At 66.9% G+C, this 47178-nt stretch carries 40 protein-coding genes; 16 read left to right on the top strand and 24 right to left on the bottom strand.

Going from position 1 to position 47178, the window contains the following annotated elements; all coding sequences use genetic code 11:
• Positions 1-366 precede the first annotated feature (366 nt).
• The 4 genes from BG61_RS30125 to BG61_RS30110 form a co-directional block, all read right to left on the bottom strand.
• Positions 367-1653, bottom strand: a complete 1287-nt coding sequence (locus BG61_RS30125) for an MFS transporter (RefSeq protein WP_035930314.1) — start codon at positions 1651-1653, stop codon at positions 367-369.
• Positions 1654-1674: 21 nt separating this feature from the next.
• Complete coding sequence (locus BG61_RS30120) at positions 1675-2679, bottom strand: sugar kinase (RefSeq protein WP_035930660.1); 1005 nt, start codon at positions 2677-2679, stop codon at positions 1675-1677.
• Positions 2680-2724: 45 nt separating this feature from the next.
• The gene (locus tag BG61_RS30115) at positions 2725-3525 is read right to left on the bottom strand and encodes a sugar phosphate isomerase/epimerase family protein (protein WP_035930317.1); all 801 of its coding nucleotides are present in this window, start codon (positions 3523-3525) and stop codon (positions 2725-2727) included.
• 151 nt (positions 3526-3676) lie between these two features.
• Positions 3677-4567, bottom strand: coding sequence for a LysR family transcriptional regulator (locus BG61_RS30110; RefSeq protein WP_035930319.1), 891 nt, complete (start codon positions 4565-4567; stop codon positions 3677-3679).
• Between the two features lie 108 nt (positions 4568-4675).
• On the opposite strand from BG61_RS30110, the gene BG61_RS30105 reads away from it, so the two are divergent.
• From BG61_RS30105 to BG61_RS30085, 5 genes are all read left to right on the top strand, one after another.
• The gene (locus BG61_RS30105; protein ID WP_035930321.1) at positions 4676-5752 is read left to right on the top strand and encodes a YeiH family protein; all 1077 of its coding nucleotides are present in this window, start codon (positions 4676-4678) and stop codon (positions 5750-5752) included.
• Between the two features lie 199 nt (positions 5753-5951).
• A complete protein-coding gene (locus tag BG61_RS30100; protein WP_035930324.1) occupies positions 5952-6689 on the top strand; it encodes a glutathione S-transferase in 738 nt (245 codons plus the stop codon).
• A gap of 263 nt (positions 6690-6952) precedes the next feature.
• Positions 6953-8689 carry a ClcB-like voltage-gated chloride channel protein gene (locus BG61_RS30095; protein WP_035930326.1) on the top strand — a complete coding sequence of 579 codons (1737 nt, stop codon included), beginning with the start codon at positions 6953-6955 and terminating at the stop codon, positions 8687-8689.
• Positions 8690-8929: 240 nt separating this feature from the next.
• Positions 8930-9196, top strand: a complete 267-nt coding sequence (locus BG61_RS30090) for a hypothetical protein (protein ID WP_035930330.1) — start codon at positions 8930-8932, stop codon at positions 9194-9196.
• Positions 9197-9238: 42 nt separating this feature from the next.
• Positions 9239-9481, top strand: coding sequence for a DUF2795 domain-containing protein (locus BG61_RS30085; protein ID WP_035930332.1), 243 nt, complete (start codon positions 9239-9241; stop codon positions 9479-9481).
• A gap of 64 nt (positions 9482-9545) precedes the next feature.
• Here BG61_RS30085 and BG61_RS30080 read toward each other — a convergent pair whose 3' ends face one another.
• Positions 9546-10163: a TetR/AcrR family transcriptional regulator gene (locus tag BG61_RS30080; RefSeq protein WP_035930336.1), complete on the bottom strand. Its 618-nt coding sequence runs from the start codon at positions 10161-10163 to the stop codon at positions 9546-9548.
• Between the two features lie 324 nt (positions 10164-10487).
• Between BG61_RS30080 and BG61_RS30075 the strand changes: the two genes are divergently transcribed.
• From BG61_RS30075 to BG61_RS30045, 7 genes are all read left to right on the top strand, one after another.
• On the top strand, positions 10488-11606 hold the full coding sequence (locus BG61_RS30075) for an efflux RND transporter periplasmic adaptor subunit (protein WP_035930663.1): 1119 nt from the start codon (positions 10488-10490) through the stop codon (positions 11604-11606).
• Positions 11603-14761, top strand: coding sequence for an efflux RND transporter permease subunit (locus BG61_RS30070; protein WP_051672878.1), 3159 nt, complete (start codon positions 11603-11605; stop codon positions 14759-14761). The genes BG61_RS30075 and BG61_RS30070 overlap by 4 nt, the downstream gene beginning before the upstream one ends.
• A complete protein-coding gene (locus tag BG61_RS30065) occupies positions 14758-16359 on the top strand; it encodes an efflux transporter outer membrane subunit (protein ID WP_081868225.1) in 1602 nt (533 codons plus the stop codon). The genes BG61_RS30070 and BG61_RS30065 overlap by 4 nt, the downstream gene beginning before the upstream one ends.
• A gap of 315 nt (positions 16360-16674) precedes the next feature.
• Positions 16675-17223, top strand: coding sequence for a PAAR domain-containing protein (locus BG61_RS30060; protein WP_035930339.1), 549 nt, complete (start codon positions 16675-16677; stop codon positions 17221-17223).
• Positions 17220-18020: a polymorphic toxin type 44 domain-containing protein gene (locus BG61_RS30055; RefSeq protein ID WP_051672877.1), complete on the top strand. Its 801-nt coding sequence runs from the start codon at positions 17220-17222 to the stop codon at positions 18018-18020. Before BG61_RS30060 ends, BG61_RS30055 begins: the two co-directional genes overlap by 4 nt.
• Complete coding sequence (locus tag BG61_RS30050; RefSeq protein ID WP_035930672.1) at positions 18017-18391, top strand: hypothetical protein; 375 nt, start codon at positions 18017-18019, stop codon at positions 18389-18391. The genes BG61_RS30055 and BG61_RS30050 overlap by 4 nt, the downstream gene beginning before the upstream one ends.
• Positions 18392-18720: 329 nt before the next feature.
• Positions 18721-19542, top strand: coding sequence for a hypothetical protein (locus BG61_RS30045; RefSeq protein ID WP_051672876.1), 822 nt, complete (start codon positions 18721-18723; stop codon positions 19540-19542).
• 289 nt (positions 19543-19831) lie between these two features.
• Here BG61_RS30045 and BG61_RS30040 read toward each other — a convergent pair whose 3' ends face one another.
• A complete protein-coding gene (locus tag BG61_RS30040) occupies positions 19832-22222 on the bottom strand; it encodes an AsmA family protein (RefSeq protein WP_035930344.1) in 2391 nt (796 codons plus the stop codon).
• Positions 22223-22370: 148 nt separating this feature from the next.
• Here BG61_RS30040 and BG61_RS30035 point away from each other — a divergent pair, with 148 nt between their 5' ends.
• Positions 22371-23114: an ABC transporter ATP-binding protein gene (locus tag BG61_RS30035; RefSeq protein WP_081868224.1), complete on the top strand. Its 744-nt coding sequence runs from the start codon at positions 22371-22373 to the stop codon at positions 23112-23114.
• Positions 23111-23917: an ABC transporter permease gene (locus BG61_RS30030; protein ID WP_035930354.1), complete on the top strand. Its 807-nt coding sequence runs from the start codon at positions 23111-23113 to the stop codon at positions 23915-23917. The genes BG61_RS30035 and BG61_RS30030 overlap by 4 nt, the downstream gene beginning before the upstream one ends.
• Positions 23918-23993: 76 nt before the next feature.
• Here the strand turns inward: BG61_RS30030 and BG61_RS30025 are convergent, their stop codons facing one another.
• From BG61_RS30025 to BG61_RS29975, 11 genes are all read right to left on the bottom strand, one after another.
• Positions 23994-24467, bottom strand: coding sequence for a VOC family protein (locus BG61_RS30025; protein WP_035930357.1), 474 nt, complete (start codon positions 24465-24467; stop codon positions 23994-23996).
• A 14-nt stretch (positions 24468-24481) separates the two neighbouring features.
• Positions 24482-24955, bottom strand: a complete 474-nt coding sequence (locus BG61_RS30020) for a VOC family protein (protein WP_035930360.1) — start codon at positions 24953-24955, stop codon at positions 24482-24484.
• Between the two features lie 180 nt (positions 24956-25135).
• Positions 25136-27076, bottom strand: a complete 1941-nt coding sequence (locus BG61_RS30015; protein WP_035930362.1) for a hybrid sensor histidine kinase/response regulator — start codon at positions 27074-27076, stop codon at positions 25136-25138.
• Positions 27077-27162: 86 nt separating this feature from the next.
• The gene (locus tag BG61_RS30010) at positions 27163-27627 is read right to left on the bottom strand and encodes a response regulator (RefSeq protein WP_035930365.1); all 465 of its coding nucleotides are present in this window, start codon (positions 27625-27627) and stop codon (positions 27163-27165) included.
• A complete protein-coding gene (locus tag BG61_RS30005; protein WP_051672875.1) occupies positions 27620-30028 on the bottom strand; it encodes an ATP-binding protein in 2409 nt (802 codons plus the stop codon). Before BG61_RS30005 ends, BG61_RS30010 begins: the two co-directional genes overlap by 8 nt.
• Positions 30025-30642, bottom strand: coding sequence for a biliverdin-producing heme oxygenase (locus BG61_RS30000; protein WP_035930368.1), 618 nt, complete (start codon positions 30640-30642; stop codon positions 30025-30027). The genes BG61_RS30005 and BG61_RS30000 overlap by 4 nt, the downstream gene beginning before the upstream one ends.
• A 317-nt stretch (positions 30643-30959) precedes the next feature.
• Positions 30960-31286: a hypothetical protein gene (locus BG61_RS29995; RefSeq protein WP_370818063.1), complete on the bottom strand. Its 327-nt coding sequence runs from the start codon at positions 31284-31286 to the stop codon at positions 30960-30962.
• 52 nt (positions 31287-31338) lie between these two features.
• Positions 31339-34155 carry a DNA ligase D gene (gene ligD / locus BG61_RS29990; RefSeq protein WP_035930370.1) on the bottom strand — a complete coding sequence of 939 codons (2817 nt, stop codon included), beginning with the start codon at positions 34153-34155 and terminating at the stop codon, positions 31339-31341.
• Between the two features lie 161 nt (positions 34156-34316).
• Entirely contained in the window at positions 34317-35237 is a 921-nt protein-coding gene (gene ku, locus BG61_RS29985) for a non-homologous end joining protein Ku (RefSeq protein ID WP_035930372.1), read from the bottom strand.
• Between the two features lie 308 nt (positions 35238-35545).
• Positions 35546-36118: a DUF6013 family protein gene (locus tag BG61_RS29980; RefSeq protein WP_035930374.1), complete on the bottom strand. Its 573-nt coding sequence runs from the start codon at positions 36116-36118 to the stop codon at positions 35546-35548.
• Between the two features lie 171 nt (positions 36119-36289).
• Positions 36290-37306 carry a zinc-binding alcohol dehydrogenase family protein gene (locus BG61_RS29975; RefSeq protein ID WP_035930684.1) on the bottom strand — a complete coding sequence of 339 codons (1017 nt, stop codon included), beginning with the start codon at positions 37304-37306 and terminating at the stop codon, positions 36290-36292.
• A gap of 122 nt (positions 37307-37428) precedes the next feature.
• Between BG61_RS29975 and BG61_RS29970 the strand changes: the two genes are divergently transcribed.
• Positions 37429-38385 carry a LysR family transcriptional regulator gene (locus tag BG61_RS29970; protein ID WP_035930376.1) on the top strand — a complete coding sequence of 319 codons (957 nt, stop codon included), beginning with the start codon at positions 37429-37431 and terminating at the stop codon, positions 38383-38385.
• A 29-nt stretch (positions 38386-38414) separates the two neighbouring features.
• Here the strand turns inward: BG61_RS29970 and BG61_RS29965 are convergent, their stop codons facing one another.
• Positions 38415-39641 (bottom strand): cytochrome P450, encoded by a 1227-nt coding sequence (locus tag BG61_RS29965; RefSeq protein WP_035930378.1) that lies wholly within the window; start codon positions 39639-39641, stop codon positions 38415-38417.
• A 127-nt stretch (positions 39642-39768) separates the two neighbouring features.
• On the opposite strand from BG61_RS29965, the gene serB reads away from it, so the two are divergent.
• Positions 39769-40608, top strand: coding sequence for a phosphoserine phosphatase SerB (gene serB, locus BG61_RS29960; protein WP_035930380.1), 840 nt, complete (start codon positions 39769-39771; stop codon positions 40606-40608).
• A 123-nt stretch (positions 40609-40731) separates the two neighbouring features.
• Here serB and BG61_RS29955 read toward each other — a convergent pair whose 3' ends face one another.
• The 6 genes from BG61_RS29955 to phaR form a co-directional block, all read right to left on the bottom strand.
• Positions 40732-41931 (bottom strand): cystathionine beta-lyase, encoded by a 1200-nt coding sequence (locus tag BG61_RS29955; protein WP_035930392.1) that lies wholly within the window; start codon positions 41929-41931, stop codon positions 40732-40734.
• A gap of 136 nt (positions 41932-42067) precedes the next feature.
• Positions 42068-42712, bottom strand: a complete 645-nt coding sequence (locus tag BG61_RS29950) for a hypothetical protein (RefSeq protein ID WP_370818064.1) — start codon at positions 42710-42712, stop codon at positions 42068-42070.
• 22 nt (positions 42713-42734) lie between these two features.
• Positions 42735-43919, bottom strand: a complete 1185-nt coding sequence (gene bktB / locus BG61_RS29945) for a beta-ketothiolase BktB (RefSeq protein WP_035930396.1) — start codon at positions 43917-43919, stop codon at positions 42735-42737.
• A 57-nt stretch (positions 43920-43976) separates the two neighbouring features.
• Complete coding sequence (locus BG61_RS29940) at positions 43977-44900, bottom strand: sugar kinase (RefSeq protein WP_035930399.1); 924 nt, start codon at positions 44898-44900, stop codon at positions 43977-43979.
• Positions 44901-44903: 3 nt separating this feature from the next.
• The gene (gene rimO, locus BG61_RS29935) at positions 44904-46280 is read right to left on the bottom strand and encodes a 30S ribosomal protein S12 methylthiotransferase RimO (protein WP_035930403.1); all 1377 of its coding nucleotides are present in this window, start codon (positions 46278-46280) and stop codon (positions 44904-44906) included.
• 338 nt (positions 46281-46618) lie between these two features.
• The coding region (gene phaR, locus BG61_RS29930) for a polyhydroxyalkanoate synthesis repressor PhaR (protein WP_035942515.1) at positions 46619-47178 on the bottom strand (560 nt) is incomplete at its 5' end.

Below are 47178 nucleotides of genomic sequence, written 5' to 3'. Positions count from 1 at the left end.
GTCCGCGTACCTATCCGCTCAACGTACTGAGGTGGACACTCCAACGGTCGGCCCACTCTGAAAAACTCAAACGTGGTCACGTCCTAACACCGCTGACCCCATAGCTGCTTTCTTTGGTTACTTTCTTTGCAGCAGCAAAGAAAGTGACTGCCGCCCCGCACAGGGGCGAAGCTAATAGACCAATAAGAAAACAAGTTTCATGGGAGCGCAGGCGCATCAGACGGTTCTACAACAAGACACCGACCCCAAGCGCCAGCGACCACCTTGAGCGAAGCTAATAAACCAATACCAAAGCAAGTTTCATAGAAGCGCAAGCGCATCAGACGGTTCTACGACCACCCAACCCCGCCCAAGCGCCAGCACGAATCACCCACGCGCTGCGAGCTTCCCGTCCGGCAGACCGCCCTGCGGCTTGACAGCCAGTGTCAACACCACAGCCGCAACGAGCGCGACGCTCATGAAAACGTAAGAGGCTGCTGGCGACCCGGTCGCCCCATTGAGATAGCCGACCACGTACGATCCGACGAACGATCCGAGCGCGCCCATGCTGTTGATCAGCGCCATCGCGCCGCCCGCGACATTCTTCGGCAGCAGTTCCGGCACGATCGCGAAAAACGGCCCGTACGGCGCATACATCGCGGCACCCGCGATCACGAGCAACGCATAAGACGCCCAGAAGTTGCTCGATCCAAGCAGATACGATCCCGCAAAGGCCACCGCGCCGACGAGCAGAAACGGCCACACGAAAAGCTTGCGGCGATTCATCTTGTCCGATGCCCACGACGCCGCAATCATCGCGATCGTCGCGGCCAGATACGGCACCGCCGAAAGCCAGCCCGTCTCGACCATGCCGAACGTCGACGCATTCTTCAGAATCGACGGCAGCCACAGCACGAAACCATACACGCCGATGCTCCAGCAGAAATACTGCGCGCACAGCTTGATCACCGCCGGCGAACGGAACGCCTCGCCGTAGTTCTTGACCGGCTTGATCGCGGCCTGCTCGGCGCGCAGCGTCGCATCGAGATCGCGCTTCTCCTGGTCGGTGAGCCACTTCGCCTGCGCGGGCTTGTCCTGCACGATGAACCACCAGATCACCGCCCACGCCACCGCCGGCAAGCCTTCCGCGATGAACATGTTGCGCCAGCCGAACGAATTCACCAGATATCCGGACACGACCGACATCCACAGCACCGTCACCGGATTGCCGAGAATCAGGAACGTATTCGCCCGCGAGCGCTCCGACTTAGTGAACCAGTTCGCGATGAACACCAGCATCGCGGGCATCACGGCCGCCTCCACGACGCCGAGGACGAAGCGGATCGCCATCAGCGACGGAATGTTGCTCACCATGCCCGTGAGCGCCGCGCACCCGCCCCACAGGATCAGGCTCACGAACACGAGCTTCTTCACGCTGCGACGTTCCGCGTAGATCGCGCCCGGAATCTGGAAGAAGAAGTAGCCGAGAAAAAAGAGCGCGCCGATCAACGACGACAGCCCCTTGCTGATGCCGAGATCGTGATTGATGCCGGCAGCGGCGGCGAAACCGTAATTCGCGCGGTCGAGATACGCGAGGCTGTAAGTGATGAAGACGATCGGCATGATCGCCCACCAGCGGCGCACCGCCAGCTTGGGTGAAGTCGTGGATTGCATCGTTTGTCTCCGGGTACTCGGTCAGACTGCGTTGAGCGCGGCTCGTGCCGTCTTGTCAGTTGAATTCTGGGGGGCTTCCAGGGCGGCGAGTTCGGCGCGCGTCGGCAGCCCTTCGCTGTCGCCGATCACCTGGATCGCAAGCGCGCCGATGCGGTTGCCGCGTTCCAGCGCGTGGCGCACGTCGCGCCCTTCCAGCAGCGCGCTCACCACGCCGACCGCGAAGCCGTCGCCGGCGCCGACCGTATCGACGACCTTCGCCACCGGCATCGCGGGCACGATGCCTTCGTCGCCGTCCGCGGTGCGGAAGTACGCGCCGTGCGCGCCGAGCTTCACGATCACGCCCTTCGCGCCCTGGTCGAGGTAGAAGCGCGCAATGTCCTCGGACTTCGCGTAGCCGGTGAGCGTGACGCCTTCGGAGACGCCCGGCAGCACCCAGTCGGCGAGCGCGGCGAGCGCGTTGAGCGACTCCGCCATCGCCTCGCGCGACGGCCAGAGCGTCGGGCGCAGGTTCGGGTCGAAGGAGATCGTCTTGCCGGCCGCGCGCATCTCGCGCGCCATGTGGAAGGCGAGTTCGCGCGAGGTCGCGGAAATCGCCGGGGCGACGCCCGTCAGGTGCAGATGGCGCGCGCCGGTCACGTAGTCCGCGACGTAATCGGCAAGCGACAGGTGGCTCGCCGCCGACCCCTTGCGGAAGTATTCGACCGCCGGGTCGCTGCCGTCGTCGTTCTTCGACTTCAGCTGAAAGCCCGTCGGATAGCGCTCGTCGATCGTCACGCAGGCCGCGTCGATGCCTTCCGCGGCGAGCACGTCGAGCACGTAGCGCCCGAACGAATCGCCGCCGACACGGCTCATCCACCCCACCCGGAAACCGAGCCGCGCGAGGCCGATCGCGACGTTCAGGTCGGCGCCGGCCACGCGCTTCGTGAACTGGCCGACGCGGGCGAGATCGCCGGTCTCGGCGGCCACGAACATCGTCATGGCTTCGCCGTAGGTCACGACATCGAGCGCCTGGGGTTTTGCTTGCATGATCCGTCCTTCCTTCTTCAAGAGTGTTCGTCGGGCAGGCGCCGTTCAGGCTGCCGCGAGCCACGCGACCCGGGCCGCCGCATCGCTTTCGGGCGCGGCGGCATCGAACGGGAATTCGATGCCGCGCGGAACGTCGCGAGGCAACAGCGCGAGGAGCGCGGCGAACTGCGCGTCGTCGGCGGCGGGCGCCGTGGCGAAGCGGCGGGCGCCCTCGCCCGTCACCGCCTTGCAGTGCACGTAGGTCACGTGCGGGGCGAGGCGCTTCGCGGCGTCGGCGGGGCTCTCGCCCGCCCACAGCCAGTTGCCGGTGTCGAAGGTCATCGTGAGCGCGCGGGCGTCGCGCGGCAGCGCGCCGAACAAGGCTGCGAACGCATCGATCGTGCCGCCTGCGCGCAACTGGCCGTTTTCCACCACGACGCGCGCGGCCGAGGTCGAGATCGCCGTCAGCGCGCGGTCGAGCGTGGCGGCGTCGGTGGCGGTGCCGTCGGGCGCTCCGCCCAGCTGCAGCTTGACGATGCGCGCGCCGAGCGCGGCCGCTTCGTCGATGGCCTGCGTGAGCGCGGCATCGTCGAGCGAGCCGTCAGCGGCGAAAAGCGACGCGGGCGTGGAATACACGGCCCAGAGGCCAAGCGCACCGATCCGCTCACCGAGCGTGCGCAAGGCCTCGTGCTGCGCCTGCGCCTCGTCGCGAAACAGCTCGCGGCGGACTTCGAAGCCGCACGCGCCCGCCCGCGACGCCCCGGCGGCCCAGACGGCGTGGCCGTCGCGACGGATCGCGTCGGCGCCAAATGCGCTGGCGACGATCACCACCTCGGACTTGCGCTGCGCGACATTAGCCTGATTCACGTCTGATCTCGGTCGGTTTGCGTTATGGAACCGGTTCCATAACCAGATTTCAAAAAAGACGCCGTGGCGTCTGCGTTAAAACGAATGGTGCGCCCGGCGAACGAAGGCGCGCCATAGTGGAATTCCCTAGCCTTCGCTCCCGTCCTCGCCTTCAGGCCTCCTCCGCACTTTGCTGGCATAGCTCCAGAAAGCGCGCGGCGACGCGCGAGGGCGCCGCCGAATGCGGCATCAGGATCGAAAAGCGGCGCGTGAGCGGTTCGGGCGCGATGCGCAGACGCCTGAGCGCGCTGTCCTCGTGGCGCATCGACATCGCGGAGACGAAACCGATGCCCATGCCCGCGCGAACGGCCTCCTTCACGCCCTCCACGCCGGCGATTTCGAGCGCGACGCGCATCGGCGAGCCCGCCCGGGCGAACGCCCGCTCGACGATCTGGCGCACGCCCGAGCCGCCCTCACGCAGCACGAGCGGATGGGCCGAGATGGCGTCGAGCGAGGCTTCGTCGCGCCCGGTGGCGAGCGGATGCGCGTTCGGCACGATCGCGACGACCTCGTCCTCGCGCCAGGGCGTGACGCCCGTGCCGGGCGGCAGGTCCACGCCGACCGGTCCTTCGATCATCGCGATGTCGAGCGAGGGGAGCGCGGCGACGATATCGGATGTATTGCCGTCGATGGTCGAGACGCTCACGTCCGGAAACTGCCGATGGAACGCGGCGATCAGGTACGGCAGCAGGTAGCTCGCGGGCGTGGTGCTCGCGCCGATGCGCAGGGTGCCGCGCTCGAGCCCGCGCAGCGCGTCGCGGTACGCATGCGCCTGCCGGTAGGTCTCGCGGATGCGCCCGGCGTACTGCACGAGCTGCTCGCCGGCGGCCGTCAGCCGCACGCCGCGGCCGTTGCGCAGGTAGAGCGGTTCACCGAATTCGTCCTGGAGCTGCCGAAGCTGGCCGGAGACGGCCGGCTGCGACAAATGCAGCGCGATGGCCGCCCGGCTGATGTTGCCGTGTTCGGCAACCGTTGCAAACGTTATAAGCTGTTCTGGGGTCATGGGGAATAAATATCACGGTAGCCGATAATTTACATCCTAAATGACAATTTTTCATATTCTTATGCCACGGATAGGATTGACAGCAGTCAACTCACCAGTGAATTCATCATGTCGACCGTCCCGTCAGTATCTTCCCTCGTCGCCGTCAGGCCGTCCACGCGCGGCCAACTGAACGGCATCCTGTTCGTTGCGCTCTTCGCGGCGGCCGTCACGAGCCTCGCGTCGATACCGGCCATCGCCGGGCTCGGCGTCAGCCCGCTGATCGTCGGCATCGTGGCGGGCGCCCTGTACGGCAACGCGCTCAAGCACGGCATGCCGGAGAGCTGGGCGGCCGGCGTCAACTTCTCGGCGCGCAAGCTGCTGCGCATCGCGGTCGCGTTCTTCGGCCTGCGCGTGAGCCTGCAGGAAATCGCGCAGGTCGGCCTGCCGGGCGTCACGGTGTCGGTGCTGGTGGTCGTGAGCACGCTCGCGATCGGCACCTGGGCCGGCATGAAGGTGATGAAGCTCGACCGCGACACCGCGCTTCTCACCGCCGCGGGCAGCGCGATCTGCGGCGCGGCCGCCGTGCTCGCGTTCGAATCGACGCTGCAGTCGAAGCCGCACCAGAGCGCGATGGCCGTGGGCAGCGTCGTGCTGTTCGGCACGCTTTCCATGTTCCTTTACCCGCTCGCGATCAACGCCGGCTGGCTTCATCTCGACACGCTCGGCGCGGGCCTCTTCTTCGGCGGCACGATTCACGAAGTGGCGCAGGTGGTCGGCGCGGCGAGCAACGTGAGCCCGGAAGCGACGCACATCGCGACCATCGTCAAAATGACGCGCGTCATGCTGCTCGTGCCGGTGCTGATCGTGCTCGGCCTGTGGCTGAACCGCTCGCGCGCGGCGGCTGCCGGCGGCGCAATCGGCAAGGAGCGCGGCAAGCTCGTGGTGCCCTGGTTCGCGCTCGGCTTTCTCGCGCTCGTGATCGTCAACTCGCTGAACATTCTGCCCGCGGCGGCCACGAGCACGGTGAACACGCTCGATACCTTCGCGCTCACGATGGCGATGACCGCGCTCGGCATGGAAACGCGCATCGCGCAGATCCGGCAGGCGGGACCGCGGGCACTGGCGACGGGCGCGATCCTCTACGTGTGGCTCGTCGGCGGCGGACTTGCGATCACGCTCGGCGTCGAGCGGCTGTTCGGCTGAAACCCGCTGACTCAGCGGCGCCGCATCCGGCGCTGCCGGTCCATGAAGAGCCCCGCCGCGTGCGGGGCTTTCGGCTTGTTTTCAGCGGTGCCCGTCTGCGGCGGTTGTCGGCCCGCGAGGGCATGTGCATTGCTGAACCGGGGCGCGTGCGCCGTGTCGTAGAGGCGCATCCCTGCAATGAAGTCATGAGGACACGCCAATGGCCTACGAACTGTATTACTGGGACGGCCTTCAAGGCCGCGGAGAATTCGTCCGGCTCGCGCTGGAAGACGCGGGAGCCGACTACGTGGACGTCGCGCGCGGCGCAAAAAAGGACGGCCTGGGCACGGACGCCATGATGAAGGTCATGAAAAGCCGCACCGAACCGCACATTCCGTTCGCGCCGCCGTTCCTGAAGGATGGCGAGCTGATCGTGCCGCACGTCGCGAACATCCTGCTCTATCTCGGCCCGAAGCTCGGGCTCGCGCCGAAGGACGAAGGCGCGCGCTTCGCCGCGCACGGGCTGCAGCTGACGATCGCGGACTTCGTCACGGAAGTGCACGACACGCATCATCCGCTTGCCACCGATCTCTACTACGAAGACCAGCGGGACGCGGCCCGGGTCCGCTCGAAGCATTTCATCGAGGCGCGCATCCCGAAGTTCTTCGGCTACTTCGAACGCGTGCTGAAGCAGAATCCGCACGGCGACACGCACATGATCGGCAAGAAGGCCACGTACGTCGATCTCTCGATGTTCCAGCTGGTCGAAGGCCTGCACTACGCGTTTCCCCGCGCGTGCGCGAAGTTCGGCGAGCAGTATCCGCGCGTCGCGGCCCTGCACGACGCGGTGCTCGGGCGGCCGAACATCGCGCGCTACGTCGAGTCGGAGCGGCGCATTCCGTTCAACGAATCGGGCATCTTCAGGCACTATCCCGAACTCGATCAGGACGCGAGCTAGCGCCGACCCTGTCAAGGAGCATGCATGTTCGTCACGCCCATGATCGCCACCATCTCGAAAACCGCCCGGCTCGGCCACCGCCGCTTCCGAAGCGACGCCGCAACGGCCGCGCGGGCGCGCGCCAGCCCGCTGCCCTCGCGCTGACGCCTTCGCGGGACGCAGCGCCATGGCACGGCTCGTAAGCGCTTCCCGCCGATGCTATCCTTGCGGCGCACTCTGGCCCGCATTTCGTTCAATCCGTCAACTCGCCCAACCCCGCTCACGTGCTTTCATTCCTGCTCAAGCTGCGCACGCGCGCACAAACGCTCTTTCGCCTGTCCGAAGCGCACACCATGCTCCTGTGGGCGGTGATCGTGGGCGTGGCGGGAGCATTCGCTACGGCGGCGTTCCGCGAAGGCATCGATGAGCTGCAGCGGCTCCTGGGCGGCGAGGCCGGCAGTTTCGTCGACATGGCGGCGCGCCTGCCGTGGCCGGTGCGCGTCGCGCTGCCGACGGCGGGCGGGCTCGTCGCGGGCGCGTGCCTCGTGATCGCGCGGCGCCGCACGTCGAAGCAGGCGAACGCCGACTACATGGAGGCCGTGACGATCGGCGACGGCGCCGTGCCGCTCTGGCAAAGCCTGTGGCGCAGCCTCTCGTCGCTCTTCACGATCGCGAGCGGCGGCTCGATCGGCCGCGAAGGCTCGATGGTGCAGCTTGCCGCGCTGTCGGCGTCGGTGATCGGCCGCTGGGTCCACTTCGATCCGCCGCGCCTGCGCCTGCTCGTCGCATGCGGCGCGGCGGCCGGGATCACGTCGGCGTACAACGCGCCGATCGCGGGCGCGTTCTTCGTCACCGAGATCGTGCTCGGCTCGATCGCGATGGAGAGCTTCGGGCCGATCGTGGTGTCGTCGGTGGTGGCGAACATCACGATGCGCGAGTTCGCCGGCTACCGCCCGCCTTACGAGATGCCGGTGTTCCCGACGGTGACGGGCGTCGAAGTGCTGCTCTTCGTCGTGCTCGGCCTGTTGTGCGGCGTGCTCGCGCCGCATTTCCTGCGACTGCTCGCCGCATCGAAGAAGCGCTTCGCGCTGCTGCCGCTGCCGCTGCCCGTCCGGCTCGCGCTGGGCGGCCTGATTGTCGGCGCGATCTCGATCTGGCGGCCCGAAGTGTGGGGCAACGGCTACGAAGTGGTGAACTCGCTGCTGCACGAGCCGTGGACGTGGACCGCGCTTCTCACCGTGCTCATCTTCAAGATCATCGCGACCGCCGCGACGGCAGGCTCGGGCGCGGTCGGCGGGATCTTCACGCCGACGCTCTTCGTCGGCGCGGTGCTCGGGTGTCTCTTCGGGATCGGCGTGCACGCGATCTGGCCGGACTCCACCTCGGCGCCGTTCGCCTACGCGATGGTCGGCATGGGCGCGTTTCTCGCCGCCGCGACGCACGCGCCGCTGATGGCGATCCTGATGATTTTCGAGATGACGCTGTCCTACCAGGTCATGCTGCCGCTGATGCTTTCGTGCGTCGTCGCGTATTTCATCGCGCGCACCTCCGAGCAGACGTCGATGTACGAGGTCACGCTGCGCCGCACGCGCGAGGAGAAGGAGCGCGTGCGCCTTGCCGCCACGCAGATGCGCGAGCTGGTGAAGCCCGCCGATACCGTCGTGCCGCTTTCCGCGAACGTGAAGGACATGACGCGCGTGTTCCTGGAGTATCCGGTGAAATACCTCTATGTCGTCGACGACGGCGAGCGATTCCAGGGCGTGGTGGCGCTCAAGGACATCACGTCCGACCTGCTCGACGAACGCGACACCGAGATCAAGACCGCCGCCGACTATCTCCAGCCGCATTTCGACGTCCTCACCCCCGACATGTCGCTTGGCGAGGCGCTGCAGCATTTCCTCGCGTTCCAGGGCGAGCGGCTGCCGGTGATCGAGCGCAAGTCGCAGCCGCTTCTGCTCGGCGTCGTGTACAAGACCTCCTTGCTGGACGCGTATTTCCGGCTCAATCCAGCAGCGCGCTGAGAACTGCGCTACTGTGCAATTTTGGGGCGCGTTGCGTGCGCGGCGGCCCCGGGCGTCGATGTCGCGCGCCGTCCACGCAGTCTTCAGGAATCACATGAAGTGTGGCGCGCGCGCATCCGTGTGCAGGCACACGTGCGCTCTGAGCGGTTGGTCTGCCGGCGCCCCTGCCTGCGCGCCGGTACGATTGGCATGAGCCTTGCTCGTGCTTTGTCGCTGCCTACGTCAGGAGGGGGTTGAGCGATGAAAACCTCAACGTTGTTGTCGATGGCCCTGGTTTCCGTATCGTGCTACGCGGCTCCGCTGCACACGAGCGACACCGACGGCTCGGCGAACGGCACCGCCGCCATGCGCGCCGCGCTTCGCGCGAACGCCGCGCCGGTTGCGCCGCCCGCGCCCGACATCGCCGCACAGGATATCGACCACGCCCGCTGGCGGCATGTCCCCCTGCCGAAGTCGCGCGCGCCGAGCCGCGGCATGGCGAGCCGGACCGTGCAGGTCCAGACCTGAGGCAGTTCCGACGCGCCTTACTCACCCACCGGGATCAATCGCATGACCGACACGCGCGCCAAACACGCCTTGAACGACGAGCCGATCAACGATGAAATCGCGCAGGTCCTGCGCGCCGTGAAGTATCCGGCCAACAAGGATTCGATCGTCGAGGCCGCCCGCGACGCCGGCGTGAGCAACGACGTCATCACCGTCTTCGACGGCCTGCCCGAGCAGGACTACGCCGACGCCGATGCCGTCGAGCAACTGATCGGCAGCAACGGCGGGCCGGGCATTTCGATCTGACGGCATCTCGCCGGGGAGCGGCCGGGCGGGAGACTCAAGGGCGGTCGTCCCGAAATCGGCGCGCTCACGAAGCGCCGAACACCACCCGCCCGAAAAACCCCGCGAGCACCGCTTCCGCCAGCGCGTCGGGCACCGTCTGCGGGTCCGACGAATAGAAGAACTGCATCCCGTCGCATAGCGCGATCAGCCCGAGCGCGAGCTGGTCTGCGGGCATCGGCAGGGGCGTACCGACCCGCTCCGAGAATGCGCTGATGTAGTCGGTCGTCGTCTGGCGCAACTCCCTCATGAACGCATTGAAGCGCGCGCGGAATTCCGCGTCGCGGCTCGCGTGCAGCTTCGCCTCGATCCACAGCAGGAAGCACTTGTTCTCGCGATAGATCTGGCTGTAGTACTGCACCACGCGCGCTTCCATGTCGGCGCGCGACGCATCGCCGTCTTCGAAGATCGAGCGCATGCGGCTCATGATCGCGTCGTGTTCGCGCTTAAGCAGTTCAAGGAAAAGCTCCGGCTTGCTGGCGAAATTCGAATAGAACGCGCCGCGCGTGTAGCCCGCCGCGGCCGCGACGTCTTCCACGCTCGCCGCGACAAATCCCTTCTTCATGAAAATCGCAAGCGCCGCGTCGAGCAGACGCTGCCGCGTCTGGTCCCGGCTTTGCTCGCGCGTGAGGCGGACTGGTTTCATGCGCCGTAGTGTAGCACCCAAACCCTTTCAAATCCGCCTTTGCATTCAAATACACATCTGCATTAGAATCCAACATGCATTTATTCGGGCGGGTTGCGGAACACTTGTCGCGACTGGGTTTGCGGCCGACCGCCGCATCTCCCGCGCCGCATCCCGGAATCGGGAACCGGGCATCGCGCGCCGTGCGGGCGACAGTCCTCGCGAGCGGTCCACGTGTCGCCCGCGCCGCATTCATCACGCCGTCGTTCCGGCTTCATCCCGCCCGAACCCTTTGTCGCGCCGAGGTTTTCCGTGAACCGTTACCGTCTCCGCGTGTTTTCGCCAATACGCTTTCGCGCCCCGAGCGCCGCCCTCGCGCTTGCAGCATTTGCAGCGCTCACGACGCTTACGGCGTGCGGCAAGAAAGAGGCGCCCGCCCCGGTGCCGCGGCCGGTCGTCGCCGTGGCGGCCCAGTCCGACGGCAGGCTCCCGCAGGCCACCCTGCCCGGCCAGGTCGAGGCGCGCTATTCGACGCCGCTGTCGTTTCGGGTCGGCGGCAAGATCGTCGAGCGGCGCGTGCGGCTCGGAGACACCGTGAAGACCGGACAGATCGTCGCGAGGCTCGACCCCGCCGATGCGTCGAAGTCCGCCGCCGCCACGCGCGCGCAACTCGACGCCGCGCAGCACCAGCTCGATTACGCGAAGCAGCAGCTCGACCGCGACCGCGCGCAGGCCGCCGAAAACCTGATCGCGCCGGCACAGCTCGAGCAGACGCAGAACGCGTATGCGTCGGCGCTCGCGCAGCGCAACCAGGCGCAGCAGCAGGCCGCGCTTTCCGGCGACCAGCTCAAATACACCACGCTTACCGCCGATCACGCGGGCGTCATCACGTCCGAGCAGGCCGACACGGGCCAGAACGTCACGGCCGGCCAGCCCGTCTACAACCTCGCGTGGGACGGCGACATCGACGTGGTCTGCGACGTGCCCGAAAGCGCGCTCGCCGCGCTCGCGGTCGGCCAGCGGGCGAACGTGAGGCTCGCGGCCGTGCCGGGCAAGGCGTTCGCGGCGCGCGTGCGCGAGCTGTCGCCCGCCGCCGACCCGCAAAGCCGCACCTGGCGCGCGAGACTCACGCTCGAAGCGCCGACGCCCGACGTGCGGCTCGGCATGACCGCCGACGTCGCGTTCGCGCAGGGCTCGCAGGCAGCCGCCGCCTCGTCGTTCACGATTCCCGCCACCGCGCTCTTTCACGACCGCAAGGAACCCGCCGTGTGGGTCGTGAAGGCTCCCGGCGACACGCTGGAACTGCGGCGCGTGGAGGTATCGCACTATGGCGAGCGCACCGTGACCGTTTCGCGCGGCCTCGCCGCGGGCGAGCGCGTCGTGTGGCAGGGCGTGCACACGGTCTCCGCCGGCGAGAAGGTGCGCGTGATCGCGCCCCTGCATCCCGAGGACTTCGCGTCATGAGCGCGACGCCGCCGGACCAGAACAACGACTATCGTCAGGAGGAAGGTCGCTTCAACCTCTCGGCGTGGGCACTCAGGCACCGCGCGCTCGTGATCTTCCTGATCGCGATGGCGACCATTTTCGGCATGCTCTCGTACACGCGGCTCGCGCAGTCGGAGGACCCGCCGTTCACGTTTCGCGTCATGGTGATCCGCACGTTCTGGCCGGGCGCGACCGCGCGGCAGGTGCAGGAAGAAGTCACCGACCGCATCGCGAAAAAACTCCAGGAAACGCCGTCGACGGATTTCATCCGCAGCTATTCGCGCCCCGGCGAGTCGTTCCTGTTCTTCACGATGAAGGACTCCGCGCCCGCGAAGGACGTGCCCGAGGAGTGGTACCAGGTCAGAAAGAAAGTGGGCGACATCGTGGCGACGCTGCCGCCCGGCGTGCAGGGCCCGTACTTCAACGACGAATTCGGCGACGTCTACACGAACATCTACACGCTCGACGGCGACGGCTTCTCGCCCGCGCAGCTGCACGACTACGCCGACCAGCTGCGCGCGGTGCTGCTGCGCGTGCCGGGCGTCGCGAAAGTGGATTACTTCAGCGACCAGGAAGAGCGCATCTACGTCGAGATCGCGAATACGCAGCTCACGCGCCTGAACATCTCGCCGCAGCAGATCGCGCAGGCCGTCAACGGGCAGAACGCGGTGGCGCCCGCGGGCGTGCTCACCACGCCCGACGACCGCGTGTTCGTGCGCCCGAGCGGCCAGTTCACCGACGTCAACGCCCTCGCCGACACGCTGATCCGCGTGAACAACCGGTCGTTCCGTCTCGGCGACATCGCGACCATCAGGCGCGGCTACGTCGATCCGCCCGCCACCCAGATGCGCTCGGGCGACAAGCCCGTGCTCGGCATCGGCATCACGATGCAGCCGGGGCAGGACGTGGTGCGGCTCGGCCATGCGCTCGACGCGAAGGTGGCCGAGCTGCGCACGCATCTGCCCGCGGGCCTCAAGCTCGAGCAAGTGTCGAGCATGCCGCACGCGGTGTCGCAGTCCGTCGACGACTTTCTGGAAGCGGTCGCGGAAGCGGTGGTCATCGTGCTGATCGTGAGCCTCGTGTCGCTCGGCGTGCGCACCGGCATGGTCGTCGTGATCTCGATTCCGATCGTGCTCGCCGTCACCGCGCTCTTCATGTATCTCTTCGACATCGGCCTGCACAAGGTCTCGCTCGGCACGCTGATTCTCGCACTCGGCCTGCTCGTCGACGACGCGATCATCGCCGTCGAGATGATGGCCGTGAAGCTCGAGCAGGGCTGGAACCGCACGCGCGCCGCGGCCTACGCATACACGAGCACGGCGTTCCCGATGCTCACCGGCACGCTCGTCACGGTGGCGGGCTTCCTGCCGATCGCGCTCGCCAAATCGAGCACCGGCGAATACACCCGCTCGATCTTCGAGGTCTCCGCGATCGCGCTGATCGCGTCGTGGCTCGCGGCGGTCGTGCTGATTCCGCTCCTCGGCTACAAGCTCCTGCCGGAGCGCAAGCGCGAGGCGCATCTGCCCGAGGACCACGAGCACGACATCTACGACACGAAATTCTACGCGCGCCTGCGCGGCTGGGTGACGTGGTGCATCGAGCGGCGCTTTGTCGTGCTCGGGGTCACGGTCGTGCTGTTCGTCGTGTCGCTCGCGGGGTTCGGGCTCGTGCCGCAGCAGTTCTTCCCGAGTTCCGACCGGCCGGAGCTGCTCGTCGACGTGCGGCTGCAGGAAGGCGCATCGTTCGACGCGACGCTGCGCGTGGCGAAGCGGCTCGAAAAGACGCTTCAGGGCAGGCCCGAGATCGACCATGTCGTGAACTTCGTCGGCACCGGCGCGCCGCGCTTCTACCTGCCGCTCGACCAGCAGCTCGCGCAGCCGAATTTCGCGCAGTTCGTGATCACGGCGAAGTCGGTGGAGGAGCGCGAGAAGCTCGCGCGGTGGCTCGAACCGACCCTGCGCGAGCAGTTCCCCGCGATCCGCACGCGCCTGTCGCGGCTGGAAAACGGTCCGCCCGTCGGCTATCCGGTGCAGTTGCGCGTCTCCGGCGACGACATCGCGACCGTGCGCAGGATCGCCGAGCAGGTCGCCGCCGACATGCGCGCCGACGCGCGCACGGCCAACGTGCAGTTCGACTGGGACGAGCCGTCCGAGCGCTCGGTGCGCTTCGAGGTCGACCAGAAGAAGGCGCGCGAAATCGGCGTCACGTCGCAGGACGTCTCGAATTTCCTCGCGATGACGCTCTCCGGCTACACGATCACGCAGTACCGCGAGCGCGACAAGCTGATCAGCGTCGATCTGCGCGCGCCCGAGCGCGAGCGTGTCGATCCGTCACGCCTCGCCACGCTCGCGATGCCCACGCCGAACGGCCCGGTGCCGCTCGGCACGCTCGGGCATGTCGTCAACGATCTGGAGTACGGCGTGATCTGGGAACGCGACCGGCAGCCGACCATCACCGTGCAGTCGGACGTGAAGGCGGGCGCGCAGGGCATCGACGTGACCAACGCCATCGACAGGAAGCTCGACGCGCTGCGCGCATCGCTTCCGGTGGGCTACCGCATCGAGGTCGGCGGGCCGGTGGAGGAAAGCGCCAAGGGCCAGACGTCGATCAACGCGCAGATGCCGATCATGGTGATCGTCGTGCTGACGCTCCTGATGATCCAGCTGCAGAGCTTCGCGCGCGTGATGATGGTCGTGCTCACCGCGCCGCTCGGGCTGATCGGCGTGGTCGCCACGCTGCTCGCGTTCGGCAAGCCGTTCGGCTTCGTCGCGATGCTCGGCGTGATCGCGATGTTCGGCATCATCATGCGCAACTCGGTGATTCTCGTCGACCAGATCGAGCAGGACATCGCCGCCGGCCACCGGCGTTTCGACGCGATCGTCGGTGCGACGGTGCGGCGCTTCCGGCCGATCACGCTCACGGCCGCCGCTGCGGTGCTGGCGCTGATTCCGCTCTTGCGCAGCAACTTCTTCGGCCCGATGGCGACCGCCCTGATGGGCGGCATCACGAGCGCCACCGTCCTCACGCTGTTCTACCTGCCGGCGCTCTATGCGGCGTCGTTCCGCGTGAAGAACGACGAACGCGACGGCAGCGGCAGCGAACCCGGCGGCACGCCGGACGGAGTTCGATCATGACGACCTCACTCTTCGCCCTCTTCGGCCTCTCCCTTCCCGGCGCTCTGGCGCGCCCTGAGCGCGCCCTGTGCGCGGATGCCCTGCCCTCGCCGGGCCGGCGCGCGTCCCGCCTCGCGCGGGCGTGCCGCCCGGCGCCGGGCACGCGCGTTCCTTCGCTCGCCGTTGCCTCGCTCACGCTCGCGCTTGGCGCCTGCTCGTTCGGACCGAACGGCAATCCGCCCGCGATGCCGCAGCCCGCGCACTACGGCGCGCTCCAGCAGCCCGCGCAGACGGTCACGGCGCAGGGCACGTCGCAGCGTTTCGTCGCGGGTGCGAAACCGGTGCCGCAATGGTGGAAGCTGTATCGTTCGAGTGCGCTCGACGCGCTCGTCGACGAGGGCCTGCGCAACAGCCCCGACCTCGGCGCCGCCGACAAGCGCCTCGCCGCCGCCCGCGAGCAGTTGAAGGCGCAGATCGGCGCGTCGATGCTGCCGTCCATCGACGCGGGCGCGCAGGCGAGCCGCCAGCGTGGCTTCGGCGTGCCCGACTTCGGCCCGCCGACCGTGGTCTACAACCTCTTCGTCGGCCAGCTACAGGCGCAGTACACGTTCGATATCTTCGGTGCGGCGCGCTACGCCAACGCGTCGCTCGCGGCGCAGGTCGACAGCCAGGCGTTCCAGTTCGACGCCGCCCGCCGCGCGCTCGCCGCGAACATCGTGACGGGCGCGATCGGCGCGGCGGCGCTGCGCGCGCAGATCGACGTCACGGAGCGGCTCGTCGCGCTCGCGAATGACGATGCCCGCGACGCCCGGCGGCGCTACGAACTCGGCTCGGCGTCGCGCTCGGAGGCGCTGGACGCGGAGCAGAGCGCGGCGTCGCTCGCGGCGTCGCTGCCGGGGCTGCGCGCGCAATCGCTCGCGACGCGCCATGCGCTGGCCGTCCTGCTCGGCCGCACGCCGGACCAGGCGCCCGACGATCTCGACCTCGCGAGTCTCGCCGTGCCGGAGGACGTGCCGGTCGTGGTGCCGTCGGAACTGCTCGCGACGCGCCCCGACATCCAGGTCGCCGATGCCGCGGTGAAAGCCGCCGCGGCCGACGTCGGCGTGGCGACGGCGCAGCTCTTTCCGAGCCTGTCGCTGTCCGCGTCGATGGGCAAGGGCGGCTTCAGCTGGCCGACGGCGCTTTCGGGCGCGGGTGCGCTGTGGAGCATCGGCGCGTCGCTGTCGCAGCCGATCTTTCACGGCGGCGCCCTGCTCGCGCAGCGCCGCGCCGCCTACGAGACCTACGACGCCGCCGTGCTGCGATACAAGCAGACGGTGCTTTCGGCGTTCCAGAACGTCGCGAACACGCTGGCGGCGCTCGAACAGGACGGCGATGCGCTCGCCTCGGCCGACGCCGCGAGCCGCGCGTCCGAAGGCGCGTTCAACGACGCGGCGGCGCGTGTGCGCCTCGGCGCGATCCCGCCGCGCGCGGCGCGCGCGAGCGAGCAGCAGTACCGCAGCGCGCAGCTGAACGCGATCCGCCATGCCGGCGCGCGTCTTTCTGACACGGCATCGCTCTTTCAGGCGATGGGTTCGCCGGCGGGCGTCGCGCAGGAAGCGCAGGCGACGCAGCGATAGCGCGGTCCAAGTCGAGCGGCACGCATCGCGCCCGAGCGCGCAGGGGCGACGATCGATTCTGTTTGTGGCGCGAATGCTGGTGCGACGCGCACGACGCGCATCGACCCGCTACACAGCGCCGATGCGCGCCAGCACGTGCCATGGAACGATCTAATGTCGTTCTGAAAATAGGATGGTTCTGATATCGGTCGCGATCGCCGGGTCGCTAGGCTCGAATCCCCAATTTCCCTTTGGAACGATTCGAATGCCAGCAACCGACAACGCCCTACAAGCCCCCTGCCAGTTCGCCGCGATCGCGCCACTGACCCGGCGCCAATGATCCGCACCTATCTCGCCAGAGGCGACCGCGCCGGGGAAGCCGTAATCATTGAAGGCTTGCCGACATCGACCTATCAGGACAACGATGGCCGCCGCGTCGAGCTGGCCACGGTCTACATGCGAACGTATTGCCACGCATGCAAGAAGGAGGGGTTCATTTGTCCGTCCGGGCCGCGTCTTGACAGCAGGGCCGAGAACGGTCAGGAGCATGCGTTGAGTGGGAATATCAATATGTGCGGGTGCCAGCCGCCGCCGATATTCTGGGCGCAGCGCGAGATGACACAGACCGTCACCGGGGAGGATATCGCGCGGATGAGTGCCTCCTTTGCGGGATCGAAGGATGAAACGCCGGTGCAAGATGAATTTAACGACAAGTTCGTGTTACTTGATGAAAGCGGCATGCCCGCCGCGTTCAGGGCCTATGCGGTCGAACGCGAAACCGGAACGACTGAATATGGCGTGAGCGATGCACTTGGGCATACGCATGTGCTTGTGCAAACCCAAGCCGCCGAGCGCGTAAGGATTTATGTGGAGTCAATTGAATGAGCGCAATTCTAGGAAAGAACGGCAAGCCGATGCGCTGGATTGCAGACATGTACACCACGCCCGCTCACGATAGCCGTCCGAAAGAAGTCTTGGTTTGTACAGATGCGGATGTAGCTGCGCAGGTTGCTGATTTCATTGTCCGCGAGATGAAGCAAAATCCTTTTACCGAAGTCGGACGAAAAATCACGGAAGCGAATAGTTACGATCCGGAAGAACAGGCGAAGGAATGGAATGCCTTGCCATGGTATGCCAAGTTTGGCGGACCACCTAATTTCGGGAGTATCGCCGCCGGGAAGAAATCTGCAGCCTATGTGCTATGGGCGGAGCGAGTGGCGCCTGAACACAAGTGGGATCACAAACCGCAGATAAAGAAGCTACTTAGTGACCGCGGAGGAGAAAAACTATTTAATAATGGCTGGCACAAGTACGGACAGCACGACTATTTCTATGACATCTGGTCCAACATCCACTACGGTTATGTCGGCGCCGCGGTCGGCTTCGATGCGGCCGAATTGATAAATGGCGCAGGACTTGCGCAAATCGGAAGCGATGCTTATCGCGATATGAACGGAAAGAAATGGCCGGCAATGCAGAATCATCCAGAGAATGGACCTTGGCCCGCCAGCGCCGACGACATTCCAGATCATATTTCCATTCAACTTGGCATCGATTTGTTCGCCAGGGTGATACCCGGCGCCCTTACGACTGATTTGTTGCTTGGCAGCGTTGCCGCAGTACCCGTTCCATGGGGGAAGGGACAGGATCATGCGAAGGAAATGCATAGGTGCGCACGATGAGCGTGCGCGAAATCGCGCGCCGTCTGTTCGCGGTGCTTTGCATTGGGTGGCTCCGTTGGTTAGCGATCTGGTGGTTTTGTCGCCCTGTAGTCTTATTGCACTACGCTGAAGATGCGCGTGAACCTGTAGTGTATTTCTTCAACGACGATCACCTCATCACCAAACAGGAGATAAAACCGGGCCGAGTCGAGAGATTTTATACGGACCTCTTTCCAGGAGCAGATTCATTCATCAACGTCAGCCTTCCCTTTGCCAGTCGGGACGGCGTCGAATTCAAGCCGCCGTTCAGCCGTGTGGACATTTACATCAATTCGGCGACAAGGATTGAGAGAGTGGAGAAGAAATACGGATTCTTCGACCGCTTCCAGTAGCGACAACTGGAAGCAGGGCTACCTGAAGTTCTTCGAGCAATAGCGTTCGAATCTTGCGCGAACCTGCGCAGGCACTGCCCTCCGCGCTGACGAATGATCGGGCTGAGGTCATTTTCATGTTCGTGTTTGCATTTTGATCAGGCCCATACCGCGGGACCGATACCCCGCGGCTGTTAGCCGGTCGTCACACGGGCCGCGCACGCGGACCCGCCGAAGCGAGCACGCCTCGCTCCGCTCCATAAAACAACAAATAACCAGGACAAGTCTGATTAGCCAACGCAACGGCACGCCATAGGCTCCCTCCCTTTTGTCTCTCAAAGGAACGAGTCATGTGCCGTCTGCTCAAGAGCGCGCTGGTGTGCGCCACATTCCTCACTTCGCCATCATGGGCCGCCGCAGCCGAGCCCGCGAACACCAGCGACCAATGGCAGTTCGCGGTCACGCCCTATCTGTGGCTGCCTAGCGTGAGCGGGACGCTGCGCTTCACGCTGCCGGAAAGCGGCACGAACGATGCGTCGACGGGTCCGTACAACTATCTCGAAAACCTCAAATTCCTCGCGATGCTGCAAGGCGAGGCGCGAAAGGGCGACTGGAGCCTTTTCGCCGACACGATCTATCTGAGCTTCGGGCGGCACGGCACCTCGGTGAAATCGGCGGGCAGCGGCGCCCTCGCCCGCGAGTCGCTGCGCAGCGGCGAGACGAGCCTCAAAGCGGGACTCGTGCAGCTGGGCGGCGGCCACACGATCGCGCGGCTCCCGCATGCGAGCATCGACGCCATCGCGGGCATGCGCTATCTCGGCGTGAGCGGCTCGCTCGACGCATCGCTCGACACGAGCCTCGGCGGGCGCGGCCCCGGTTTCCATCCGCAACTCCACGTGTCACAGCGCAAGGACATCTTCAACGGCTTCATCGGCATGCGCGGCCGCGTCTCGCTCACCGATGATGCCCGCTGGTACGTGCCGTTCTATCTCGACGTCGGCACCGGTACGTCGAACCTCACGTGGCAGGCGATGACAGGCATCGGCTATGCGATGAAATGGGGCGACGTCAATTTGTCGTACCGTTACCTGGAATTCAGGGGATCCGGCGATGACTTCGTGCAGCGCCTGCGGCTGAACGGGCCGGCGCTCAGCGCCACATTCCGGTTCTGACTCGCTCGGGTTCGAATGTGGAAAACTTATCCCCAGGAAATGTTGAAAGGGTTGTGGACAAGCCCGGGGCTACTTGCCCAGACGCCTGATTTCATTGAAAAAACTTAAACCGGCGCAGTTTGAATCAGCGATCGGGGCGACACGACAACGTTTTCGGACGCGTGATTTATCCACAGTTTTTGTGGACAGATCTGTTGATAAGCGCTGGGCGATAGAGTTAAGTACTTGACGAACAACGTTTTGTACGACGCGTCGCGCCCGGGTCAGCGCGACGCCCGAAAACGCATCGTCAGCTTCCGCGATACTGCGCCGCGCTCGCCGGCGCCGGGCTCGCGGGCGCGGATTTCTTCGGCGCCTGCGCGCGGGCCGCGCCACCGGCCGCCGCATCCGATGACATGTAAGCCGGCGCCGCCTTCGCCCGCTGCTTCTGCCCCGCGGGCGGTGCGGTGGGCGCGGCGCGCATGTCGGCGAGCATCTGCGTGCACGGCAGCGGCTTGTTGTTACTCGGCGCGATCAGCGGAATCAGCGCGGCGAACGGATTGATCAGCCCGAGCCCGACCACCGCCCCGCCGCGCACCGCGAGCGCACCCGCGTTCACGCCCACGTGCGGGTCCTTGAACGTCCCTTTCACGTAGAGCGGCGAGCGCAGCGAGAAGACCCGGAAGCCCTTCGTGTGCGGATGGATTCCGAGGTCCATCTGCTCGGTCTTCATGTCGATGTGGCCATCCATGTTGATGACGGCGTCGTCGGTGTCGAGGGCGAACACACGCGATTCGAGCACGCCGTTGGTCGCGACGAAATCCGCCGCCGCGCAGTTGATCTTCACGTCGCGCTTGCCGAAGAGCTTCTCGTAGATCACGTTCGCCACGTTCAGCCCGGCCGCTTCCATGTAGAGGCGGCTCACGGTGCCGTCGGTGATGAGCGCCTTCACCTCGCCGTTGGACGTCGCGGCGAGCGCGGCCGGCGAGTTGCCAGTCGCCGAGAGCGCAGCGTCGCCGTTCACCTCGCCGAGCGCGGACTGCATCGTCTTCACGTTCGGGAACAGCTGCTTGAGCTTCAGGTGCCGCGCCTGGGTCGAGAAGCGGCCCTTGAGCGGCGTGGCGCTGCCGTCGAGATTGATGTTCGAGGCGAGCGTGCCGCCCGCGACGCCGAACCTGAGCGGCTCGAGCGCGAGCACGCCGTTGGTCATGACGACGTGCGTGTACAGATCGGTGATGGGCAGGTCCGGGTCCTTGATGATGCGCCGTCCGGTGAATTTCACGTCGGCGTCGATGGCCTTCCAGCGGTCCGTCTTGAATTCCTCGGTCGGCAGTGCCTTGTTCGACGGCTGCTTCGTTTCCTCGCCGCGCTTCGCCTTGCTGGCGTTGGAGTCCGCGCCGATGATCGGCGCGAGGTCGGAGAATTGCAGCAGGTTCGACACCAGCTCGCCCGACAACAGCGGCCGCGGCTTCCTGCCCGCGAACACGAGCGAGCCGTTCAGGTCGCTGCGGCCCACCCGGCCCGTGAAATTCTCGTACCTGAAGACACTGCCCTCCTGCCTGAACTGCCCGACGAGCCGTCCTTCGGTCGCGTACGGCGGCGTTTCGGGCAGCGTCACGCCGGTGATCGGGTAAAGGTGCGCCATGCTCACGCCCTGCAGCCAGAGGCGCAGGTCGAGCGCGGCGAGATGCGCCGGGTCGGTGACGGTGCCGACGAGCGCGATATGCGTGTCGCCGATCCTCACGTCGGCCTGCACGGGGAACGGCCGCTGCGCATCCTGAAGCGCGAGCACGCCGCCCACCTTGCCGTTGCCCGAGACCTTCGTCTTGTTGTAGGTGCCCTTCACGGTCCAGCCGATGCCGTACGGCGGCACCGGCGGTTTGGGCCCCTCCCTCGTCGTGATGCTCGTGTTCGCCGAGGTGCTCGCCGGATTCGGCGCGCTGCCGCTCGCCGCGGCGGCGGCGGACGCGGCCGACGCCGCCGACGCTTCGGACGCCGCCGCCGCATCGGCCTGCTTGTCGAGCTTGTTCGCGCCGCTCTTGCCGACCATCTCCGCCGACGACTTGCGCGACGCCTCCTCCTGCTGCTTCATCGCCTCGCCGATCGGCACCGGCTGGCCGAGCGTGTCGATCTCGGCCTGCATGTCCGCGCTGGTGATCTCGTCGGCGAGCGCGATATTGCCCTTCGCGAACGCGATGTCGTGCAGCCGCAGGTTCCACGTGGACGGCTGCGTCGACTGCCGGAAGGTGAAGGTCCAGTTGTTGCGGTTGTCCTTGAGCCGTTCCAGATCGACCGACGGATTGACGAGGTTGATCGTCGGGATCACGATGTCGCGCGCGAGCAGCGGCAGCACGGCGACCTGGAAATCGATTTCGTCGAGCGTTGCGAAATATTGCTGGCGGGCCCAGTCGGGGTTCGCGACGGTGATGTTCTGCGCGGAGAAGCGCGGCCACGGCACCCAGCGCCGCCAGCCGGTCTCCGAGGGCGGGCGCTGCCAGCCGACCTTCAGGTCGCCGGTGATGTGGAACTGGCGGCCGATCGCCTGCGAAACCTTGTCGTCGATCCACGGACGCGCGCGGTTCCAGTCGAAGGTCAGGAAGAACACGACGAGCACGGCGATCAGCACCGCGAGCACGCCGACAATCCATGCAACCATCTTTCCGATTGTTCCGGTCGTCCCGACCGCACGGCCCTGCGCCATTGGCGGCTCCATCGTCATGTGTCGTTGCGTTCGGGGCAGCACGTAGCGTGCCCGCGGGCGCCTCGGCGCCCTCGCCGGCCGATTGCCGGTAACATCCGAAGGCCGCTCCCCACCCAACACAAGATTTCAGATTCCCACAATGGCATCGATGCCCGACGCGCGCCCCGCCAGGAGCGCTCCGAGCCCGGTTCACCCGCCGCAGCGCGATCGCGCGCTCGTCGCGGCGTCCGGCGCGACGCGGCGCGACCCCGCGCGCGGGCTCACGCTGCTCGCCCCCACCGACTTTACGCTGCACGAAGGCGATCGCGCGGTGATCACCGGCCCGTCCGGCTCCGGCAAGAGCGTTTTCCTGCGCGCGCTCGCGCTGCTCGATCCGATCGACGGCGGACGCATTCTCTGGCGCGGCGAACCGGTCCGTCGCGCGAGGATTCCGGATTACCGGCGGCGCGTCGCGTATATCGCGCAGCGTCCGGCGATGCTCGACGGCTCCGTCGAGGACAACCTGCGCTATCCGTTCGAACTGAAGGTCTACCGCGACGCGCGATTCGACCGCGACGCGGCCGCGCGCCTCGCGGCGGCGGCCGGCCGCGGCGGCGACTTCCTGTCGAAGCGCGCAGGCGATCTCTCGGGCGGCGAGGCGCAGATCGCCGCGCTCATCCGCGTGCTCCAGCTCGCACCCGACGTGCTCCTGCTCGACGAGCCGACCGCGTCGCTCGATCCGGCATCGGCGCGGGAAATCGAGGCGCTCGTCGCCGCGTGGTTCGCGCAGGACGCCTCGCGCGCGAGCATCTGGGTGTCGCACGATCCGCAGCAGGCGGGCCGCGTCGGCGCGCGCCAGCTCACGATGACCGCCGGCACGCTCGCCGAACCCGCGGAGGGAGGCACGCAATGAGCGGCTACCAGAACCTGAGTCTTGTCGACATCGGCCTTGCGGCGGCGCTGATCGTCGTCAACGGCGCGCTTTCGGTCGCGCTCAAGCTGGGACTCGAGCGCAAGCTCGCGTGGGCGGCGGTGCGCACGATCGCGCAGTTGCTGCTGATCGGCTACGTGCTCGGCTGGGTGTTCGAATTCGACCGCTGGTACGTCGTGCTGCCGCTGATGGCGCTGATGACGCTGATCGCCGGGCTCGCGGCGTCGAACCGCGGGCGGCGCACCTACGCGGGGCAGCGCGCGGACAGCATCGCGTCGATCTGGGCGAGCGGCTGGCTGGTCGGCGCGTTCGGGCTGTTCGTCGTGATCCGCATCGACCCGTGGTACGAGCCGCAATACGCGATTCCGATTCTCGGGATGATCCTCGGCAATACGCTCACGGGCGTGTCGCTCGGCATCGAGCGCATGACGGAGGAACTGACCGCCGGGCGCGGCGCAGTGGAGATGTCGCTCGCGCTCGGCGCGACGCGCTGGGAGGCGGCTCAGGGCCCGGCGCGCCAGGCCGTGCGCGCGGGCATGATCCCGACACTCAACCAGATGGCGGTGGTAGGCCTCGTCAGCCTGCCGGGGATGATGACGGGACAGGTGCTCGCCGGGCAGTCGCCGTTGCAGGCGGTGCGCTACCAGATCGTGATCATGTTTCTGATCGCGGCGGCGTCGGCGCTCGGGACGGTCGGCGCGGTGCTCCTCACGTACCGGCGGCTCTTTTCGCCGGAGCACCGGTTCATGGCGGGGAAGCTGGTGGAGCGGACGGACGGCAAATGATCCGCCGCGTCCCCATCACCGGACGGCCCGGCGCCTCGGGCCTCCCGTGAGCCGACCCCCTACCCCTTTTGCCCTCTTACTTGCCGTTATAAGCCCGCTCCAGCTCTCCGAGATCCAGCTTGACCATCTTGAGCATCGCCTCCATCACCCGACGGCTCCTCGCCGCATCCTTGTCCTGCAGCATCCTGCCGAGCGCGGTCGGCACGATCTGCCACGTCACGCCGAAGCGGTCCGTGATCCAGCCGCATTGCTGCGGGGTGCCGCCATCGAGCAACCGGGCCCAGTAGTCGTCCACTTCCGCCTGCGTCTCGCATTTCACGAAAAACGAGACGGCCGGCGAAAACTGGAACTCCGGGCCACCGTTGAGCGCAATGAATTCCGCGCCGTCGAGCTCGAACATGACGCACAGCACGCTGCCCGCCGGGCCGGGGCCGGCCTCGCCGTAGTACATCACGTCGCCGATGCGCGAATTCCTGAAAATGCCGGTGTAGAACCGGGCGGCCTCCTCGGCGCGGCCGTCGAACCACAGGCACGAGGCGATGTTTTGCATGGATGCTCCTTCGGTCAGTTGCCCGGGCAGCCCTTCTTCATCGCTTCCTGCATCTCGGCCTCGCTCACATCGCGCGTATGGGTCGCGACCGACCAGCGGTGTCCGAACGGATCCTCGACCTGGCCGTAGCGGTCGCCCCAGAACATGTCGGTCACGGGCATCGTGACCTTCGCCCCGGCGGCGACCGCCTGCGCGACGGTCGCGTCGGCGTCCTTCACGTACAGGTGGATCGTCACGGGCGAGCCTTTCAGCGCCTTCGGCCCGAGCGTGCCCCACTCGGGCATTTCGTCGACGAGCATCAGCGCCGAATCGCCGATCCGCACCATGCCGTGCATCAGCTTGCCGTTCGGGCCGGGCAGCCGGTGCATTTCGACGGCGTCGAACGCCTTCACATAGAAATCGATCGCTTCGCCCGCATTGGCGCAGACGAGATGCGGCGTGAGCGAGTGCATACCTTCGGGAATCGGTTTGACGGACGGCGTGGACATCGTGGACTCTCCTTTGAAGTAACAGCCTGACGAATGGCGCGGGCGTCGCCTGAATCGGCGCGCTCCACCCCTACGACGAGCAAGTTGACGGCGAATCGACACGGCACATGGAAAATTTCCAGAATTTTTTCAATCCGGCGCAAAAGGGCCGCGCAGGCCCACACCGGCGAGGCCCCGCGCTCAGCCTTCGGCGGGCTTTTCCGCGAGCGAATGGATCAGCGCCTCAAGCCGCGCGAAATTGACCGGCTTGGTCAGATGATCGAGGAATCCGGCGTCGCGGCAGCGGCGGATGTCCTCGTCCATGCCGTAACCGGTGATCGCGACCGACGGCTTGCCCGGCTGCAATGCCTGCCACGCGCGCGCGACGTCGAGGCCGCTGCCGTCCGGCAGGCCGATGTCGCTCACCAAGAGATCGAAGGCGCCGCCCTTCGCGAGCGACAGCGCCGCCTCGACCGTCGATGCGACCGCGACCTCGTGCCCCAGCACTTCGAGCACCTGCGCCATCGCCGACGACGTGTACTCGTTGTCCTCCACGAGCAGCACCCTGAGCGTGCGCACGGCGTCTTCCGGCGCGGCGGCCGCGCGCGGCGACGCCTCGCGCTGCGGCTCGGCCTTCGCGAGCGGCAGCGTGAGCGTGAAGCGCGCCCCGCGGTCGCGCCCTTCGCTCTGCGCGGTGAGCGTGCCGCCGTGCTTCTGCGCGAGCGTGCTCGCGATCGCGAGTCCGAGCCCGAGGCCGCCGAACGCGCGCGTGATCGAATCGTCGGCCTGCTCGAACGCCGAGAAAATGCGCGGCAGCGCCTCGGCGCTGATGCCGATGCCGCTGTCGGTCACGGACACCGCGATCGTCGATGCGTCCGGATTCCACGTGCGCACCTCGATGCGCCCGCCCGCCGGCGTGAACTTGACGGCGTTCTTCATGAGATTCCAGACGATCTGCTGCAGGCGCGCGCCGTCGCCCAGCACGAGCGGCGCGCCGGCTTCGAAGCGCGTGTCGAGCGTGAGGCCCTTTGCGCGCAGGTCGGACTCGGACATGTCGAGCGCGCTCGACATCAGCGTATCGAGTGCGACGCTCGTGAAATTCAGGCTCAGCTTGCCGCGCGCGATGCTCGTGAGATCGAGCAGATCGTCGATCAGCCGCGCCTCCAGCTCGACGTTGCGGCGGATCAGCTCGAGCGTCGGGTGCGCTTCCTCGGGCAGCGGATGCTTCATTTCCAGGAGGCGCACCGCGGCGAGGATCGGCGTGAGCGGCGTGCGCAGCTCATGCGAGAGCACCGCAAGGAAATGATCCTTCGCGCGATTGGCGGTCTCGGCCTGCTCCTTCGCGAGACGCAGCGCGTCGGCGGCCATGTGGGCCTCGGTCGCGTCGCGGATGATCTTCGAGAAGCCGATCAGCTCGTGATGCTCGGAGCGGATCGCGGTCGTCACGCCCGAGGCGAAGAACGAGTGGCCGTCCTTGCGCCAGAGCCAGCGGTCGTCGCTCGCGCTGCCCTCGCGGCGCGCGGTGTCGAGCTCGCCCTCGAAAACGCCGAGGTCGCGGTCCTCCTGGCTGTAGAAGACGCTCGCGGAGCGGTCAACCACATCCTGCGCCGGATAGCCGAGAATGCGCTCCGACGCCGCGTTCCACGTGCGGATGCGCCCGTCGCGATCGAGCGTGATGACGGCGTAGTCCTTCAGCGCGTCGACGAGCAGGCGAAAGTGCGTCTCCGTCTCGCGCAGCACGCGCTCGACCGCGATGCGCTGCTGGCGCTCGTCGCTTTCGCGCATCGCGCGGCGCACGACGGCGGGCAGCCGCTGCAGGCGCTGCTTGAGCACGTAGTCGGTGGCGCCGCGCTTGAGCATTTCCACCGCGTGCTCCTCGCCGAGCAGCCCCGAGACGAAGATGAACGGCGTGTGCGGCGCGCGCTCGCTTGCGATCGTGAGCGCCTCGATGCCGGAAAACGTCGGCATCACGAAATCGGCGAGGATCACGTCGAACTGCTTCGCGTCGAGCTGGGCGATGAAATCGGCTTCGTTGTAGACAATCGCGGCATCGACCGCGTAGTCGGCGCGCTCGAGCTGGGCGAGGGTGAGCTCCGCATCGAGCGCGTTGTCTTCGACGAGAAGCAGGTGCAAGGGCTGCATGTTCTAGACGGCCTGGCGAAGAGGGGCGCGCGCTCGCGCACCGGCCGCGCGGGCGCGCTGCGGACGCGGATTCGCGGCGACGCGTGTCATTCGGCGAGCGGCACGCGCCGAAAGCGCATCGAGCCGGGCGGCGGCTCGTTCAGCACGGCCCAGAATACGCCCAGATCGGCGATCGCTTCGACGAACTCCGAAAATTCCACCGGTTTCACCACGTACGCGTTCACGCCGAGTTCGTAGCTTCGCACGAGATCCTGCTCCTCGCGCGACGACGTCAGCATGACGACCGGAACGCTCTTGAGCGCCGCGTCCGCGCGGATGGTCTGGAGCACTTCGAGGCCGTCGATCTTCGGCAGCTTCAGGTCGAGCAGGATCACGGCCGGATTGCCCGGCACCCGCGCGCTCCAGTCGCCCTGGCTCTTCAGGTAGTCGATCGCTTCCTGGCCGTCGCGCGCGACGATCACTTCGTTCGCGAGCTGGCTCTTGTCGAGCGCGACGAGCGTCAGCTCGAGGTCTTTCGGATTGTCTTCGACGAGAAGAATGGGCTTAAGCATGATCGGATCCTGACGATTTTGCGGATGCGGATTCCGGTGAGGCCGGCGGCGCGCGGCGTGCGCCCGCTTCGCTCCTGAACACCAGGGGCAATGAAAAATAGAACGCGGCGCCCTCCCCGACGCGGCCCTCGGCCCAGGTCCGGCCGTCGTGCCGCTCGACGATGCGCCGCACGTTGGCAAGGCCGATGCCCGTGCCGTCGAATTCCTCCGCGCGGTGCAGCCGCTGGAACACGCCGAAGAGCTTCGCCACGTAGCGCATGTCGAAACCGACGCCGTTGTCGCGCACGCCGACGACATGTTCGTCGGCATTCGTCGAGGCGAAGATTTCGATTTTCGCCGATTCGCGCGTTCGCGTGTATTTCACCGCGTTCGACACCAGGTTGCGCAGCGCGAGTTGCAGGAACGCGGCGTCGGCGGTGACCGTCGGCAGCGCGCCGATCACCCACTCCACACGGCGCTCCGCCGTCTCCGGCCCGAACTCCTGCACGACCGAGCTGACCAGCTGGTTCAGGTCGACCGTGCCGGGCCTGAGCGCGGCGCGGCCCATCTGGGAGAAGGTGAGCAGGTCGTCCACCAGCGTGCCCGCGAAGCGCGCCGACTCCAGCATGTTGTTCAGAAAGCGCCGGCTGCTCTCCGACATGCGCTCGCCCTCCTGCTCGCGCAGCAGGTCGCCGTAGCCCGCGATATGGCGCAGCGGCGCGCGCAGGTCGTGCGACACCGAGTACGAGAACGCTTCGAGCTCCTTGTTCGCGCGCGTGAGTTCGGTGGCGAGCTGCGCCATCTCCTCGGCGCGCCTCAGCACGATATTGACCGTGGCCGCGCGGAATTCGCCCGCGATCTCGATTTCGACCGCGCGCCAGCTCGCCGAATGATCGCGTATGGTTTCGAGCCACGGGCTGAAGTCCGTGCGCGGCGCGTTCGAGCCGTCCTCCATGCGCAGCTTGACCGGCTCGCCCGCCCACTCGATCGTGCGTGCAAGCTCGGGCCGGAACCACAGCACGTAGTTGCGGAAAATCTGCGAGACCGGCACGGCGAGGACGCCGCACGCGGTATCGATATGCTGCCCGGCGTGCGGCCAGACCTTCGGCAGCGAGTCGGTGGCGTAGACGCCCGACGTGTTCTCCGCAAGCCAGTACGTGAGCGCGCGCACGGTTTGCTCGTCGGGTGTCGCGCCGATCAGCGTAACCTCGTCGTCCACGACGACCGCGGCGCCCCCTGACGACGCGAAGCACACCATGTCCTGCGGCGCCGCGCGCAGGCCCTCGACGAAGCTGTCGTGCTCGCCCATCGTGTGGACGAGGCGCGTCATCGTGCGGCGCAGGGCCAGCAGATACGCGCTCTCGGCGCGCTCCTCCTTGGCCTCGATCTGCATCGACAGGATGTGCCCCAGATGCTCGAGTGCGATGCGCGTCTCGAACGGCACGAGCCGCGGGTCGTGGTCATGGCACGAGACGAGGCCCCACAGCTCGCCGCGCACGACGATCGACACCGACATCGACGCATGCGTGCCCATGTTGCGCATGTATTCCAGATGCACGGGCGAGAAGCTGCGCAGCATCGCGTAGGTGAGATCGGTCGGGCGGCCGGTCGCGGGATTCACGGCGGGCACGAGGCGCGCCGGCCGGTAATCGACATTGGCGACGAGCCGCAGGCGGTTGCGCAGATAGAGCGCGCGCGCCTGGCGCGGAATGTCCGAGGCCGGGAAGTACTGGCCGAGGAACGACGCGTAGCTTTCGTCGCGGTCCTCGGCGAGCACGTGGCTGCGGCCTTCCTCGTCGAAGCGATACAGCATCACGCGGCCAAAGCCCGTGATCGTGCGCACCTCGCACACCGCGAGCACGGCCAGGTCCGCGACCGTCGCGGCGTCCTGCAGGCTGCGCGCGAAGGTACGGGCAAGCGGATACATCGACGCGAACACATCGCTGCCTTCACGGCGCGCGACCTCCAGTTCGACGATCAGGTTGCCGTCGTGCCGGTGCATCGTGACGTCGAACTGCGCGTCGCCGCCGGCGGCGCGTTGCGCAGCGCCGGGCGGATTGTCGACGACGCCCACGTAGAGCGGCGCCTGATCGAGCACCGCGGTGGCGGCGGCGTGCGCGAGCCGCGCGGCCGCGGCCTGGCCGAGCAGCACGCCGACCGGCTCACCGAGCAGCGTCTCGACCGGCCTGCCGGTCAGCGCCGCGAGGTTGTCGCTCGCCTGCAGGATGCGCAGCTCCTCGGACACCGCGAGCAGATAGCCGTGCGGCTGGATGCCGCCGGGGATGTGGATCGGCTCCGCGTCGCAGTCCTTGCTCGCCACGCCGGATTCGAGCGTGCGGCGGCGCGCGTCCACATCGGGCGGATCGCGATGCACGCTCCGTGGGCCCGGCGGCTTCGGCGGCGCTGTCGATCCTGTACTCATGCGGCGGCTCCCGACATCGCGCGCGCCTCGGCGAGCCCCGTTTCGATCCACGCGTGGAGTCCTTCGAATGTCGCGATGGCGGCAGCGGCAGCGTCGTCGTATTCGGCGGCGGGCACCGTCGCCGCTGCCGTCTCCCGAAACGCATTCCACATGCTGCCGGTGCGCTCGCCGTAGCCTTCGAAGTACGCATGACCGCGGCCGTGCCCGAAGCCGAGGCAATGCGCGACGTGCGGCGAGATGAACCGCCCGCCGAGCGTCGAGCCTTCCATCACGTACATCGAGCCGAAAAGACGGCCGAGGCTGTCGAGCGCGGGCAGGTCGGTCGCGGCATCCGCCATGCGCACGGCGGCACGGGGCGTGCGGCCCGTCAGCATTTCCAGATCCGCCGCGATGAGCGCGGCCTTGCGGCGCGGCTCGAAGAAGCCGCGCAGATGCGCGGGCATGTGCGCGCTCACCGCCTGCTCCCACGGCGCGACATAGCCAAGGAAGCATTCGAGCAGCGCGACGTATTCGTCACGCTGCCAGTCGTCGCGCATCAGGTCGAGTGCACGCTCGAGGCGCGTGTGGCACGCGGCGGTTTCCTTCTTCAAGCGGGACAGGAGTTCGTGTTGCATGTTCCGTTCGGTTGCGGCGCCCTTCTATGGCGCCGGACATCGGATTGATGGTTCATCGACACACGCGCTCGCATACGCGACGTCGCCCGCCGGCACGCATGGCGCGCGTGCGCCTGACCCGTGAGACAGTCTTGCGAAGCAGGAGATTCCGTGTCGGTAGCGCTTACCGGCCTCGCGTGACAGTCGTGCGCCGGAGCCGGTAGAAATGCCGGGTCATGGGTGGCCGCGCGTCTCGTTCATGGCGCCCTTCGAGGAAAATCATTCTACGCATCCGGCAGGCGCTTTGCCATGGAAGCACCCGCCGGCGCGCCCGCCCCTCACGGCTTGCCCGCGCCCTTTCCTTCGCTGTTCACGTTCGCCTGCTCGTCGCGCTGCGTGCTCTTCTGATAGTCGTCGCCGCCGCGCCGGTCCGTATCGACGAGTCCGCGCTCGATATCGCGATGCGCCTGCTCGCCCACTTCGCGCGTGCCGTCCTCGCGCTGCGACTCGGGGCTCTGGTCCGCTTCGTGCGGCAGCGGCGCATCCGCGGCATCGTCCTTCCTCTGCTGCTGCGCGTTGCCGCTTTGCATCTCGCGTCCATCGTCGATGGCGCCGCCTGGTTCGACGGCGGGTTCCATTGCGGGTTCCACGGTAGCCTGCTTCATTTGATCCTCCTGTTCGTGCCTGAACGATGCGGCATTGCCTCGTTCCGGCAGGTCATTTGCCCGGGCCTTCCAGACCCAGGCGCTTTTTCATCGCGACCGTGAGACGCTGGCGCTTCCTGCCGTAGCCCGCCCACGGGTCGTCCGCGAGGCCATCGAGCCGCTCGTGCACGTTTCCGATGTGCCACTGGTCGCCGTTCGCGGTGTCGTCGAGTTCGCTCCACGCGATCGGCACCGACGCCCCCATGCCCGGGCGCGCACGCAGCGAATAGGCGGCGACCGTGCTCGATCCCCGGTTGTTGCGCAGGTAGTCGATGAAAATCTTCCCGCGCCGGTTCTGCATGCCCATCTTCGCCGAGAACAGCTTGGGCAGCGTGTTCGCCATATGCTGCGCGACGGCCTGCGAGAAGCGCTTCGCTTCGTCCCAGCCGGCCTGCTTCACGATCGGCACGACCACGTGCAGCCCTTTGCCGCCGCTCGTCTTGCAGAACGATTCGAGGCCGAGTTCCGCGAGCAGTTCACGCGTGAGGCGCGCCGCTTCGATCATGCGGTCCCAGCCGACGCCCTCGCCCGGATCGAGATCGAACACCATGCGGTCGGGCTTTTCGATATCGGAGGCGAGCGCGTTCCATGTATGAAGTTCGACCGTGCCCATCTGCGCGGTGCCGACGAGCGCCGCCGCGGACTCGATCGTGAGCAGCGGCGGATGCCCCGGATCGATGCCCGGATGCTGCGTGATGTGCGGAATCGCGAGCCTCGCGCTGTGCTTCTGGAAGAAGAGCTCGCCGCCGATGTCCCCGGGCGCCCGCACGAGCGAAACCGGCCGGTCCTTCAGATGCGGCAGCATCCATGCTCCGACGGACTCGTAGTAGCGCACGACGTCGATCTTGCGGATGCCCGTCGAAGTGTCGATCACGCGATCGGGATGACTGATCTTCACGCCTTCGACTACGCTCGCTTCCTTCGCGGACGATTGCTTCGTCGCTGTTTTTGCCGCTGGTTCGGTGGTCGCTTTCGCAGTGCCTGTTTTTGTAATGGCCTTTTTCGCAGCGGTTTTCTTCGCCGGAGCGGCAGACGCCTTGCCTTCCTGCTCGGCCTCGACCTTCCTCGCCGACTTCGGCTCTTCCCTGACGATCTGCCGCGCCGGCTTGTCGTCACGCAGGCTCACGAACGATGCTTGCCGCACGATGCGCTCCTTGGTCCATTCAGCAAAGTTGCATTCCGCCACGAGTTCCGGCTTCACCCAGTGCACCGGCGTGCGGCTCCTTTCCTGCGGCTCGCGCGCGAACGGCATGTTCTTCGTCTCGCGCTTGTCGAGTTCCTTCCTGATCTCGCGCAGCGTCGCCTGATCGAAACCGCTGCCGACGCGTCCCGCATACTGCAGCTTGCCGTTCGCATCGTGAACGCCGAGCAGCAGCGCGCCGAAATGCGCGCGGCTGCCCGAGGGCTCCGAATATCCGCCAATCACGAACTCCTGGCGACGCCTGCACTTGAGCTTGATCCAGGCGCTGCTGCGACCCGACACATACGTGCTGTCGATACGCTTGCCGATGATGCCTTCGAGCGCCATGTCGCACGCGCTCCTGAGCAGGTCGTCGGCCTTGAACGCGAAGTCTTCCGAGAAGCGCAGCGCGGGGTCCTCGACCGGTTCAAGCAGCGCGCGGAGGATCGCGCGGCGCTGCACGAGCGGCACGTTGCGCAGGTCGTAGCCGTTCAGGAACGGCAGGTCGAACCAGTAGACGGCGATGTCCTGCGGCCGCCCCGCGTCGAAGGCGTTTTGCAGCGCCTGGAAATCCGGCAGCCCGCGATCGTCGAGCACGACGGCCTCTCCGTCGATCCACGCGCTGTCGACGTCGAGCGTGTCGAGCGCCTTCACCTGCCTGCCGAACTTCGCGGTCCAGTCGTTGCCGTTGCGCGTGTGGATCTGAACCGGCTTCGACGACGCGCGCTCGATTCGCGCGAGCACGCGATAGCCGTCGAACTTGATCTCGTAGGTCCAGTCGTCGCCCGGCGGCGCTGCATCGACGAGGGTGGCGAGTTGAGGTTTGAGCGTCGCGGGCAGGCGCGCCTTCACGGCGCCTTCGATCGACGGCTCGTGCGAGAGCGCGCGCAGCGACTCCGCGTTGCGGTTCGAAACGATATCGGGCCGCGCGCGGCCGGCCGTCTTCTTTGCGGGCGCCTTCGCGGACTTCGTCGTCTGTGCGCCCGCCTTTCCGTCGGGCTTTCCGTCGGCCCGTCCGGCGATTTCGCCCTTCCTGTTGCGCGCGCCGGGCGCATCGGTCAGCACGCTGCCGGGACGCTTCACCAGCACGTCGTATTGCGCTTCGCTGCGGGCGTCGTCGTCGCGTTCCTTGATGAGCAGCCATTGCTCCTTGTCGCCGCTGCCGCGCATGTGGCTGCGCACGAGCGTCCAGCCGCCGTGCAGTTTTTCGCCATGGAGGAGGAACTTCAGCTTGCCCTTTTCATACGCGTCGAGCGCCTGCGCGACGCTGCCGCTTTGCGGCTCCCACGTTCCGCGGTCCCACACGATCACGCTGCCCGCACCGTAGTTGCCTTCGGGAATCTCGCCTTCGAACGAGCCGTAGTCGACCGGATGATCCTCGACGTGCACCGCGAGGCGCTTCACCAACGGATCGAGGCTCGGCCCCTTCGGCACCGCCCATGATTTGAGCGTTCCGTCCAGTTCGAGGCGAAAGTCGTAGTGAAGACGGCGCGCGTCGTGTTCCTGGATCACGAACGAGAGCGCGTGGCCGGCGCGCTTCGCGGCCGCGCGGCGCCGGCCGGTGGCCGCTTTTCTCGCGAGTTCGCCCGACGGCTCGGGCGTCTCGGCGAAACGGCGCATGCGCTGATAGGTTTCGAGTTTTCCGGCCATCGTATCGCTCAGTTCCCTGAATTCGCCCCGCTTGCACTCCTTCGACTTCGCTCCCGGAATCGCCGTCGCCCGGTGGGCCTGCCTCGTGCGGCCGCGTCCATGCGCGCATGCTCATGCACGAGCCGCCGCACTCCGGCAGACTACGGCACGCTGCGGCGAACTCAAGCCGACTTTCGCGCCGTTCGCCGCGCCGTCTTGCGCGCGGGACGCGGCGCCGCTTCCTCGCCGCTGTCGTCGTCGCCTTCGCCTTCGCCTTCATCGGCTGATGAGCCGCGCTTCGCCGGCTTGCCCTTTTTCAGGCTGCGCTTGAGCAGGTCGGACAGATCCAGAATTTCCGCCGACGCCCTGCTCTCGCCCGGTTCCTCCACCTGCGCGACCTCCGCCGTCTTGCCCTCCTTCACCTTCCTCTCGACGAGCGCCATGATGTCTTCGCGGAACGTGTCGTGGTACTTGCCGGGGTCCCACGTGTCGCTCATGTCCTCGATCAGGCGCTTTGCCATCTCCAGTTCCTTCGGCGTCACGCCGGTCTTCCTGCGGCTCTCGTCGGGGAACTTGAACTCGTCGAAGTCGCGCACTTCGTTTCCCCAGCGCAGCGTGTTGAGCGCAAGCGCCGGCCCGACCGGAATCAGCGCGGCGAGATGCTGCTTGTTGTGCAGCACCACGCTCGCGATGCCCACCTTGCCGGTGTCCTTCAGCGCGTCGCGCAGGAGCGCATAGACCTTTTCGCCCTTGCGGTCGGGCGTGAGGTAGTACGGCGTGTCGAGCGACAGGAACGAGATTTCGGGCGCCTCGACGAACGCGAGGATGTCGACGGTTTGCGTCGACTCCGGGTTGGCCGAGCGGATCTCCGCATCGGTCATCACGACGTACTTGCCCTTCTCGTATTCGAAGCCGCGCACGATGTTCTCGCGCGCCACTTCCTTGCCCGTGTTCTTGTTGATCTGCTTGTAGCCGATGGGGTCCATCGAGCGCTTGTCGAGCAGATTGAATCCGACCTTCTCCGACTGCGTCGCCGGATAGAGTTGCACGGGCACGTGGACCAGCCCGAAGCTGATCGCGCCTTTCCAGATCATGTGCGGCATCGCGATTCCTCGCTCGAACCGGGTCGGTACGTGTTAGGTGGCATGGCGGCGGATGCCGCGTATCGGAGGGAAGTGCAGAAAACGTGCCAGACGGGTGGGCGGCCGGCCAGGGCGGCGGACGAGTCTCGCGCCGCGCGCGGGGCGCGCGGCGGGTGACAGCGAAGCTGTAATGATTGCCGAACCGAAGGAAAATTTGTCCGATGCGGCGTGGGCTTCGAAGTCTGGTGTGCACCCACTAGACGGTTAGTTGCAGACGAGAGGCGGCAAGCGAGATGCCGCGCGTTGTCTCGCTGCCAGAACCTTCGGTCCTATTTCCTGCTTGCGCTGACCGTGAGTTGCGTGCCGTCGGAGAGCTTGACGGTCTTCGAACTGCCGGTCGTCGCCATCGAGAAGCGCACGATCTGGCTGAAGCGGTTGTAGGCCGGACACTGCAGGCTCTTGCCGCCCACCGTCACCTTGTTCATGCCGCGTGGCGCGCGCCCCTGAAAGCTGATCTGGACGTTCGCCGAGCCGTCTTCGATCACCACCGCCGCAAAACGGATCTGCACCTGCCGGATCGGTGCGCCCTCCGCGTTGCGCGGAATGGAAGCGGCGTCGGGACATGCGTCCGGTATCTGCTGGGGCGTGCCGGGCGCCGCGCTCTGCCAGGTGAAGTCGTCGGTCTGGCCGGAGCGGATCGTGCGTGTCTCCTGCTCGTTGCCGTAGCTCTTCGACACCATTTTCACGGTGTACTTGATCGGTCCGTCGTTGGCGGCTTCGGACTGAACCTTGATGCCCGGCGTGGCGCTCGCCGTTCCGGCAGTCAGGAGTGCCGCTACGAGCCCGAAGGCGAGCGAGGCAACGCCGGCTCGTGAGCCGCAGAAAATCCGTCGACGATACATGCCGGCACCTCCGTTGGAGTCGTCACGCGAAACGAGGCACGCGCGGGGTTCGCGGGCGTGGAATCGTATGACGCCGGATCAGTCTAGCGCGGCGCACGCCGGGCGGTCGTCATGGAAAACCCGCGTGCGCCGCGCGCCGGATCCGTCGGCGCGGCGGCCGGCAAAGCCGCCTCAGAAGCCCGTCAGCACGAGCTTGCCGATCGAACGCCCTTCTTCCAGCAGGCGATGCGCCTCGCGCAGGTTCGCGGCATTGATGCGACCGAGGTCGCGGCCGAGCGTCGTCGTGAGCGTGCCTGCGTCGATCAGTCGCGCCACCTCGGAGAGCAGCTTGTGCTGTTCGATCATGTCCGGCGTGCCGAACATCGCGCGCGTGAACATGAATTCCCAGTGGAACGCGGCGCTCTTCGCCTTCAGCAGCTCCACCGCGACCGGCTTTGCGTTCTCGACGATCGTGCAGACCCCGCCCTGCGGCTTGATGACTTCCGCTGCGGCCGGGAAATGCCTGTCGGTGTCGTTGAAGATCAGCACGTAGTCGACCTGCTCGAATCCGGCCGCCTTCAACTGCTTCGGGATGTCCTCGAAGTGGTTGACGATGTGGTCCGCGCCCAGATCCTTCGCCCATTGCGCGGATTCAGGCCGCGACGCGGTCGCGATCACTTCGAGTTTCGCCACCTTCTTCGCGAGCTGGATGCCGATCGAGCCGACCCCGCCCGCGCCGCCGATGATCAGCACCGACTTGCCTGCGTCCGCGCCCTCGGCCGACACGCCAAGCCGCTCGAAGAGCGCTTCCCAGGCGGTGATCGTGGTGAGCGGCAGCGCGGCGGCGTGACTGAAGTCGAGCGTCTTGGGCTTCGCGCCGACGATGCGCTCGTCGACGAGATGAAACTCGCTGTTCGCGCCCTGCCGCGTGATGCTGCCCGCGTAGTACACCGGGTCGCCCACCTTGAAGAGCGTCACGTCGGGGCCGATCGCCTCGACGACGCCCGCCGCGTCCCAGCCGAGCACGCGCGGCGCTTCCTCGGTCTTGTCCTTCGGCGCGCGGACCTTGGTGTCCACCGGGTTGACCGCGATCGCCTCGATTTTCACGAGCAGGTCGCGGCCGGCGGGCGCGGGTTTGTCGAGTTCGACGTCGATCAGCGATTCGGGATTGGAAATCGGAAGATAGCGGGCAAGGCCGATGGCTTTCATGATGGCTCCGTGGATGAGCATGAGTGATTGCGTGCAATGCATGGACCCACGCGATGTTATGCCGTTCGGCCTTCATTTAAAACAGCGATAATGACTGAAACATTATTCGGCAAATCAATAAAATGGCCACCGATTCCTCCTTCGACGATGTCCCGCGCGAGCGCCTCGACCTGCTCGACGTCGCGCTGTTCGTGCGCGCCGCGGCGCTTGCGAACGTGTCCTCGGCGGGGCGCGAGTTCGGGCTCTCGGCGGCCGCGGCGAGCGCACGGCTCGCCCATCTCGAACGCATGCTGGGCGCGCGGCTCCTGCACCGCACCACGCGGCGCGTGAGCGTGACGCAGGAGGGCGAGGTGTTCGCCGAACACGCGCGCGCCCTCCTCGATGCGGCCGATGCAGCACGCGCCTCGGTCGGCCGGGCGCTGGCCGAACCCTACGGGCGCCTGCGCGTGACGATGCCTTCGTCGCTCGGGCGCCAGCACGTGTCGCCGCTGATTCCCGCGTTCCTGCGGCAGTATCCGGGCGTATCCGTCGATCTGCGGCTGACGGACCAGGTCGTGGATCTCGTCGACGAAGGCATCGACCTCGCGATCCGGATCGGCGCGCTGAAGGATTCGACCCTCGTCGCGCGCAAGCTCGCCACCAACCGGCGGGTGCTGTGCGCGTCGCCCGCCTATCTGGAGGCGCACGGCACGCCGCGCCATCCCGCCGATCTCGTGCACCATGAGTGCGTGATCCTCTCGGACCAGCGCGACTGGGGCTTCGTCACGCCCACTGGCGTGATCAACGTGCGCGTGTCGGGACGGCTCGCTTCCGACAACGGCGAAGTGATCCGCGATGCGCTCGCGGCAGGCTTCGGCATCGGGCTGAAATCGACGTGGAGCGTCGCGCCGCTTCTGTCTGCCGGCGAACTCGTGACGCTGCTCGACGACTATCCGCTTTCGGAAACGGTCGCGATCTGGGCCGTGTATCCGAGCCGCGCGTTCGTGCCGCCGAAGACGCTCGCCTTCATCGATTTCCTGATCGCGCGCTTCGGCGAGCCGCCCTACTGGGACGTCGAGCCGTCGCAAGTGATGCGGTAGGGCCGCGCCCGACGGTCGCGCCCGCGAGGTCAGACGAGCGCGACCGGCGCGTGCACGAATCCGCGAAAACGGGCGCGCGATGCGCGCACCGGGTCGCCGTCGAGCCGGTAGCCGGGGAAGCGCGCGACGAACCGCCCGATCGCGATGCGCGCCTCCAGGCGCGCGAGCGAAAGGCCCGCGCACTGGTGAATGCCGAAGCCGAACGCGAGATGCCGGTTCGGTTCGCGCGCGATATCGAAGCGCTGCGGCGCCTCGAACTGCTCGGGGTCGCGATTGGCCGCGCCGATGCACAGCGTCACCGGCGTGCCGCGCGGCACGGGCACGTCGCCGATGTGCGTATCGGCGACGGCGATCCGGTTGCCGAGCTGATTCGAGCTTTCGAAACGCAGGCACTCCTCGACCGCGCTGTCCAGGAGCGCCGGTTCGCGCCGCAGCCGTTCGCGCTCGCCGGGCCACTTCGACAGCAGCACGAGCCCGTTGCCGATCAGGTTCGTGGTCGTTTCATGGCCGGCGTTGAGGATGAAGATGCAGTTGTGCAGCAGTTCCGCCTCGTCGAGACGCTCGCCGTCCGTCTCGCCCAGGATGAGGCGCGTGAGCACGTCGTGCTGCGGATCGCCGGGCGCGGCGCGGCGCCTCGCGACCAGCACCTTCAGATAGTCGATGAACTCGCTCACCGCGCGGTTGCCGAGCGCCTCCTGCTCTGGCGTGAGCGACGGCTCGAGCGCGCCGAGGATCGCGAGCGACCAGTCGCGCAGCGGAGCGCGCTCGCCGTGCGGCACGTCGAGCAGGTTGCCGATCACCTCGACGGGAATCGCGGACGCGAAATCGTCGATCAGATCGAGGCGCCCGCGCGCGCTGGCGCGCGCAAGGAGGCCGTCGACGAGCGCGATCAGGCCCGGCTCCATCGAGGCGATCGCGCGCGCGGTGAGCGCGCCCGCGATCAGCTTGCGCACGCGCGTGTGGCGCGGCGGGTCGTTGAACACGAGGCTCGTCGTGTGATGCGCATAGAGCGGCGTGGCGGTGCCGTATTTCGGGCCGAACTCGACCGTCTTGTCCGAGCTGAACGCCTTCGGGTCGCGGTACACCGCCTGCACGTCGCGATAGCGCGTGAGAAAGAGCGAGCCGTCGGGCATGCGCTTCACGGGCTCGTGCGTGCGCAGCGCGTCGTAGACCGGATACGGGTCGGCATAGAACGAGGCGTCGAGACGACGCAAATCGAAGCTGCGCGCAATCTCGGCTGGTGCGGGTGGGTTCATCCCTGTCTCCGGAGTTTTTTCGCTTTGCGCATCATAGCGGCCGGCCGCGAAAATCCGCCATCGGTCGGCACCATTACAATGGGGCTTTCGTTCCACCGCGCTTTCCCGCGCCCGCACCTCCCGTCCAATGAATCTCGTCATCCAAAGCCCCGCCCCGATCGCCGACTCGCATCTCAGGCCGCTCGTCGCCCTCGCCCGCTCGAAGGACCCCGTGCGCACGGACGACACGCTTCTTCGCCTCCCCGACGCCGATCCGCTGCAGCGACCCGACATCGACGCCTATTGCGGCGCGCACCGGCTCGACTACGCGTTCGTCGCTCCCGGCGCGACGCTCGCGGACTTCGGCCTCGTCGCGATGGACATGGACTCGACGCTCATCACGATCGAATGCATCGACGAGATCGCGGACTTCTGCGGGCTGAAAGCCGAAGTCGCGGCGATCACGGAAGCGTCGATGCGCGGCGAGATCAAGGATTTCAACGAAAGCCTCACGCGCCGCGTCGCGCTGCTGAAGGGGCTCGACGCGAGCGCGCTCGAGCGCGTGTACGAGGAGCGGCTGCAACTGTCGCCGGGTGCGGAAAACATGCTCGCGGGCGCGCGTGCCGCAGGATTGAATACGCTGCTCGTGTCCGGCGGCTTCACGTTCTTCACGGAAAAGCTGAAGGCGCGGCTCGGCCTCGATTTCACGCGCGCGAACACGCTCGAGATCGTCGACGGCAAGCTGACGGGAAAGGTCGTGGGGGAAATCGTCAACGCCGACGTGAAGGCGCGCACGCTGCGCGAGACGTGCGCTCAGCTCGGCATTGCCACGGAGCGCGCCATCGCGATGGGCGACGGCTCGAACGACTTGAAGATGATGGCGGAAGCGGGTTTGTCGGTGGCGTTTCGCGCGAAGCCGGTCGTGCGGGAATCGGCGAGCGTCGCGTTCAATTTCGTCGGGCTCGACGGATTGCTGCGGCTCTTCTGACGGCGCGACCCTTACGCTGAAAAGGCCATTCCGCGCGACGCCGGGATGGCCTTTTTATTGGACCTTTTTATTGGACCGGTGAGATGCGCGCCATGCTTCAGGCGCGCATCTCACGCATTCATTTCAGGCGAATGCCTTCGCGAACGCCTGCTCGATGTCCGCGCGCAGATCGGCTTCTTCCTCCAGCCCGACATAGAAGCGCACCAGTACGCCTTCGTGCGGCCACGACGAGGCGGTGCGCATCGAGCGCACGTCGTACGGCAGCGCGAGACTGTGCGAACCGCCCCAGCTCCAGCCGATAGCGAAGAGCTCCAGCGCCTCGATGAACGCATCGACCTGGCTCGCGCTGTAGCGCCTGTCGAGCACGACCGAAAACAGCCCGCCCGCGCCGCCCTTGAAGTCGCGCTCGAAAAACGCGTGGCCCGGGCAGTCCGCGATCGCCGGATGCAGCACCGCCGCTACCTCCGGGCGCGTCTTGAGCCAGTGCGCGAGCGCGAGCGCCGCGCGATCGTGGGCTTCGTAGCGCAGCTTCATCGTCGGCAGGCTGCGCAGGATCAGCGAGCAGTCATCCGGCGACACGCCGATCCCGAGCCGCATGCGCGCGCGCTTCAGCTTCTTGTGCAGATCGTGATCGACGGTGATCGTCGCACCCATCAGCACGTCGCCGCCGCCCGACTGGTACTTCGTCAGCGCCTGCACGGAAATGTCGACGCCGTGCTCGAACGGCTTGAACGCGAGGCCGGCCGAATACGTGTTGTCGATCGCGGTGACGATGCCGCGTGCGCGCGCCACCGCCGTGATCGCGGGCACGTCCTGCACCTCCATCGTCACCGAGCCGGGCGCTTCGAGCCAGATCAGCTTCGTGTTCGGCCTTACCAGCTTTTCGATGTCCGCGCCCCCCATCGGGTCGTAATACGTCACCTCGATGCCGTAGTCCGCGGCCATCCAGTCGGCGTGATCGCGGTTCGGCGAATAGGCGTTGTCAGGAATCAGCACGTGATCGCCCGCCTTCACGAGGCCGAAGTACACGTTCGAAATCGACGACAGGCCCGACGGCTGCAACAGCGCGTGCCGCCCGCCCTCGATCGCGGCGAGCCGCTGGGCGAGCGTGAGCGACGTGGGCGTCGCGTGCAGGCCGTAGCGCCATTGCGAGTCGTCGCTCCAGACGAGCGCGCGCATCGCGGCGAGGTTCGGAAACACGACCGTCGAGGCGCGCGTGACGGGCACCTGAAAGCCTTCGAAGCCGGGCGTGAGCCGGTCCTCGGCATGGACGATGCGGGTCTGCGGGCCGCGCGCGCGGGCTTTCGGGGTGGATTGGGTCATGGCGTGATGTCTTGTGGTGTCGCTTGTCATGTCGCTCGAAATGGGACCGCATCGGGCCGGCCGATGGCGATGCGTCCTGTGCGTGATAGGCGTTTCATGCGCCTCGCCGCGTGCGGCCGGCGCGGCGCCGCTACGTTCATTCGCCGATGATCACGTTGCTCGTGCCGCCGACTGCGTTGCGCGGCGGCGCGGGCGGCGCCGGTTCCAGCGAGGGTGCGGCCGGCTTCGGGGCGCGCGGCGTTGCATTCGCGGGCACGGTGACGCCCGCAACCGCGGGACGCAGTTCGAACGGCTGCGGGTTGGAGTCGTCGGCGTTCATGCGCTCGCCCGACACGCTGCCGTCCGCCGCGAACTTGCCCACCCAGTTGCCGGTGATGTGCGTGCCGTCGTTCGACTCCTCGATTTCGAGCGTGTCGCCGTCGCGATCCCCCGCGACGAGGATCACCGCCGGACTGCCGGCAAAGCTGTATTCGCCGTGAATGCCGGACGCCTCGTCGGTCTTCGCGCCGAGCCGCATCTCCACCTGACGGCCGCCCAGCGTACCGATGTAGCGCGGGAAACGCGCGTATTCCGGATTCGGCGTGAGCGGCCTGGCCGGCGGCAGCGCGAGCGTTTCGATCGCGCTCGTCGCGCCGATCACGTGCGTACCGCCGGTTGCGCCCGTGGCGCCCGTTGCACCGGTCGCGCCGGTTCTGTCGGGCGGCATCGGCGAGTTGCAGCCGGAAAGCAACGCGAGCAAACCGAGTGCCGCCAACGCGCGCGCCGCCGTGGTCTTCTGAATCATCCTTCGGGTTCCTTCCAGTTCAGACGCGCTCGAAGATCGCCGCAATGCCCTGCCCGCCGCCGATGCACATCGTGACGAGCGCACGGCGCCCGCCAGTGCGCTGCAGTTCGTACAGCGCCTTCACGGTGATCAGCGCGCCGGTTGCGCCAATCGGATGGCCGAGCGAAATGCCCGAGCCGTTCGGATTGACCTTCGACGGATCGAGCTTCAGTTCTTTCGTGACGGCGCATGCCTGCGCAGCAAAGGCCTCGTTGGCTTCGATGACGTCGAGGTCGTCCACCTTCAGCCCCGCGCGCTCGAGCACCTTCTGCGTCGCGGGCACCGGGCCGATGCCCATCAACTTCGGATCGACGCCCGCGTGCGCGTAGGCCACGAGCCGCGCGAGCGGCGTCAGGCCCCGCTTCTCGGCCACGCTACGCTCCATCAGCACGACGGCCGCGGCGGCGTCGTTGATGCCCGAGGCGTTGCCCGCCGTCACCGTGCCGTTCTCCTTCGCGAACACGGGCCTGAGCTTCGAGAAGTCCTCCGCGCTCGCGTTCAGGCGCACGTGCTCGTCCTGGTCGAACACGGTGTCGCCCTTCTTCGATGCGAGCGTGACCGGCAGGATCTGCTCCCTGAAGTAGCCGGCCTCGATCGCCTTCGCGGCGCGCCGGTGCGATTCGAGCGCGAGCGCGTCCTGCGCCTCGCGCGAAATGCCGTACTTCGCCGCGACGTTCTCCGCCGTCACGCCCATGTGGATCTTATCGAACGGATCGTTCAGCGCGCCGAGCATCATGTCGATGATGCGCGCGTCGCCCATGCGCTGGCCGAAGCGCGCCGCCGGCGCGATGTACGGCGCGCGGCTCATGCTCTCCGCGCCGCCGCCGATCGCGATATCGGTGTCGCCGAGCAGGATCGACTGGGCCGCCGACACGATCGCCTGCAGGCCCGAGCCGCAGAGGCGGTTCACGGTCAGCGCGGGCGCGTGCTGCGTGACGCCGCCATCGAGCGCGGCCACCCGCGCGAGATACATGTCCTTCGGCTCGGTCTGGATCACGTTGCCGAACACCACGTGGCCGATCTCGTCGCCCGATACGCTCGCCCGCTTCAGCACCTCGCGCACGACACGCGCGCCGAGATCCGTCGGACTGAAGTCCTTCAGCGCACCGCCGAAATCGCCGATTGCGGTGCGAACACCGCTCACCACTACCACTTCGCGTTGCATTTTGCCGTCTCCCTCGCGTATCGGGCCGTTGCCGCCCCGTTGATCCTGCCCGCGGACTTACTCCGCAAGCGCCTTTTCCACCGTCGCGCGATCGGGAATCGGCGCGACCGCGCCGAAGCCCTGCGTCGACAGCGCCGCTGCGACATTCCCATAGCGCGCGGCCGCGAACGGGTCGTCGCCCGCGACGATGCGCGCGATGAACGCGCCGCCGAAACAGTCGCCGGCGCCCGTCGCATCGACGGCCTTGACCACGCGGCCCGCGACCACGCGCCGCTCGGCGGGTGTCGCGACATACGCGCCTTCCTTGCCGAGCTTGAGCGCCACGACCTTCGGTCCGAGCGCGAGCAGGAAATCGACGATCGCGTCCTTGTCGGCGAGGCCGGTCAATTCGGTCACGTCGTCCCAGCTCGGCAGGCAGATGTCGGTCGCGCGGATCGCCTCCAGCATCACGGCGCGCGCCCGCGCGAGCGGCCAGAGCTTCAGGCGCAGGTTCGTGTCGAAGCTCACCTTCACGCCGTGGCGCTTCGCGTGATCGATGGCCGCAAGCGACGCGTCGCAGGCCGGCACGCCGATCGCGAGGCTGATGCCCGACAGGTGCACGACCTGCGCGGCCGCGATCGCGTCGAGCGGCAAGTCGGACACGGCATAGCGGCTCGCCGCCGAGCCGGCACGCAGATAGTCGAAGCGATGCCCGCTCTCGCCGTGCGACACGAAATAGACCCCGGTGGGCGCATTCGCATCGACGCGAACCGTCGAGGTGTCAACGTTCTCCGCACGCCACAGATCGAGCAGCAGTTGCCCGAAGTGGTCGTTGCCGACCGCCGACACGAAGCCGCTCGAGGCGCCCTGCCGCGACGCCGCGATCAGGAAGTTGGAGACGTCGCCGCCGAAGCCCTGCAGATAGTTCGGCGCACCTTTGGTGGACTGGTTGAACTCGATCATCGCCTCGCCGAGCGCGAGAACCTGCGGCATGCCGGTCATGGTTTACACCTCGCCCCAGAGATCGTGACCGTCGGCGCCCGAAATCTTCACCGACACGAAATCGCCCGCCTTGTAGCGCCTGGACGCCTTCACAGCCGGCGCGATGTACACCACGCCGTCGATTTCCGGCGCATCCGCCGCGGTGCGGCCGATGCCGCCGTCCGCGTTCACTTCGTCGACGAGCACCTTCAGCGTCTTGCCGATCTTGCGCTTCATGCGCGCCGCCGACAGCTCCTCCGCGAGTTCCATGAAGCGCGCGCGGCGCTCCTCGCGCACTTCGTCGGGCAGCGCGCCGTCGAGCTCGTTCGCGCTCGCGCCCTCCACGGGGGAATACGCGAAGCAGCCAACGCGGTCCAGGTCGGCGACGCGAATGAAGTCGAGGAGCGTCTCGAACTGCTCTTCGGTCTCGCCCGGGAAGCCCGCGATGAACGTGCTGCGAATCGTCAGGTCCGGGCAGATTTTGCGCCAGGCCTGCACGCGCTCCAGCACCTTTTCGGCGTTCGCCGGGCGCTTCATGCGCTTCAGCACTTCCGGGTGTGCGTGCTGGAACGGCACGTCGAGATACGGCAGCACGTGCCCCTTCAACGCACCTTCGGCCATCATCGGAATGACTCCGTCGACGCTCGGATACGGGTACACGTAGTGCAGGCGCACCCACGCGCCGTACTGCGCGGCCAACTCGCCCAGGGCGCCGACGAGATCCGTCATGCGCGTCTTGACCGGCTTGCCGTTCCAGAAACCAGTGCGGTATTTCACGTCGACGCCGTAGGCGCTCGTGTCCTGCGAGATCACGAGCAGTTCCTTCACGCCCGACTTGAAGAGGTTCTCCGCTTCCAGCATCACGTCCGCGACGGGCCGCGACACGAGGTCGCCACGCATCGACGGAATGATGCAGAACGTGCAGCGGTGGTTGCAGCCTTCCGAAATCTTCAGATACGCGTAATGGCGCGGCGTGAGCTTGATGCCCGCGGCGGGCACGAGGTCGGTGAACGGATCATGCGGCTTCGGCAAATGCGCGTGCACCGCGTTCATCACCTCATTGGTGGCGTGCGGGCCGGTGACCGCGAGCACCTTCGGATGCACTTCCTCGATGAGCCCCGTGCCGCTCGCGCTCTTCTTCGCGCCGAGGCAGCCGGTCACGATCACCTTGCCGTTTTCGTTCAGCGCCTCGCCGATGGCGTCGAGGCTTTCCTGCACGGCTTCGTCGATGAAGCCGCAGGTGTTGACGACCACGAGATCGGCGCCGTCATAGGTGCCCGAGATTTCGTAGCCCTCCGCGCGCAGTTGCGTGATGATCTGCTCGGAATCAACGAGGGCTTTCGGGCAGCCGAGCGACACGAAGCCGACTTTCGGCGCGGCTGAAGAGGAAATGTGCGACATAGATGGTCTGGCGAAGTGAGTGCCCGGGCCGGGCGTGGAGCGCGAAGGCGCGCGGCCGGAAAAGGCACGAATAACGAGCGCGGTGGCGCGCGGTGCCGGAACCAGCGGACGATTCGGACACTGCCGCGCATTTCCTGCTGCCCGCCGATGATTCGCCGGGTGCGCCGCGCTGCAAAGCGCATATTGTACCGTGCCGCGCCAAGGCGGCACCGGCGCCGCCCGGCCCGCACCGGCATGGACGGCCCGCCGTTTGCGCGGCCGCGGGCCGCGCCGGGCGCGGCGCATGCAAATCAGCGAGTTCGCCCGCCGCGGACCCTTCGCGAGACGCCTGAGAACGATTACTTCTTTTCCGAAGGCGGCGTGGCGGGCGGCGGAAACGGAAACGTGTTGAACATCGACTTCGCCTGCGACTGCATCTGCTCCTGCATCTGCACGAACATGTTCTTCGACTGCTCGATGTAGCTCGTCATCATGCCCTGCATCATCGGCGCCTGCATGTTCATGAACTGCGACCAGACTTCGGGGTTGAGCGCATTGCCGTCGTAAAGGCCCTTGCTCTGATCGGTGAGCTTCTGCTGGATGTCGATGAACGCCTGGATGTTCTTTTCCAGATACGTGCCCATCATGCCCTGCATCGCATGGCCGTAGAAACGGATGATCTGCGAAAGCATCACCGACGAGAACATCGGCAGCCCGCCGCTCTCCTCTTCGAGGATGATCTGCAGCAGGATGCTGCGCGTCAGGTCGTCGTTGGACTTCGCGTCCATCACCTTGAAGTCTTCCTGATCCAGCACGAGCTGCTTCACGTCGGAAAGCGTGATGTAGGTGCTCGTTTCCGTATCGTATAGCCGACGGTTTGGATACTTTTTAAGGCTCTTTTGAAAACGGAGTGGGTAAC

The organism is Caballeronia glathei (genome assembly GCF_000698595.1).
Classification (GTDB): domain Bacteria; phylum Pseudomonadota; class Gammaproteobacteria; order Burkholderiales; family Burkholderiaceae; genus Caballeronia; species Caballeronia glathei.
The sequence above is the reverse complement of the archived record's forward strand: the minus strand, read 5'-3'. Positions and strand labels throughout refer to the sequence as shown.

Excerpts from the sequence above, each read along its gene's own strand:
- ku (WP_035930372.1), bottom strand. The coding sequence starts at position 35,237 with ATGCCGCACATGATCTGGAAAGGCGCGATCAGCTTCGGGCTGGTCCAC.
- BG61_RS29955 (WP_035930392.1), bottom strand. The coding sequence starts at position 41,931 with ATGACCCAATCCACCCCGAAAGCCCGCGCGCGCGGCCCGCAGACCCGC.
- BG61_RS29940 (WP_035930399.1), bottom strand. The coding sequence starts at position 44,900 with ATGACCGGCATGCCGCAGGTTCTCGCGCTCGGCGAGGCGATGATCGAG.
- BG61_RS29965 (WP_035930378.1), bottom strand. The coding sequence starts at position 39,641 with ATGAACCCACCCGCACCAGCCGAGATTGCGCGCAGCTTCGATTTGCGT.
- BG61_RS29980 (WP_035930374.1), bottom strand. The coding sequence starts at position 36,118 with ATGTATCGTCGACGGATTTTCTGCGGCTCACGAGCCGGCGTTGCCTCG.
- BG61_RS30000 (WP_035930368.1), bottom strand. The coding sequence starts at position 30,642 with ATGCAACACGAACTCCTGTCCCGCTTGAAGAAGGAAACCGCCGCGTGC.
- BG61_RS30090 (WP_035930330.1), top strand. The coding sequence starts at position 8,930 with ATGAAAACCTCAACGTTGTTGTCGATGGCCCTGGTTTCCGTATCGTGC.
- BG61_RS30100 (WP_035930324.1), top strand. The coding sequence starts at position 5,952 with ATGGCCTACGAACTGTATTACTGGGACGGCCTTCAAGGCCGCGGAGAA.
- BG61_RS30030 (WP_035930354.1), top strand. The coding sequence starts at position 23,111 with ATGAGCGGCTACCAGAACCTGAGTCTTGTCGACATCGGCCTTGCGGCG.
- BG61_RS30065 (WP_081868225.1), top strand. The coding sequence starts at position 14,758 with ATGACGACCTCACTCTTCGCCCTCTTCGGCCTCTCCCTTCCCGGCGCT.
- BG61_RS30120 (WP_035930660.1), bottom strand. The coding sequence starts at position 2,679 with ATGCAAGCAAAACCCCAGGCGCTCGATGTCGTGACCTACGGCGAAGCC.
- bktB (WP_035930396.1), bottom strand. The coding sequence starts at position 43,919 with ATGCAACGCGAAGTGGTAGTGGTGAGCGGTGTTCGCACCGCAATCGGC.
- BG61_RS30015 (WP_035930362.1), bottom strand. The coding sequence starts at position 27,076 with ATGCAGCCCTTGCACCTGCTTCTCGTCGAAGACAACGCGCTCGATGCG.
- BG61_RS30085 (WP_035930332.1), top strand. The coding sequence starts at position 9,239 with ATGACCGACACGCGCGCCAAACACGCCTTGAACGACGAGCCGATCAAC.
- BG61_RS30110 (WP_035930319.1), bottom strand. The coding sequence starts at position 4,567 with ATGACCCCAGAACAGCTTATAACGTTTGCAACGGTTGCCGAACACGGC.
- BG61_RS30025 (WP_035930357.1), bottom strand. The coding sequence starts at position 24,467 with ATGCAAAACATCGCCTCGTGCCTGTGGTTCGACGGCCGCGCCGAGGAG.
- BG61_RS30005 (WP_051672875.1), bottom strand. The coding sequence starts at position 30,028 with ATGAGTACAGGATCGACAGCGCCGCCGAAGCCGCCGGGCCCACGGAGC.
- BG61_RS30050 (WP_035930672.1), top strand. The coding sequence starts at position 18,017 with ATGAGCGTGCGCGAAATCGCGCGCCGTCTGTTCGCGGTGCTTTGCATT.
- BG61_RS30040 (WP_035930344.1), bottom strand. The coding sequence starts at position 22,222 with ATGGCGCAGGGCCGTGCGGTCGGGACGACCGGAACAATCGGAAAGATG.
- rimO (WP_035930403.1), bottom strand. The coding sequence starts at position 46,280 with ATGTCGCACATTTCCTCTTCAGCCGCGCCGAAAGTCGGCTTCGTGTCG.
- serB (WP_035930380.1), top strand. The coding sequence starts at position 39,769 with ATGAATCTCGTCATCCAAAGCCCCGCCCCGATCGCCGACTCGCATCTC.
- BG61_RS30125 (WP_035930314.1), bottom strand. The coding sequence starts at position 1,653 with ATGCAATCCACGACTTCACCCAAGCTGGCGGTGCGCCGCTGGTGGGCG.
- BG61_RS29995 (WP_370818063.1), bottom strand. The coding sequence starts at position 31,286 with ATGAAGCAGGCTACCGTGGAACCCGCAATGGAACCCGCCGTCGAACCA.
- ligD (WP_035930370.1), bottom strand. The coding sequence starts at position 34,155 with ATGGCCGGAAAACTCGAAACCTATCAGCGCATGCGCCGTTTCGCCGAG.
- BG61_RS30010 (WP_035930365.1), bottom strand. The coding sequence starts at position 27,627 with ATGCTTAAGCCCATTCTTCTCGTCGAAGACAATCCGAAAGACCTCGAG.
- BG61_RS29975 (WP_035930684.1), bottom strand. The coding sequence starts at position 37,306 with ATGAAAGCCATCGGCCTTGCCCGCTATCTTCCGATTTCCAATCCCGAA.
- BG61_RS30055 (WP_051672877.1), top strand. The coding sequence starts at position 17,220 with ATGAGCGCAATTCTAGGAAAGAACGGCAAGCCGATGCGCTGGATTGCA.
- BG61_RS30070 (WP_051672878.1), top strand. The coding sequence starts at position 11,603 with ATGAGCGCGACGCCGCCGGACCAGAACAACGACTATCGTCAGGAGGAA.
- BG61_RS30035 (WP_081868224.1), top strand. The coding sequence starts at position 22,371 with ATGCCCGACGCGCGCCCCGCCAGGAGCGCTCCGAGCCCGGTTCACCCG.
- BG61_RS30105 (WP_035930321.1), top strand. The coding sequence starts at position 4,676 with ATGTCGACCGTCCCGTCAGTATCTTCCCTCGTCGCCGTCAGGCCGTCC.
- BG61_RS30060 (WP_035930339.1), top strand. The coding sequence starts at position 16,675 with ATGATCCGCACCTATCTCGCCAGAGGCGACCGCGCCGGGGAAGCCGTA.
- BG61_RS29970 (WP_035930376.1), top strand. The coding sequence starts at position 37,429 with ATGGCCACCGATTCCTCCTTCGACGATGTCCCGCGCGAGCGCCTCGAC.
- BG61_RS30080 (WP_035930336.1), bottom strand. The coding sequence starts at position 10,163 with ATGAAACCAGTCCGCCTCACGCGCGAGCAAAGCCGGGACCAGACGCGG.
- BG61_RS30045 (WP_051672876.1), top strand. The coding sequence starts at position 18,721 with ATGTGCCGTCTGCTCAAGAGCGCGCTGGTGTGCGCCACATTCCTCACT.
- BG61_RS30020 (WP_035930360.1), bottom strand. The coding sequence starts at position 24,955 with ATGTCCACGCCGTCCGTCAAACCGATTCCCGAAGGTATGCACTCGCTC.